The organism is Exiguobacterium sp. KRL4 (assembly GCF_001870785.1).
Taxonomy (GTDB): Bacteria; Bacillota; Bacilli; order Exiguobacteriales; family Exiguobacteriaceae; genus Exiguobacterium_A.
The window spans coordinates 115,343-161,826 of record NZ_MOLV01000016.1; the positions used below are offsets into that span (position 1 = coordinate 115,343).

Annotated in this window: 42 protein-coding genes and 1 pseudogene (1 of these 43 cut by a window edge); 7 read left to right on the forward strand and 36 right to left on the reverse strand. The window is 46.2% G+C overall.

All coding sequences use genetic code 11. The features are described from left to right. The 8 genes from pheT to infC all read right to left on the reverse strand — a co-directional run. Nucleotides 1–1,701, reverse strand: the 5' portion of a protein-coding gene (gene pheT, locus BLD48_RS10885; protein ID WP_071500226.1) for a phenylalanine--tRNA ligase subunit beta. The gene continues 696 nt to the left of window position 1, outside the view; the window shows 1,701 of its 2,397 coding nt (coding positions 1–1,701); its start codon is at nt 1,699–1,701; its stop codon lies beyond the left edge, outside the window. 12 nt (nt 1,702–1,713) lie between these two features. Beyond that, nucleotides 1,714–2,736 carry a phenylalanine--tRNA ligase subunit alpha gene (gene pheS / locus BLD48_RS10890; protein ID WP_071500227.1) on the reverse strand — a complete coding sequence of 341 codons (1,023 nt, stop codon included), beginning with the start codon at nt 2,734–2,736 and terminating at the stop codon, nt 1,714–1,716. Between the two features lie 310 nt (nt 2,737–3,046). After that, nucleotides 3,047–3,802: a TrmH family RNA methyltransferase gene (locus BLD48_RS10895; RefSeq protein WP_014970972.1), complete on the reverse strand. Its 756-nt coding sequence runs from the start codon at nt 3,800–3,802 to the stop codon at nt 3,047–3,049. 3 nt (nt 3,803–3,805) lie between these two features. Beyond that, nucleotides 3,806–4,888, reverse strand: a complete 1,083-nt coding sequence (locus tag BLD48_RS10900) for a M42 family metallopeptidase (RefSeq protein WP_071500228.1) — start codon at nt 4,886–4,888, stop codon at nt 3,806–3,808. Between the two features lie 12 nt (nt 4,889–4,900). Next, nucleotides 4,901–5,383 carry a dUTP diphosphatase gene (locus tag BLD48_RS10905; RefSeq protein WP_071500229.1) on the reverse strand — a complete coding sequence of 161 codons (483 nt, stop codon included), beginning with the start codon at nt 5,381–5,383 and terminating at the stop codon, nt 4,901–4,903. Between the two features lie 117 nt (nt 5,384–5,500). Further along, the gene (gene rplT / locus BLD48_RS10910) at nt 5,501–5,860 is read right to left on the reverse strand and encodes a 50S ribosomal protein L20 (RefSeq protein WP_012371057.1); all 360 of its coding nucleotides are present in this window, start codon (nt 5,858–5,860) and stop codon (nt 5,501–5,503) included. A 37-nt stretch (nt 5,861–5,897) separates the two neighbouring features. Then, on the reverse strand, nt 5,898–6,092 hold the full coding sequence (gene rpmI / locus BLD48_RS10915) for a 50S ribosomal protein L35 (RefSeq protein WP_026829988.1): 195 nt from the start codon (nt 6,090–6,092) through the stop codon (nt 5,898–5,900). Nucleotides 6,093–6,119: 27 nt separating this feature from the next. Then, nucleotides 6,120–6,650, reverse strand: coding sequence for a translation initiation factor IF-3 (gene infC / locus BLD48_RS10920; protein WP_026829989.1), 531 nt, complete (start codon nt 6,648–6,650; stop codon nt 6,120–6,122). Between the two features lie 436 nt (nt 6,651–7,086). On the opposite strand from infC, the gene BLD48_RS10925 reads away from it, so the two are divergent. After that, a complete protein-coding gene (locus BLD48_RS10925; RefSeq protein ID WP_071500230.1) occupies nt 7,087–8,556 on the forward strand; it encodes a catalase in 1,470 nt (489 codons plus the stop codon). 43 nt (nt 8,557–8,599) lie between these two features. On the opposite strand, the gene BLD48_RS10930 is transcribed toward BLD48_RS10925, so the two are convergent. The 13 genes from BLD48_RS10930 to BLD48_RS10990 all read right to left on the reverse strand — a co-directional run bounded on the left by BLD48_RS10930 (nt 8,600) and on the right by BLD48_RS10990 (nt 24,034). After that, entirely contained in the window at nt 8,600–9,796 is a 1,197-nt protein-coding gene (locus tag BLD48_RS10930; RefSeq protein ID WP_071500231.1) for a glycoside hydrolase family protein, read from the reverse strand. A gap of 108 nt (nt 9,797–9,904) precedes the next feature. Further along, nucleotides 9,905–11,845, reverse strand: coding sequence for a threonine--tRNA ligase (thrS, locus tag BLD48_RS10935; RefSeq protein ID WP_071500232.1), 1,941 nt, complete (start codon nt 11,843–11,845; stop codon nt 9,905–9,907). A 319-nt stretch (nt 11,846–12,164) separates the two neighbouring features. Beyond that, nucleotides 12,165–13,082, reverse strand: coding sequence for a primosomal protein DnaI (gene dnaI, locus BLD48_RS10940; RefSeq protein ID WP_026829992.1), 918 nt, complete (start codon nt 13,080–13,082; stop codon nt 12,165–12,167). Nucleotides 13,083–13,094: 12 nt separating this feature from the next. After that, the gene (locus BLD48_RS10945; protein ID WP_026829993.1) at nt 13,095–14,450 is read right to left on the reverse strand and encodes a replication initiation and membrane attachment family protein; all 1,356 of its coding nucleotides are present in this window, start codon (nt 14,448–14,450) and stop codon (nt 13,095–13,097) included. 67 nt (nt 14,451–14,517) lie between these two features. Then, entirely contained in the window at nt 14,518–15,000 is a 483-nt protein-coding gene (gene nrdR / locus BLD48_RS10950) for a transcriptional regulator NrdR (RefSeq protein ID WP_071500233.1), read from the reverse strand. A 13-nt stretch (nt 15,001–15,013) separates the two neighbouring features. Further along, nucleotides 15,014–15,382, reverse strand: a complete 369-nt coding sequence (locus tag BLD48_RS10955) for a hypothetical protein (protein WP_071500234.1) — start codon at nt 15,380–15,382, stop codon at nt 15,014–15,016. Nucleotides 15,383–15,488: 106 nt separating this feature from the next. Continuing rightward, a complete protein-coding gene (speD, locus tag BLD48_RS10960; protein WP_026827753.1) occupies nt 15,489–15,875 on the reverse strand; it encodes an adenosylmethionine decarboxylase in 387 nt (128 codons plus the stop codon). Nucleotides 15,876–16,135: 260 nt separating this feature from the next. Continuing rightward, the gene (locus BLD48_RS10965) at nt 16,136–17,179 is read right to left on the reverse strand and encodes a glyceraldehyde-3-phosphate dehydrogenase (protein WP_071500235.1); all 1,044 of its coding nucleotides are present in this window, start codon (nt 17,177–17,179) and stop codon (nt 16,136–16,138) included. 176 nt (nt 17,180–17,355) lie between these two features. Next, nucleotides 17,356–17,946 carry a dephospho-CoA kinase gene (gene coaE, locus BLD48_RS10970; protein WP_071500236.1) on the reverse strand — a complete coding sequence of 197 codons (591 nt, stop codon included), beginning with the start codon at nt 17,944–17,946 and terminating at the stop codon, nt 17,356–17,358. After that, nucleotides 17,943–18,773 carry a DNA-formamidopyrimidine glycosylase gene (mutM, locus tag BLD48_RS10975; RefSeq protein ID WP_071500237.1) on the reverse strand — a complete coding sequence of 277 codons (831 nt, stop codon included), beginning with the start codon at nt 18,771–18,773 and terminating at the stop codon, nt 17,943–17,945. Before mutM ends, coaE begins: the two co-directional genes overlap by 4 nt. Before the next feature lie 24 nt (nt 18,774–18,797). After that, a complete protein-coding gene (gene polA, locus BLD48_RS10980) occupies nt 18,798–21,395 on the reverse strand; it encodes a DNA polymerase I (RefSeq protein WP_071500238.1) in 2,598 nt (865 codons plus the stop codon). Between the two features lie 201 nt (nt 21,396–21,596). After that, on the reverse strand, nt 21,597–23,330 hold the full coding sequence (pnpS, locus tag BLD48_RS10985; protein WP_071500239.1) for a two-component system histidine kinase PnpS: 1,734 nt from the start codon (nt 23,328–23,330) through the stop codon (nt 21,597–21,599). Further along, the gene (locus BLD48_RS10990) at nt 23,327–24,034 is read right to left on the reverse strand and encodes a response regulator transcription factor (RefSeq protein WP_014970989.1); all 708 of its coding nucleotides are present in this window, start codon (nt 24,032–24,034) and stop codon (nt 23,327–23,329) included. The genes pnpS and BLD48_RS10990 overlap by 4 nt, the downstream gene beginning before the upstream one ends. Nucleotides 24,035–24,251: 217 nt before the next feature. Here BLD48_RS10990 and BLD48_RS10995 point away from each other — a divergent pair, with 217 nt between their 5' ends. Further along, a complete protein-coding gene (locus tag BLD48_RS10995; protein WP_369825786.1) occupies nt 24,252–24,683 on the forward strand; it encodes a divergent PAP2 family protein in 432 nt (143 codons plus the stop codon). Between the two features lie 92 nt (nt 24,684–24,775). On the opposite strand, the gene BLD48_RS11000 is transcribed toward BLD48_RS10995, so the two are convergent. The 11 genes from BLD48_RS11000 to dnaE all read right to left on the reverse strand — a co-directional run bounded on the left by BLD48_RS11000 (nt 24,776) and on the right by dnaE (nt 38,842). After that, complete coding sequence (locus BLD48_RS11000; RefSeq protein WP_071500241.1) at nt 24,776–25,915, reverse strand: zinc-dependent alcohol dehydrogenase; 1,140 nt, start codon at nt 25,913–25,915, stop codon at nt 24,776–24,778. 219 nt (nt 25,916–26,134) lie between these two features. Next, nucleotides 26,135–27,067 (reverse strand): malate dehydrogenase, encoded by a 933-nt coding sequence (mdh, locus tag BLD48_RS11005; protein ID WP_071500242.1) that lies wholly within the window; start codon nt 27,065–27,067, stop codon nt 26,135–26,137. A gap of 27 nt (nt 27,068–27,094) precedes the next feature. Further along, nucleotides 27,095–28,369 carry an NADP-dependent isocitrate dehydrogenase gene (gene icd / locus BLD48_RS11010; RefSeq protein ID WP_071500243.1) on the reverse strand — a complete coding sequence of 425 codons (1,275 nt, stop codon included), beginning with the start codon at nt 28,367–28,369 and terminating at the stop codon, nt 27,095–27,097. Nucleotides 28,370–28,438: 69 nt separating this feature from the next. Then, nucleotides 28,439–29,551: a citrate synthase gene (gene citZ, locus BLD48_RS11015; protein ID WP_071500244.1), complete on the reverse strand. Its 1,113-nt coding sequence runs from the start codon at nt 29,549–29,551 to the stop codon at nt 28,439–28,441. 217 nt (nt 29,552–29,768) lie between these two features. Then, the gene (locus tag BLD48_RS11020; protein WP_193363390.1) at nt 29,769–30,245 is read right to left on the reverse strand and encodes a DUF441 domain-containing protein; all 477 of its coding nucleotides are present in this window, start codon (nt 30,243–30,245) and stop codon (nt 29,769–29,771) included. A gap of 54 nt (nt 30,246–30,299) precedes the next feature. Further along, nucleotides 30,300–32,048, reverse strand: coding sequence for a pyruvate kinase (gene pyk, locus BLD48_RS11025; protein ID WP_071500245.1), 1,749 nt, complete (start codon nt 32,046–32,048; stop codon nt 30,300–30,302). A gap of 87 nt (nt 32,049–32,135) precedes the next feature. Then, on the reverse strand, nt 32,136–33,098 hold the full coding sequence (pfkA, locus tag BLD48_RS11030; protein WP_026830001.1) for a 6-phosphofructokinase: 963 nt from the start codon (nt 33,096–33,098) through the stop codon (nt 32,136–32,138). Between the two features lie 153 nt (nt 33,099–33,251). Next, entirely contained in the window at nt 33,252–34,187 is a 936-nt protein-coding gene (locus BLD48_RS11035; protein ID WP_071500246.1) for an acetyl-CoA carboxylase carboxyltransferase subunit alpha, read from the reverse strand. Then, nucleotides 34,174–35,034, reverse strand: coding sequence for an acetyl-CoA carboxylase, carboxyltransferase subunit beta (accD, locus tag BLD48_RS11040; RefSeq protein ID WP_071500247.1), 861 nt, complete (start codon nt 35,032–35,034; stop codon nt 34,174–34,176). Before accD ends, BLD48_RS11035 begins: the two co-directional genes overlap by 14 nt. Nucleotides 35,035–35,055: 21 nt before the next feature. Next, on the reverse strand, nt 35,056–35,574 hold the full coding sequence (locus BLD48_RS11045; RefSeq protein WP_071500263.1) for a FadR/GntR family transcriptional regulator: 519 nt from the start codon (nt 35,572–35,574) through the stop codon (nt 35,056–35,058). A gap of 100 nt (nt 35,575–35,674) precedes the next feature. Beyond that, entirely contained in the window at nt 35,675–38,842 is a 3,168-nt protein-coding gene (gene dnaE / locus BLD48_RS11050; RefSeq protein ID WP_071500248.1) for a DNA polymerase III subunit alpha, read from the reverse strand. 154 nt (nt 38,843–38,996) lie between these two features. Here dnaE and BLD48_RS11055 point away from each other — a divergent pair, with 154 nt between their 5' ends. Next, a complete protein-coding gene (locus BLD48_RS11055) occupies nt 38,997–39,191 on the forward strand; it encodes a YtzJ family protein (protein WP_014971002.1) in 195 nt (64 codons plus the stop codon). Between the two features lie 74 nt (nt 39,192–39,265). Here BLD48_RS11055 and BLD48_RS11060 read toward each other — a convergent pair whose 3' ends face one another. Further along, the gene (locus tag BLD48_RS11060) at nt 39,266–40,204 is read right to left on the reverse strand and encodes a DHH family phosphoesterase (RefSeq protein ID WP_071500249.1); all 939 of its coding nucleotides are present in this window, start codon (nt 40,202–40,204) and stop codon (nt 39,266–39,268) included. Between the two features lie 66 nt (nt 40,205–40,270). On the opposite strand from BLD48_RS11060, the gene BLD48_RS11065 reads away from it, so the two are divergent. Beyond that, the gene (locus tag BLD48_RS11065) at nt 40,271–40,588 is read left to right on the forward strand and encodes a YtpI family protein (RefSeq protein WP_071500250.1); all 318 of its coding nucleotides are present in this window, start codon (nt 40,271–40,273) and stop codon (nt 40,586–40,588) included. A 59-nt stretch (nt 40,589–40,647) separates the two neighbouring features. Here BLD48_RS11065 and BLD48_RS11070 read toward each other — a convergent pair whose 3' ends face one another. After that, on the reverse strand, nt 40,648–41,958 hold the full coding sequence (locus BLD48_RS11070; RefSeq protein ID WP_071500251.1) for a DRTGG domain-containing protein: 1,311 nt from the start codon (nt 41,956–41,958) through the stop codon (nt 40,648–40,650). A 154-nt stretch (nt 41,959–42,112) separates the two neighbouring features. Between BLD48_RS11070 and BLD48_RS11075 the strand changes: the two genes are divergently transcribed. Further along, a complete protein-coding gene (locus tag BLD48_RS11075) occupies nt 42,113–43,225 on the forward strand; it encodes an aminopeptidase P family protein (protein WP_071500252.1) in 1,113 nt (370 codons plus the stop codon). Between the two features lie 69 nt (nt 43,226–43,294). Here BLD48_RS11075 and BLD48_RS11080 read toward each other — a convergent pair whose 3' ends face one another. Next, entirely contained in the window at nt 43,295–44,020 is a 726-nt protein-coding gene (locus tag BLD48_RS11080) for an SDR family oxidoreductase (protein ID WP_071500253.1), read from the reverse strand. A gap of 153 nt (nt 44,021–44,173) precedes the next feature. On the opposite strand from BLD48_RS11080, the gene BLD48_RS11085 reads away from it, so the two are divergent. Next, nucleotides 44,174–44,611 carry a universal stress protein gene (locus BLD48_RS11085; protein WP_014971008.1) on the forward strand — a complete coding sequence of 146 codons (438 nt, stop codon included), beginning with the start codon at nt 44,174–44,176 and terminating at the stop codon, nt 44,609–44,611. 98 nt (nt 44,612–44,709) lie between these two features. On the opposite strand, the gene BLD48_RS11090 is transcribed toward BLD48_RS11085, so the two are convergent. After that, nucleotides 44,710–45,315: a 3D domain-containing protein gene (locus tag BLD48_RS11090; RefSeq protein WP_236630002.1), complete on the reverse strand. Its 606-nt coding sequence runs from the start codon at nt 45,313–45,315 to the stop codon at nt 44,710–44,712. 439 nt (nt 45,316–45,754) lie between these two features. Here BLD48_RS11090 and BLD48_RS11095 point away from each other — a divergent pair. Continuing rightward, nucleotides 45,755–46,351, forward strand: a pseudogene (locus BLD48_RS11095) (RNA-guided endonuclease TnpB family protein); the annotation flags it as partial. Between the last annotated feature and the right edge of the window lie 133 nt (nt 46,352–46,484).

The window sequence follows — 46,484 nt, forward strand, 5'->3', positions numbered from 1 at the left end:
CTGACGTGCGACATTATGTTGTGCGACTTCCAGTAATCCCGGAATCAGGGATGTCCGAAGCGTCGAACGGGCTTCACTGATCGGCATCGCCAATTTTACGGGATGCAAATCGTGTTGTTCGTTGAATTGCATCGCCCGTTGTTCACTCGTCAATGAATACGTGATTGCTTGCGAGAGCCCTGCGCCCTGCAACAACCGACGAATGTGACGACGGTGTTGATTCCGTTTCGGTAAGAAACCACGACTTGCTTCTTGCGGCAAGCTCGATGTCAACGCATCATAACCATAAAGACGTGCGACCTCTTCCGCTAAATCAGCCGGAATCATTAAATCTTGACGACGTGTCGGAACACTAACCGTCAACGCATCTGCTGACAACTCGACACCTAGTCCAAGACGTTCTAACAATTCCTTCATGACCGTTCCTTCGATTTCCATTCCGAGACGATGGTTGATGTACGAGACGCTCGCTTCGATGAGATGATCGTCGAGTTGTAACGTTCCTGCTTGGACGGTTCCGGATAAAATTGTTCCTCCGGCGAGTTCCGCAATCAACATTGCTGCCCGGTCCAGTGCAAGCACGACGCGTCGTGGATCAACACCTTTTTCAAAACGTGAGCTTGAATCAGAGCGAAGCCCAAGCACCCGACTCGTCTTGCGCACAGGTGTCGGAGCGAAATAAGCTGATTCGAGAACGATGGACGTCGTCGTCGGATCCACTTCCGTATTCGCTCCACCCATGACACCGGCGAGCGCTACCGGACGTTCGCCATCCGTGATGACGAGCATCGAGGGGTCCAGTGTTCGTTCTACTTCATCCAGCGTCTGGAACACTTCGCCTGATGTTGCTTGACGAACGACGATTTGATTTCCTAGTTTCTTCGCATCAAAAGCGTGTAACGGCTGCCCCGTTTCTAGTAAAACAAAGTTCGTGGTATCGACGACATTGTTGATTGGCCGGATTCCGTTGGCGATCAGACGATTTTTTAACCACAACGGGGATTCACCGATCGTAATATCACGAATTTCACGCGCCGCATAAAACGAACATTCCTCTGAATCCAGTCGAACACGAAGGTTCGTACTTTCTGATCCTTCCGACACTGCGACGGTAGGGAAAACAGGACTTGTATTCAAGATACCTGCGACTTCGTGGGCGACACCGTACATACTGAGACAATCCGAACGGTTTGGTGTGAGTCCAAGTTCCAATACTTCATCATGTAGTCCGAGTAACGCTAAGACGTCTTGACCGGGTTCGACTTTTTCACGGAAGGTATGAATCCCGTCTTGTTCGTCCTCACGGATATATTTTTTCTCAAATCCAAGCTCTTCAAGCGAACAAATCATTCCTTCGGAGACGACTCCTCGTAATTTAGCCCGTTTTATCTTAATACCGGGAAGGCGTGCCCCGACGCGCGCGACGATGACGTTTTGCCCGACATCAACGTTGGGTGCACCACAAACGATTTGAACGGGTTCTTCTTGTCCGATATCGACGGTCGTGACATTGAGTTTATCCGCTTCCGGATGTTTTTCTTTCGTCAAGACGTGTCCTACGACGATATTACTTAACTCCGCGTCGCGGACTTCGACACCTTCGACTTCGATTCCACTTTTCGTGATCAAATCAGCTAATTCTTCACCCGTTTTTTGACGGACATCGACGAATTCCTGTAACCATTGTTTTGAGACTAACATCTGTTTTCCCCCTTAAAACTGTTCGCTGAAGCGAACGTCATTCGTATAGAAGTGGCGAATATCATCAACACCATATTTCAACATGGCGATTCGTTCAATCCCCATCCCAAAGGCAAATCCAGACATTTTCGTACTGTCGTATTCCGCCATTTCCAGTACGTGTGGATGAACCATACCGGCTCCTAAAATTTCAATCCAACCGGTTTGTTTACAAATGTTGCACCCTTTTCCACTACACTTGAAACACGAGACATCCACTTCGACCGATGGTTCCGTGAACGGGAAAAAGCTTGGACGTAACCGGATTTCGCGCGCTTCGCCAAACATTTGTTTCACGAATGCTTCGAGCGTTCCCTTTAAATCTGCCATCGAGATCTCTTCACCAACGACTAGACCTTCGACTTGCATGAATTGGTGGGAATGCGTCGCATCATCTTCATCACGGCGATAGACTTTACCCGGACAAAGAATCCGAATCGGCTCTCCCTTGGAAGCGAGCATCGTCCGAGCCTGAACAGGAGATGTATGTGTCCGCATCAAAATCTCGTCCGTGATATAAAACGAATCCTGCATATCGCGCGCCGGATGATCTTTTGGAAGGTTCAACATCTCGAAGTTGAACAAGTCTTGTTCAACTTCCGGACCTTCTGCGATCGTATAACCGAGTCCAACAAAAATGTCTTCAATTTCATCCGTGACTTGTTGGAGCAAATGGGCTTGCCCTACTTGTTTCGAACGCCCAGGAAGCGTCACATCGATTGCTTCAAGCGCTAATTTTGCGTTCATTTCTTGTTGTTTGACATCGACTAGACGTTGTTCCAGTTGTGTTTGAATCATACCTCGAACAGCGTTTGCGATTTCTCCGACGACAGGACGTTCTTCTGCTGACAATTTCCCCATCCCACGAAGCACTTCCGTGATGGGACCTTTTTTACCGAGATACTTGATACGAACATCATTTAATTCTTTTTGTGTACTTGCCTGATCTACGAGTTGTAGCGCTTCGTCACGAAGTGCCTCTAATTGTTCCCGCATGCTCGTCACTCCTTTTCATCAAATAAAAAATCGTCCCTCCGACAATTTGCCGAAGGGACGATTTCATTACATCGTGGTACCACCCTTGTTTGACTTGAATCCATCAAGTCCTCAAGTAGCGCAATAACGGGCGCATCCCGTCACGATCTCTCGTGCGACTCCGGAGTGAATTCAGTCAGCGGATTCGTAAAGAAGCTTTCAGTCCAGGGCTTCTTCTCCCTAATCGAATCGTTTCCTAACCTACTCTGTTCCATCAACGTCTAGGTAATTGTTCTGATGTCATTTACTTTAGCATGAACGCGTGTCTGATTCAATCAGCCGGAGCAAAATGATACAGTAAAATCCCGGCAGCGACGGCTGCATTCAACGATTCTGCTTTCCCGCGAATCGGGATGTAAGCTCGTCCATCACATTGATCAAGCAGCTCAGGCGCAACACCTTGCGCTTCATTACCGATAATCAAACCGATCGCCCCAAGATTTTCAACGTCTGTATAAGGTTGCGCATCACGTAGTGCCGTCCCAAGAATAAAGACACCTAGTTCATGTAAATCTTGAATCGCATCTTCTAGTGACATCATGATGACTGGCAGGTGGAAAATCGAACCTTGTGTTGCGCGCAACACTTTACTGTTATAGACATCCACTGTGCCGTGTCCAATGATGACACCGTCAAATCCAGCCGCATCGGCCGTTCGGATCATCGTTCCGACATTACCCGGATCTTGAAGACGATCGAGTAACAGATACCGTCCACGCTCTAACCGTTCTGTCTGCTCCTTCATTTCACAAACTGCGAAAATCCCTTGCGTCGTTTCTGTCTCCGATAATACTTTAGCAACGGACTCGTCGATTGTGATCAAATCAGCCGCATTCTTTTTCCAAGAACCCGGTACTTGAACATCGTCACGGACAATCAATTCCTTGATGATGCCGGCACGAACTGCTTCTTCAACTAGATGTTCTCCTTCAATCAGAAAACGTTTAGATTGCAGACGTCCTTTTTTAGTTAAAAGTTTTTTCCATTGTTTAACGATCTCATTTTTTGCGGAAGAAATATGTTTCATGGTTTACCCCTCGTAAATCGCTTGGACTGTCTCTGCGTCTAGACGTTTTGTGACCGCGACGATTAAGTCGACGGCCGCTTCGAAGTCCGCTTTATGCATGATCGAAACGTTTGTATGCAGATAACGGATCGGAACAGTTAAGGCAAGCGAAGGTACGCCTGTATGAGACAGGTGGAATTTCGCTGCATCTGTTCCACCACCCGGTGTCAGATCCAATTGATATTTAATGTTTTCTTCTTTAGCGACAGTTGTGACAAAATCAATTAATCCACGATGTGCGATCATCGTGGCGTCAAACATGATGACTTGAACACCCTCACCTAATTTAGATAAGGCTTCACGGTCTGTCATGCCTGGTGTATCTCCTGGAATCCCCGTATCGACCGCAAAGGCAATCGTCGGACGAATCAGATTCGCGATCGTTTGCGCACCACGTAATCCAACTTCTTCTTGAACAGTGGCACCTGCGAAAATCGTATTCGGATGGCCCTCTTCTTTTAAGCGTTTGATGGCTTCGATGGCAATCGCACAACCTACGCGGTTATCCCACGCTTTCGCCATTAAAAAGTTCTCATTTTTCATCACAGTAAATTCGCAATGTGGGACAACCGTATCTCCTGGTCGAACTCCCCAACCTTCCACTTCCTCTTTTGAAGTGGCACCGATATCAATGAACATCTCTTTGATATCAACTGGTTTATTGCGCGCTTCCGGTGGTAAAACATGAGGTGGTTTCGCACCGATCACACCTGGGATGACTTCACCAGATGACGTGACAATATTCATACGCTGTGCGAGAAGAACTTGTCCCCACCATCCGCCGAGTGGCTGGAAGCGAAGAAATCCTTTCTCATCAATCTTCGTGACCATGAATCCGACTTCGTCCATATGCCCGGCAATCAGAATCCGCGGTGCATCTTCTCCCGCTCCTTGATGTTCAGCAAACAAACTCCCTAATCCATCTTGATGAAAGACTGCTGCATGCGGTTCGAGATATTCGCGCATTAATTGGCGTACTTCTTTCTCATTTCCAGGAACACCTGTTGCGTCCGTAAGACGTTTCAGCATATGTAATTGTTCATTCATCTGATTTCCTCCTCAGTAACCGTTGTCTTGGCGAACGTGATTCGCCTCGTTTTTTGCGACATAAGCTTTGAAAATCATTTCTTGTGTAAAACCAAGTGTAGCACCTAATGCTAAATACGCACCAATTAAAACATCATAACTTTGTTCCGTTCGTGAAATCGCAAATACATTTGTTTTATTGTAGACATCCAAGAACGCATCCGTTGCCGTCAGATAGTAGTCCCCTTCAACAAATTCGTTTTTCCGATACTCTAACGAAAGTCCTAACGAAAGTAGAAAATGGACACCGTCCACGTATTCTTCGAGAATCGTGACTTGAGCCGATGGTCCTTTTGTCGACCAGAATTTAAAACAACGCGTCTCATTCGCAAGCTCACCAAGCTCCACTAATAACGCCAGCAAACGTTCATCAAATTGATTTCCCGTCAAATTATGTTCTGACTGAATCCGTTTATCCAATTGTTCCTGCATTTCAAAAAGTGTCAACCAGTCCATCTTAATTCTCCTTTTAATCTTAAAAAATTACCTAAGTCTGTGAAAATGTGCTTTTTCATTTTACCATGAATCCAAAAAATTCGTCGGAGAATTAAATTCCCCGACGAATTTTAGAACTTAAGCGTTCAATTTTGCTTTTGCTGTATCAGCAAGTGAAGCAAATGCAGTTGCATCTGTAACTGCGAGGTCAGCAAGCATCTTACGGTTAACGTCGATACCTGCAAGTTTGAGACCATGCATCATGCGGCTGTAAGAAAGACCGTTGATACGTGCAGCCGCATTGATCCGAGTGATCCAGAGGCGACGGAAGTCACGTTTCTTTTGACGACGGTCACGGTAAGCATACATGAGAGATTTCATGACCTGCTGTTTTGCAACCTTGAAGAGTGTATGTTTCGAGCCGTAATAGCCCTTAGCTAATTTGAGTTGTTTTTTACGACGTTGACGAGTCGTATATCCGCCTTTTACGCGTGGCATATAAATTCCCTCCTAAATCTGTGTACGATTGGGTAAATTACTTAGCGATCATGTGACGGATACGTTTGAAGTCACCCGATGATACCATGCTAGATTTACGTAATTTACGTTTCGCTTTAGTTGATTTGTTACCGAATAAGTGGCTTGTGTAAGCACGACCACGTTTCAATTTACCTGAAGCAGTACGTTTGAAACGCTTAGAAGCACCGCGGTGCGATTTCATTTTAGGCATGAGAGATTCCCTCCTACTTCGATTCGATTAGTCTTCTTTCTTTGGAGCAAGCACTAAGAACATGCTGCGTCCTTCCATCTTCGGTCTCTGTTCAATGACACCGAACTCGCTTAATTCTGTAGCGAGACGTTCGAGGACACGTCTACCGATTTCCGAGTGAGTGATGGCACGTCCGCGGAAACGAATACTCGCTTTCACTTTGTTCCCATTCTCTAAGAACTTCTTCGCATTACGGAATTTCGTTTGGAAGTCATTCTCCTCGATTGTCGGGCTGAGACGGACTTCTTTCATCTGAACCACTTTCTGATTCTTCCGAGTTTCTTTGTCCTTTTTTTGCAACTCAAAACGGTATTTACCGTAGTCCATGATTTTACATACAGGCGGCGTCGCTTGTGGCGCGACCATGACGAGGTCAAGGTCAGCTTCCTCAGCAAGACGTAACGCTTCAGTACGCGACTGGACTCCAAGTTGTGCACCATCCGCTCCGATAAGACGAACTTCTCGAGCGCGAATGCCTTCATTGATTAACAGATCTTTGCTAATGGTTAGCACCTCCATCGTGCAGAGCACGAAAAATGAATGATATAAAACGCTATAAAAAAAGCGTCGGCAGTTTTTCCCGCCCACACTCATAACCTATACAATAATCAGAGAACACTCTATCATCGCATATCATCATGATGGACCAGCATAGTTTGCTATACGTGGTGAGAAGCGGGATGCTTCTGCTTTGTTGTCATTTCACTTTGCTATCATAGCACTTGTTTTCCCTCGATGTCAAGCCGCTTTATCTGTTCCGATAGAACGTTGCTCACATACTTGATTATAATAGCAATCCTTCTCCCGTTTAGCAAGAAGTTTCTAAGCTTATCCTCGGGGGTAATTACAAAAGGTCTGATTTAAGTTTTCAGAATTAAAAGAGCATTATTCTTTATTTAGAATGATTCTTGTTTTATAATCAATGTAATCTTATACATAAGGGGGAATTATTAACATGAGCGAAAAACGATTAACTACGAATCAAGGTGTCCCGATTGGTGACAATCAGAACTCACGGACAGCAGGTCGTCGTGGTCCTACATTACTCGAAGACTATCAATTAATTGAAAAGATGGCGCATTTTGACCGGGAACGAGTTCCAGAGCGCGTCGTTCATGCCCGCGGTTTTGGAGCACACGGTGTATTCACTGTCAAAAACTCGATGAAAAAATATACGAAAGCCGCATTTCTTCAGAACGAAGGTACTGAGGTACCGGTATTCGCCCGTTTTTCAACCGTCATCCATGGTACACATTCTCCAGAGACGTTACGTGACCCACGTGGTTTCTCCGTCAAGTTCTATACAGAAGAAGGAAACTGGGATTTCGTCGGCAATAACTTACCGGTCTTCTTCATTCGTGATGCGATGAAGTTCCCGGATATGGTTCATTCTTTAAAACCAGATCCACGGACAAACATTCAAGATCCGGATCGTTATTGGGATTTCATGACGTTACGCCCAGAATCAACAAACATGCTGATGCACCTCTTTACAGATGAGGGAATTCCGGCAAGCTACCGTAAAATGCGCGGTTCTTCTGTCCATGCCTTCAAATGGGTCAATGCACACGGAAATACGGTTTACGTTAAATTACGTTGGGTGCCAAAAGTCGGTGTCCATAACCTCTCTGCGGACGAAGCGACAGAGATTCAAGGAAAAGATTTCAATCATGCTTCAAACGATACGTTCCAAGCCATTGAAGACGGCGAGTTCCCAGAGTGGGATTTGTTCGTCCAAGTTCTTGACCCAGCCGATGTAGACAATTTCGACTTTGATCCGCTCGATGCAACAAAAGATTGGTTCGAGGATGTCATCCCGTTCCAGCATGTCGGAACAATGGTCTTAAACAAAAACGTCGACAACTACTTTGCTGAAACAGAATCCGTTGGTTTTAACCCGGGTGTTCTGATTCCAGGTATGTTGCCGTCAGAAGATAAGTTGCTTCAAGGACGTCTCTTCTCTTACTCGGATACACAACGTTACCGGATTGGAACGAACTATCAACAGTTGCCAATCAACTGTCCATTCGCACAAGTCAACAATTACCAGCGTGATGGCGCGATGCCTGTTGGTCAACAAACAAGTCCGGTCAACTATGAACCGAACCGTTATCAGGATGAACCAAAACAAACACCTGAGTACACGGAAGAAAACCAGCCGTTGTATGACGATATCCACGGTCGTCTTGAAATCGAAAAAACGAATAACTTCGGACAAGCGGGTGAAGTCTACCGTCGCTTATCAGAAGAAGAACAAACAGCTCTTCTCAACAACCTAATCGATGACTTAAAACAAGTCCGCCATGAAAATACAGTTTTACTTGCGATTTGCAACTTCTACCGAGCGGATGAATCACTTGGTAAAAAATTATCAGAAGCCTTGCAAGTTGATATCCGACCATTCTTGCAACAAATGCAAAAATAACTATCATATAAAAAAGCCTATTCCTTCGTGGAATAGGCTTTTTTTAAGGAACAAAATTAAATCGTTCCGATGTTTCCGCTGAAAACGTGCCTAACTTGGAAAACAAGACGACTTGATTAACTGCCACCTCATTCACCTTGTTCTGGCGAAAACTCAATTTTTCTTTATCCGTAAATCGATTGTAAAGCGGCTTAAATCCATAATTGACGTGTGGCTGAAATTGAATGGCCCGGTCCGCCTTTTCCAGTCGATTTTGTTTGATGCTGCCGCCAACTATCCCGCGCCCCAAAATAGCGATTGCTTTTCCATCCGCTCGACGGACGTTTCGAATCGTGTTGTATTGAACAACAGGCTGGCTCCAATTCATCATCGAAATCGCATGATCCTTCGTACCGTCGATCACATTGTTCAGAATGCGGACAGCGGTATGCGGACGATCTTGTGAATATTGATGCGTGCCGATGGCTACATTGATGTTAGTGAAGCGGTTGTTTCGAATCGTGATGTCGTGATTAGGTGTCCGGTCTTGTGCCGACCATTTCCATTGAAAGCCTTTTGTGACCGGATCCGGCGTATCCAGATTGATCGATTCATTTGGACCTGTTCCAGCCAGCATCTTCGCATCGACGAAATACATGTTTTCGATGAGTGCTGTTTTCGTCGCATCCAGTTCAATCGCGTGTGATCCATATTGATGACGAATCGTGATTCCCCCGAGGTACAGGTTTTCATTATGTGCAATCGCAAAAGCCGAGCCGCGTGGGAAATGATTCAAATCAATTTGAGCATTCCCTTGCCCGATGATCTTGATGTTTTTTGAACCGCCATATTTTCCGACTGTTGTATTTAACCGCAAAACAGAAGGTGGCACGAAATCGAAAATACTTGTCGTTGCCTGAATCTTTGATGTGCCGGTCTCATTCGTTTTCTTGATGATAACCCCGTCCTCCAAGATGATGGTCGTATTTGAAGGAATTCCGACACGTAACGGGGACAGATAGGTGCCTTTTGACAAAACTAATGTTCCGCCGCCCTCTTTCTCGATTCTTTCGAGGTAGGATCGTAACGTATAATGATTTTTTGTTTTGGCATTGTACGTTGAATAGCTTCGCAATACGGGATCAATCGGCTCGGTTTGTGGTGTGATCCGGTAACTTTTCATACTCTTGGCGTGTTCCGAATGCGGCACAAACAAAAAAGCGAGCAGCAGACAAATTCCAAAAATCAGTACTTTTTTCATGTTATCGACTCCTCTCTTACATCTGTTATCGGTACCGGGAGATCAACTCTGTAGCCGACAAAAAAAGAGAATGGCTAATTTGCCATCCTCTTTCTTTTAGTTCACCTATTATTTTGAACGGTTTGCGATTTCTTGTTCTAAATCGAGTACAAACTGTTCGAGTGAAGCATTGCTTGAGTCTTTTGAACCGTAGCGGCGGATATTGACTTCGCGCGCTTCGATTTCTTTGTCACCAAGAACGAGCATGACCGGTACTTTGTTGACTTGTGCTTCGCGAATCCGGTAGCCGAGTTTTTCGTCACGGAAGTCCGTTTCGACACGAATCCCTTTTTTCAGGAGCATCGCTTTGATTTCACGTGCATAATCTTCGTGCACGCTTGAAACCGGAATCAGTTTGACTTGAACCGGTGCGAGCCACGTCGGGAAGGCCCCTTTGTACTCTTCGATCAAGTAAGCGACGAACCGTTCCATCGTTGAGACGACACCGCGGTGCAAGACGACAGGACGATGATCTTGTCCATCGTTTCCTTTGTATGTCAATTCAAACCGTTCCGGCAAGAGGAAGTCGAGTTGAACAGTCGACAATGTTTCGTCTTTACCGAGTGCCGTCCGGACTTGCACGTCAAGCTTCGGTCCGTAGAATGCCGCTTCTCCTTCTGCTTCGAAGTACGGCAGATCGAGCTCGTCCATCGTTTCTTTCAACTCGCGTTGTGCCATTTCCCAAATCGCATCATTGTCAAAGTATTTTTCTTTGTCAGCCGGATCACGGTATGACAAACGGAACTTGTAATCCGTGATTCCAAAATCAGCATAGACTTCTTGAATCAAATGGACGATGGCTTTGAATTCCTCTTTCATCTGATCCGGACGTACAAACGTATGCCCATCGTTCAACACCATGTAACGAACGCGTTGGAGACCTGTTAATGCACCCGACATCTCATACCGGTGCATGCCGCCGAGTTCTGCGACACGGAGCGGTAAATCACGGTACGACCGCGGTTCATTTTTATAAATCATCATATGGTGCGGACAGTTCATCGGGCGAAGAACCAGCTCCTCATTGTCCATCTCCATTTTCGGGAACATATCATCTTGGTAATGATCCCAGTGTCCTGATGTTTTATACAATTCAACGGAACCGAGAACCGGCGTGTAGACATGCTCGTAACCGAGTTCAAGTTCTTTATCGACGATATATCGCTCGACCGTCCGGCGGATTGCCGCCCCTTTTGGTAACCACATCGGCAGACCTTGACCAACGTCTTGAGACGTAAAGAACAAATCGAGTTCTTTTCCGAGTTTACGATGATCCCGTTCTTTTGCTTCTGCCAAAAAATGAAGGTGTTGTTTCAACTGGTCTTTATTCGCCCAAGCTGTCCCATAAATGCGTTGGAGCATCTTGTTTTTTGAATCGCCACGCCAGTAAGCACCGGCGATACTCATCAATTTGAAGACTTGTAACTTAGCCGTCGCCGGTACGTGTGGTCCACGGCAAAGATCAAAGAACTCGCCTTGACGGTAAAATGTTAAGTCTTGATCGGCTGGAATCGATTCAATCAGTTCAATTTTGAGTGGATCGTTTAATTCTTGATAAACAGCAAGTGCCTCGTCACGCGAAACGACTTCGCGCTCGATTGGTAAGTTTTCACCAGCAATTTTGTTCATCATCTTTTCGATTTCCGGAAGGTCTTCTTCTGTCAGACGACGCTCCATATCGATGTCATAATAAAAACCGTTTTCAATCGTCGGTCCGATTCCAAGATGAATCGTTTCATCCGGATACAGACGTTTGATGGCTTGAGCCATCAAGTGTGCCGATGAGTGACGGATCAAGTCCAGTCCTTCTTCTGAGTCCGGCATGACGAGTTCAATTGAACCATCCTCTTCGATTGGACGACGGTAGTCGATCACTTGTCCGTTCAGTTTTGCAGCGAATGCTTTTTTCCGTAATCCTGGACTAATTGAAGCGGCGACTTCTTCAGCTGTTGTTCCGGCTGCAAATTCTTTTACTGCACCATCTGGAAATGTAAGAGCAATGTTTGACATGACTGCTTCCCCCTCAAATTAAAATAAAAAAGACCCATCCCTCAAAAAGGGACGAGTCTCAATCTCGTGGTACCACCCTCGTTCCCGAACATGTTTCCATGTACCGGCTCGAACACGCGATAACGGGCGTGACACGCAAACGGATTATCCCCGCCTGAGCTATGAGGGAGTAAAGAAATGACGGATTCCATGAGAAGCTTTCACCATCCTTCTCTCGCTGATCTGGACCATTTCATTTTTCGTGTCCTCAATCGTAGCAAACTTCTATATCGATTGTGTCCTTAGTATAGCGAAAACCGAACTTCCTTGACAAGAGAAATTAATACCGGCGACGGTTTTCACCTAAAAACTCAACCGGATTCGTGGTCGTCCGTATTCGTTCCATCAAGCGCATCGCTTTTAATTTATCTCCCTGGTCGTTCGTGATGCCAAAATGCAACTCGAGTTCGTCATAGGAAAGGTTGGAACTAAACAAGGTCGGTAACCGGTGCATCATCCGGTACTGAAGAATGATGCCGAACAATTCATCACGGACCCAGGGACTGATGGATTCTGCGCCGATGTCATCGATCAACAAGACAGGAACCGTTTGGAAACTCTCCAAAAACGTATCAAAACTATCGGACCGGATACGGCGTTTCGCTTCCGAGACAAAACCAGGAGCATGGACCAAAATCGTTGCAATCCGTTCTTTTTTCAAGGCATTGCCGATTGCAGCCAGAAGATAGGTTTTTCCGACACCAAAACTGCCATGCAGGTACAATCCTTTTGTTTGTTGTTTCGAACGCGCAGAATTTAAAAATTGTGACGCAGCCCGCAAGGCCAGCTTCCGGTCCGTCGTCGTCAAATCAAAATCACTGAAGTTCGCATCCCGGACTTCATCTGGTAAAAACAAACTTTTGAACTTTTTCTCTAAAGCCCGTTCATTTTCAAGATCACGTAACGCTTGTGTTTTTTCATAAGCGACCATGATTTGACCTTTCTCTAGATGGAGGACAGGCTGGTATCCTTCAATGACGGCTTTTTTCTCAATGATTTGATTCCCATGCATCTGTTCCGCGTACTCGTTCAGCTTCAACATGCCTCGTTCAATCGTCCGTTGATCGATTTCCGGATGCGTCCGCAAAAACATGATGACGCCTGGATGCGACAACACACGTTGATGGATGGCCCGAACTGATTCCGCCACGTCCGGCCGATTTAAAATCTTTTCAATCGATGATTGGATATGTTCCATCTCACTACTCCTTTATTTGCCCTTGAGCTCCCGCAGAATCCGTTCCATTTCTTCATCATCTGGCACTTCGGCTTCAAAGCTTGCTTTTTTCGTCGCTTCATATTGCTGTTGTTTTTCTTTTTCTTCTTGTAACCATTTTGGATTTGGACCGGTCGCGTTCGAACGACCTCTTCGTCCTCCGACCGTCTGCCGTGAACGCTCTTGCTTCTGATCCTGTTTTTTCGAAATCAACTCGTCTTGTTCTTTTGTTTTCGCTAGCGCTTCAGCTGCTGTCACGTACCCTTTTTGTTTCCAATCGTCAACGATGGAAAGCAAGAAGTTTTTACTGAACCGATTATCTTTTTTGATGACAAGTGCATAGTAGTACGCTGCATTGACGATCCCGGATGACATCTCATAATCGATGATCAACTGTTGAATCAACTCTTCGTCCCGTTCCGACAAGGCTTTGACTTTTCTTAATTTCGCAACGTAATGTTTCGGATGGGTGCCTTCCATCGTTTCCGTTTCACTCAGCTCGCCGACTTCGACTTCCTCGAGGACCGCCACCTTCGCTTTTTTCTCGCGACTCAGCTTTTGCTTCGCCGATAGCATCATTTGTTTACAACGCTCTTGTTTTTCACTATCCGTCATCGGCAAATACGCTTCATGACGAAAACGGGCATTCAACAGTTCAGCCATCAACGCCTCGTTTGATTGCGTCACGTAGGCTAATTTCAACAAGAGATGATCGATTGATTTCGTATAAAAACTACGGGGTAAGAACCGATCGGTCTGACGTTTCATTTCTTCGAGATCAAAGGAATAATCAAATTCATAAGCCGCCCGTTCTTGTTTCGCATACGACTTCGGCTGATGTGCTGAAGCCAAACCGGCTTTGACATCAAACACTTGATCAAATCGTACCGTTCGATCGACGACGTTTTTCGGTAATGGCTCCGTCCGGAATCGATTTTGTAACGACCGGAATCGAATTTCACCGACACGATAAAACAGTAAACTGGATAACACACCATCGTTCAAAAAAGTATGCGGGGCTAACGGCACGCGTATTTGGTAGACATAACGATAAGCGGCTTGTTTCGCTTCAAATGTCCGAATCAAGCCGATTCCTTCCAACTTAAACAATTCCTCTTTAAATTCCTCGACTGAAAACCCAAGTAACGTTCCAAGTTCCGCATGTGAAATATATTGAGATTTTGTTTTTCCAGGAATCATCTCACTCCAAAACGTTTGGTACAAACCAAGTGCCTTCACCCCAATGATCGGTTGATATAAATAATAGAGGGACTGATAGGCTTCCCGATCGACGACACCATTACTCATGATCAGGCAAAGATCGGTCCCTGACAATTCACGTTCCATCATTTGATTGGTCCCTTCTTTCGTGAGAAAAAGAGAGGGCGTTCTGAACAGACAGACGACCTCTCCTTCATTATGTTAGGTTTTCTCGTTCATTGTCTTGATGGCGTTCCATCAATTCCGATAACTCTTGGAAAAAGACGTTGATGTCTTTGAACTGCTTATAGACACTGGCAAACCGGACATAAGCCACTTCATCGACAGAAGCAAGTTCATTTAATACAAGACGCCCCACTTGTTCACTTGGAATTTCGTGTTGTGCGGTCGCGCGTAACGTTTTTTCAACACGACTGACGACTGTCTCCAGTTGTTCGATGGAAATCGGTCGTTTTTCGCACGCCCGGACCAATCCACGAAGAATCTTATCCCGATTGAATTCATCACGCGTCCCATCTTTCTTGACGATGATAAGCGCTGTTTGTTCAATCATCTCAAATGTCGTGAAGCGATACCCGCAGGATTCACATTCACGCCGTCTGCGAATTGATCCAAAATCTTGCACGGGTCGTGAATCCAATACTTTTGTCCCGTTATAGTTGCAGGCTGGACAACGCATGTCGTACCTCCATTCACGTAATTTCTCTTGTGCCGATCATCTTCAAACGATACGCGGCATCGAGGTCCTGATAAATCGACTCAATCCATTTCTCAAGATCCGGACCTAACAATCCGTCCCGATGTAAAAAGAGATCGACAGCCGTCCGACCTGACCCGACCATGATGACGGTCGCGAGTCCGTCTAGTCCAGATGCCTGAAAGGCCAATTCCCCTCGTCCTTGATCGACTCGTTTGACTGTTCCTTGTTGGCGTGTAATCGCTGCTTCTAGACCTGTGAACAACATCTCTGCTGTCGCTGCATAATAGTGAGTCCGTAATTTTTCATTTTTATGTGTGTCCGATGTTTCCAGTTGTTTTTGCAAACGTTCCTTTAGTCCCATTCGTCATCACCTTTTTCTGTTTTCTTCTACTATTAAGAATAACAGACGTCAGACATATTAAAAAGCCCTCGCCATGAAGACGAGAGCTTGTTCATTCGTGTTTTTGTCAGTTAACGTGCTGAACCGTAGCAGCAGGAACTTCAACAGGTCCCATACCACGTGGAATTTCGACATTTTCACGGATTTTCGCATCGAGTCCGTCAGCGATATAATGCGCTGCGATAGCCGGATCGATCCGATCGCCACATGTAAATACATCAACCGATGCATATCCATGTTCAGGAAAACTATGAATCGTTAAATGCGATTCAGAGATGATGACGACGCCGCTGACGCCGTGTGGAGCAAACTTATGGAATGCGACTTCACGTACTTCCGCACCAGCTTGAAGTGCTGCATCAACAAAAAGTCGTTCTACAAATTCCATGTCGTTCAATTTTTCAGGATTACAATCCCAAAGTTCTGCAATAATGTGTCTTCCCATAGTATCCATTTGTGGATCCCCCCTACATTCAATGGTCTTCAAAGTAGTTATGATCACTTACTTTGCGCCTGAGTCGTTCGCACCCACGGGGGAAAGTTAGTCCAGAGAGGTCCTAACCCTTTAAGCTGCGATTGCCAGACCGATTGAAGTTCACGATTTGAATTATAGCGAGTATCAAAAAGATACACAAGGATAAATTTCGAATTTTAATATATTTCCCTAAAAAAAACGCTCTACTGACTGCTGTAGAGCGTTTCTTCATTATTATTTTATTTTAACTCTAGTTGTTTTTCTTCGTTTCCCCTTGCCTTGATATGTGCGCCCACCAGATGGACGAGATCGACGACACGGCATGAATATCCCCACTCATTATCGTACCAAGCGAGAACTTTTACTTGTCGCCCTCCCATGACCATCGTCGATAAACCATCAACGACCGTTGACTTTTCTTCGCCATTAAAGTCAATCGAAACAAGGGGTTCCATGGTCAGACCCAGAATGCCGTCGAGTGCTCCGTCCGCTGCTTTGACGAACGCTTCGTTAACTTCTGCGACCGTCGTATCCCGACTCACTTCAACGACTAGGTCGACGAGTGATACGTTTGGTGTCGGCACCCGTAACGCTAGCCCATTTAATTTCCCTTCTAAATGTGGCAACACAAGCGAAATCGCCTTTGCCGCCCCGGTCGAAGTCGGAATGATCGATGAGCCACAGGCCCGTGCCCGACGTAAATCCTTATGCGGGTTATCGATGTTATTTTGATCATTCGTAAAGGCATGAATCGTCGTGACGAGTCCTGTTTCAATCCCAAATGCCCGATCGATGACTTGGACGACCGGTGCTAAGCAATTGGTCGTACAGGATGCATTTGAGACGATATGATCCACTTCATGATCATACATCGCGTCATTGACCCCCATGACGATCGTCCGGATATCCCCTTTAGCCGGCGCCGTAATGACGACTTTTTTAGCACCTGCCCGCAGATGTTTGGCAGCACCTTCGTCCGAATTGAATTTCCCTGTCGCTTCGACGACAACATCGATTTCAAGCACTTTCCACGGTAAGCGTTCAGGATCACGTTCGCTGACGATTTGGATGACCTGACCATTGATCATCAATCCATTTTCAACGATTTCGACCGCATGTTCGAATTTTCCGTGAACCGTATCATACTTGATTAAATGTGCGAGTGTTTCTGCCGGATAACTGGCGTTGATCGCCACGACTTCGCTTTTCCCCTCAGCGATCAATCGACGAAAAACCATTCGACCGATCCGCCCAAAACCATTGACTGCCACCTTGACTCCCATGTCTGGATCCCCCTTCAATGTGACGGATGATGCTCCGTTTACAGATAGAACTATATCACGAAATGTAAGCGATTTCATTACGTAATCTAAAAAAAGTGAGAGAAGTTGGTAACTTTCTCTCACTTTCATTTTGAAGCCTGTCTTTTTTACTAACCATTGGTTCGACGACTGACTTATTATCCTGTCATCCGGACTGTTTCCAACCATTGATCAATTTGTTGGTATAATGCTTCGCGAGTGCCTTCGTTCGATAACACATAGTCCGCAAGCCGCTTTTTTTGTTCGATATCCAGTTGAGAATCAATTCTTGCCTGTGCCTCTTCAGCGGTCAATTGATTGCGTTCCATCACACGTTTTTTTTGTAACTCCGCCTTACAATACACGACCACGACTTGTTCGACGAGTTGTTTCCAGTCCCCTTCAAGTAACAAGGGAATATCAAATACGATCAACGCCTGCCCCGCTTGTTCATATTCGTCTGCTTGTTGAAGCATCTGCTGACGAATTTTCGGATGCATCAATTCATTTAACACGAGTCGTTTTTCACTATCGTAAAAAATGATATCACCCAGTTTTGCACGGACAAGCTGTCCATCTGAAAAAGCAGACGGAAACTCGGCCTTCACTTCCTCATATGCCAATCCGCCCGGTTCGATGACAGCGCGTGCGACAAGATCCGCATCGATGACAGCAACTCCTTGTTCTTGCAAATAAGCAGACACTGTACTTTTTCCGGTCGCGATTCCTCCAGTCAGCCCAACTCTCATAAGGCTACCTGTTGGCACGTCGGACAGAAATGCGTCCCACGTCCCCCCACCTTGATTTTTTCAATCGCCGTTCCACATCTCGGACATGGGGCTCCGGTCTGACCGTAAACAGCCAGCTGCAATTGAAATTCACCCTTCCCGGTCGGAGAAACATAACTGCGAATCGTACTTCCGCCGCTTTCGACGGCTTTCCCTAACACGTCCACACCGGCAACATGAATTCGGGCAATCTCATCGAGTGTCAAGGAACCAGCTTTCGTCAAGGGATGAACACGGGCTGCATACAACGTCTCATCGACATAGATATTACCGAGACCTAAAAAGATGGACTGATCGAGCAAGGCCGTTTTGATCGGGCTTCGTTTTTTCCGAATCAGATTTTCTGCCAACACTTCTGCCGTAAACGTCGGATCAAACGGTTCACGTTCGAGTTGGGCAAGGGGAGCAACAGACATCGCCGTCTCTTTATCTCGCAGCTCCATCGTTCCAAACTTCCGGACATCGTTATAATGTAATTCCGAACCATCTGTAAAACGGAAGATGACATGCGTATGCTTATCTTTTTCGATTGCTTGCGGATACGGAAAATACTTCCCTTCCATCCGTAAATGACTGACTAAATAAAAACGCTCGAATGCAAACAGTAAGAACTTCCCCCGGCGGTCCACGCGTTCGATCCGTTCTTGCTTCAACGTATCAATGAACGGACCTACTTCCATGCCGCGAATCATCTTCGGGTGAAATACTTTTACAGAAGAAATCGTTTTTCCGGAGACCGTCCGCTCCAGACTACGTCTGACGGTCTCGACTTCAGGTAATTCAGGCAACTTGTTTCCTCCTCCAGCAACTGCTTATTTCGTTTCGTACCACGAGTGTCCCGCATCTCCATCGACACGCAAGGGGACCGATAAGTGGACGGTCTGTTCCATCGCTTGTTTGACAAGCGATTTTAGTGCATCCAGCTCTTCATCTGGCGCTTCAAAAATCAATTCATCGTGGACCTGAAGTAATAGACGGGCCTGCAATGGCGACTGTTCTAAAGCCGCATGGACGTCAAGCATCGCTTTTTTAATGATATCTGCTGCTGATCCTTGAATCGGTGTATTGATTGCTGTTCGTTCTGCAAAACCTCGTAAATTGAAGTTTTTCGAGTTGATGTCCGGAATGTTGCGCCGACGATTCATCAACGTTTCGACAAATCCGTTCATCCGTGCCTTCTCGATGGCCGCATCCATGAACAGCTTGATTTGTGGGAACAATTCAAAATAACGGTCGATGAACTCTTGGGCTTCCTTACGCGAGATATTCAAATTCTGCGACAAACCATAATCGCTGATGCCATAAATGATTCCGAAGTTGACCGCCTTCGCCTGACGACGCATATTACCTGTGACATCGTTCGATTCGACACCAAACACACTACTTGCAGTCTGCGTGTGGATATCGGCATCATCCAAAAACGCCTGGACCAGTGTCTTATCTTCGGACATATGTGCCATGACGCGTAATTCGATTTGCGAATAATCCGCCGCGTACAAGGACCAACCCGGTTCGCTTGGGACAAATGCTTTGCGAATCTTCCGTCCCTCTTCAATCCGAACCGGAATGTTTTGTAAGTTCGGGTTCACTGAACTGAGGCGCCCTGTCTGAGCAATCGTTTGGGCAAAACGTGTATGGATTTTCCCATCTTCCTTGATCACTTTTTGCAGCCCTTCGACATACGTCGATTGCAGCTTTTGTAATTCCCGGTACAACATAATATGATCGATGACCGGATGTAAGGGGCGCAGTTTTTCTAACACATCCGCTGCTGTCGAATACCCCGTCTTTGTTTTTTTGAACGCCGGCAACTCGAGTTTTTCAAACAGGATGACACCCAGTTGTTTCGGTGAGTTGATATTAAACGCTTCTCCGACTTCCCCGTAGATCAGTTGTTCTAAATCATGTAGACGTCCTCCAAGGTCCTGTTGCATTTCCTGCAGCGTCGCGACGTCAACCCGGATGCCGGTCCATTCCATCTCGGCAAGGACACCAGATAACGGACGTTCTAACGTCTCATACAATTCAAATTGTTGATTCGCCTTCAGTTCTTCGACTACTTTCGGGAACAGCAATTCAATCATCCGTGCCTTCTCTGCTAAATAAGGATGTAACAGGTCGTCCGTCGGCGCAAGACGTTTTGCCCCCTTACCTAGGACAGCTTCTTCATTCGGTGCCATCAGCATGTAATGGCCGGCAATCGAAGCAAGTGTCGTCCCTCCGCTCAGATTCAATAAATAACCGGCGAGTAACAAGTCATCGAATGCCGTTAATGTCAGCCCGTGTTTACGTAAGGCAAAAGCAACCTGTTTCGCATCAAGACAGATTTTTTGATGTTCGGACTCAATCCAATCACGAAATGCCGGATCATTGACGAGTTCAGATGAAGCAACATAAATTTGATCCGGCGTCGCGATACCAAATCCAATGATATCTTCTTCCATGTAATCTTCCCGTAATTGTTCGACGACAAGGACGGCGTCTTTGACATCAAGCGGGAGGGATGAGATTGTCTTGACGTTTAATTGTTCCTTGTCTGCTTCTTCGACGACCGGTGCAAACCGGTTCGTCAATGATTTAAAACCAAGCGATTGAAACAACGAATAGGGAATCTGTGTATCGACCTCACTGATTTTTAAATCATCCAGCGTAACATCAAGCGGGACATCCAGCTTAATCGTCGCGAGTTCTTTCGAGAGGCGCGCCAACTCTTCATTGGCGACGACTTTTTCTTTTTGTTTTCCTTTTAAGTCTTCGACATGTTCATATAACCCTTCGACCGACCCATAGGCAGAAATCAGTTTGATGGCGGTTTTTTCACCGATTCCCGGCACCCCTGGGATGTTATCGGACTTATCTCCCATCAATCCTTTCAGATCGATCATCTGCATCGGTTTCAAACCGCCGTACGTCTCGGCAAATAATTCTTCTGTCATACAGAGGACGTCTGTAATCCCACGTTTAGTGATTAACACCTCGACTTGATCGGTCACGAGTTGCAGTAAATCCTTATCTCCCGTCACGATCCGGATGCGGTCAGCCGGCATCGTCTGCGCGAGTGTCCCGATTAAATCATCTGCCTCGTACCGATGAAGTTCCATCATTTGAATCCCTAAGGCTTCACAAATATCCCGGACAATCGGAAATTGTTCACGAAGCTCAGAAGGTGTCTTTTCCCGACTCCCTTTGTATTCCTGATAGACATCGTGTCGGAACGTTTCGCTCGAAGCATCAAACGCCACAAGCATATGTGTCGGCTGTTCCTCTTCAAGTAGTTTTAACAGCATCATCGTAAAACCGTATGCGGCATTCGTATTACGTCCTTGTGCGTCCGTCATCGGCGGCAAAGCAAAAAAAGCACGATACGTTAGCGAGTTTCCATCAATCAATAACAATTTGTTTTCCATCATCTACGCCCCTTTGGAAGATTTTCTGTCCTTATTGTATCACTCTACACACATTTGTTCGCTAAAAAGCCGACAAAAAAAGACGACCGGCTAAAATGCCGATCGCCTTTGTGCCTCTCGACATGGGAGCTGATCCAGTCGGGACACAGATGATGAAGAAGGTACTTTTAGCATACGATTATTCTGTAAAGAGAATATGAACCATTATCCCTTTTTCGGTAAACGTATCGTAAAGGTTGTCCCCTCGTTTTCTTCTGACTCGACGTCAATCGTTCCGTGATGGAGATCGATGATGTGTTTGACGATCGCGAGTCCGAGACCCGTTCCACCTGAATTTCGACTCCGCGCTTTGTCGACCCGATAAAACCGTTCGAAGATCCGTTGCGTTTCCTTCGGATGAATGCCGATTCCGTCATCTTTGATCCGCAACATCACCGTTTCCTCGCCATCTTCCAGACTAATCCAGACGTTCCCGCCATTTGGCGTGTAGTTCAACGCATTGGCGACGAGATTGACGACAACTTGTTTCAAACGGTTTAAATCGGCACGGATGAACACTTCTTCTTCCGTCTCAAGATGAATCGTCATCTGTTTCTCGGCTGCTTTGTGTCGCAGTAAGGTTTCCGTTTCGCGGAGCAAACTCGTCACATCAACAATCGCCGTCTCGAGCTGGTAGTTATCCTGTTCAAGACGAGATAATTCAAGTAGATCCTCGACCAGCGTCTGCATTCGTTCTGATTCATCATGAATGATGTTTAAGAACTGTTCCCGAATTTCCGGGACGTCCTGTGCCCCGTCTAACAAGGTTTCCGCAAATCCTTTGATCGACGTCAACGGTGTCTTCAGCTCATGACTGACGTTCGCCACAAAGTCTTTACGCATCTGTTCCAGTTTTTTGATTTCCGTAATGTCGTTAAAGACGACCGTCGTCCCTTGGACACGTCCGTTTTTCCCGAAAATCGGTGCGGCACTGACCATGAAGGTCCGACTGTTTAATCCGAAACGGACACTCGATTGTTTCCGATTCGGTTTTTCCGTCAAGTAGACGTCTTCAATCACTTGGCTCATTTTTTCATTCGGTAGCACCCGGTAATAGAGTTGACCGTTCGATTTGTCATGGATATTAAACATTTCCCGGTACGTCCGATTGACGAGTAACACGTAGCCTTTCTCATCAATCAACATCAGACCGGCACCCATGTATTCAATCAGCGACTCGAGTCTTGCCCGTTGCATCGCCTCTCCGGAAGAAGCATTTTCTAAATTTCGCGCCAGTAGATTGATTGATTTTCCGAGGTCACGCGATTCGTCTGGAGATGTCAATTCATAAACGCGAGACTTATAATTTCCGTGTGAGAGTTCATACAACACTTCAGTCGCTTCTGCAATCGGACGGAGAAAACGTTTGGTCGCCCGGTAGACGGAAAAGAAGATGACAGATAAAGAAGCGAGTAACGATAAGATGATGACGGTCCAGATTCTTGAATAAATCAAATTCAAATCTTTTGTATAACGGATGAAACTGATATAAACTTCACTACCATCCGCAGTCATGACTGGTTTTGTATATTGAAGACTCGTCTCATCGGTTTTTGACTCAAACGTCCCTTCACCAGGAATAGCAGAGAAGTTGATGGCACGGACATTTAGCTTCGTCACATCAACCGGTGTCCCGGCAATGATTTCACCACGACCATTAAATAAAATCATGTCGAAATTCGATTCTGCGTATAACTTGTCTACATAAGCAGCCATTTCCGGTACCGTCCGGTCACGCAAAATCGTCTCAACAAGAACCGTCTCGTCCGTCAACTTTTCCTTTTCATTGTTGACATAAAATTCCTTAAACGACTGACCGAGTAAAAATCCTAAGGCGACCAAGACCAAACTGATGAAGGACAACATTTTCAGGATAAATCGTTTGCGGTATTTACTCATTCCGCTTTCGGCTCCTCCATCTTATAACCCAGTCCACGAATCGTTTTGATATAAATCGGTTTTTTCGTGTTCGGTTCGATTTTTTCGCGGACATGACTGATATGGACATCCACGATGCGCGTATCCCCAACAAAGTCATAGTTCCAGATGGCGGACAATAGTTGATCACGCGTCAAGACACGGCCTTTGTTTTTAGCGAGATACACCAGTAACTCAAATTCTTTTGGTGTCAATTCCAGTCGTTCGTCCGCCTTAAACGCTTCATAGTTATCGGGTACGATTTTGACATCCCCAATCAGGATGGTTCCATCCGTGACCTCTTCTACGACAGACTGTTGATTCATCCGGCGTAGAATCGCCTTGACGCGCGCAACGACTTCTCGTGGACTGAACGGCTTCGTCAAATAATCATCGGCTCCGAGTTCAAGTCCAAGTACTTTATCAAATTCATCATCTTTTGCTGTCAGCATCAAGATCGGTGTGTTAATTTTTTGTTGACGTAATCGTTTACAGACTTCTAGCCCATCGAGTTCCGGCAACATCAGATCGAGTACGATTAAAGCGGCATCTTGTTTTTCGGCTAATTTCAGACCTGTCATGCCATCATGTGCGGTTTCAACGATAAAACCGGCTTGCTCTAAATTAAATTTTAAAAGCGTGGCGATTGAGAGTTCATCATCAACAACGATTATTTTATCTTTCAAAACAGTTGGCCTCCTCAGCGCGTTTCATCTTTGAATGAGGAATTCCGTGGAATCCACTTCTTCTGTCTTCATCTTAACGACTTTCGCTACTAAACCACAAATCTTTCTGTCGTTTCTTTACATAATCTTTAAGGTCGGACATGTTCTTCCAGTAGTTTCCCGTGTTGAAACCGAAAAATTCGGGAAACAGTAACATATCGTCATTGAATGTGGAGGAATGAATATGGAATGGAACAACCCGTTACTTGCAGCAATCACCGCTTGGTTTATTGCCCAAGCCGCAAAACTCGTTACCGGTCTAATTAAGACCAAGAAATTTGATCTTGAAATTATGTTTGCCTCAGGCGGCATGCCTAGTTCACATAGTTCGACTGTCGTCGCACTGGCTGTCGTAATTGGTTTTCAAGAAGGGTTTGATTCATCACTGTTTGCGCTCGCTACGATTTTCGCCGTCATCATCATGTATGATGCAACCGGAGTCCGGCAAGCAGTTGGTTTACAAGCCAAGCTTCTAAATGATTACTTTAAAGGAATCCGTCACGAAACACCGTTACTCAACGAATTGGTTGGGCATACCGAGTTTCAGGTCTTCGTTGGTCTTTTACTTGGCTTAGCGGTTGGTTTCCTGTGGCCCGTCTTATTCTTTTAATCTATGCACCTCACCGGACAAACCAGATGAGATCTACTCATACAAAAGACAGACCGCTTCGAATGTCGGAAGCGGTCTTTTTGCTGGTTTCGTTATGGTTTTAAAATGACTTTGATACAACCGTCCGCATGGTCATTAAACGTTTGATACGCATGAGCAGCTTGCTCCAAATCAATTTTGTGGGTGATGATATCGGTTGGATCAAATTCTTGATTGATGATTTTTTGGAACAATTCCGGCATCAGATGAACGACCGGTGCCTGCCCCATTTTCAACGTGATGTTTCGGGTGAAGAAATCCCCGAGCGGGAATTGATTGTATTTTTTAGCATAGACTCCTGTCAGTTGGACCGTTCCGAATTTCCGGACAGCGTCTTTCGCAATATTGATGGCACTCAATGTCCCACCTTGTAATCCAATCTTTTGTTCAACTTTTTCAAGCGCAGACATCTTCCCATCAAATCCGACACAATCAATGACGACGTCCGCCCCGCCCTGTGTCAGTTCTTTCAAATACTGTCCGGTTTCTTGGTGATCTTGTAAGTTGACAGTCTCGACCCGATTCGTCATCTTCGCATGATTCAGACGATACACTTGTTCATCCACAGCAATGACCCGTTTTGCCCCTTGCATCCAGGCGAATTTCTGTGTCATCAACCCAACAGGTCCTGATCCTAAGACAACGACGGTATCTCCTTTCTTGACCCCTGAATTGATGACGCTCCAGTACGCCGTCGGGATAACATCTGACAAAAACAACAACGCTTCGTCTTCCAGTTCACATGACTCAGGAACGACGAGCGGCATGAAGTTTCCAAACGGGACTTTTAAGTACTCTGCTTGTCCACCGGGATGCCCGCCGAACTCTTCCGTAAATCCAAAATACCCGCCTGTATCGACATGAGGGTTCCCATTGGAATTATCACACTGACTCTCCATATCATGATCACAATAGAAACAATGACCACACGCGACATTGAACGGTAAGACAACCCGGTCGCCCCGCTTGACCTTCGTCACGTCAGGACCCACTTCTTCTACGATTCCCATCGGTTCATGTCCAATGACATAATCCTTTTTCGCCGGCATATTCCCTTGATAGATGTGCAAATCTGACCCACAGATAGCAGTAGACGTAATCTTGACGATGATATCATCACTTTTCTCAATCGACGGATCCTGAACATCTTTCACTTCGACATTTTTTGTACCTTGATAAGTGACAGCGCGCATGGTGGTTCCCCCTTTGATTTTTCAAAAATAGCGTACTTTATTCGTTTACCCCAAATAATCAGCATTTATGGTATATTTTTTTACAAAAAGAGAGATTTCGAGAAGGGGACTTATTTACGCAACGGCCTCGCCACACCTTGGTAAAAAATAAAAAAAGGTAAGCCCGAAAACTAATCGGACTCACCTTTTCCCACAATAAATTTAGAGAACAATACGTTGTTAAAGAAGTTCAAGAACAGAACGGACAGTCGAAACAGAACGGTCTAGGGCTTGTTTTTCTTCGGGTGTGAGCTCAAGTTCTAATACTTGTTCTACACCATTTCCACCTATGATCGTTGGAACACCTAAGCACAATTCCTGATACCCGTATTCGCCTTTGAGATAAGCAATCGCCGGTAAGATGCGCCGCTGATCCTTCAGGATGGCTTCGACCATCTCGACAATTGCAGCTGCCGGTGCATAATAGGCAGAACCGTTACCGAGCAACTGAACGATTTCTCCGCCACCTTTACGTGTCCGCTCAACGATCGTAGACAATCGGTCTGGCGGGATCAACTTCTCGAGCGGAATGCCGCCTGCATAAGAATAACGTAACAAGGGAACCATATCGTCTCCGTGCCCACCGAGCACGAAACCGGAAATATCCTTGACGGATACGTTCAGTTCCATCGCGACAAACGTTCGGAACCGGGCGGTGTCTAACACACCAGATTGACCGATGACCCGTTCTTTCGGAAAACCGGACGCTTGAAAGACGGTATAGGTCATCGCATCGACAGGGTTCGTCAACACGATGATAATGGATTCCGGTGCATGGGTCACAATTTCTTTTGTGACGGCCTTCATGACGTTCGCATTCGTGCTGACAAGATCCTCGCGACTCATCCCCGGTTTTCTGGCAATGCCGGCCGTAATGACCACAATGTCAGAGCCTTCGATGTCTCGATAATCCGATGTCCCTTTAATCCAAGCATCAAACCCTTGGATGGGTGCGGTCTCCTGCATGTCGAGCGCTTTCCCTTTCGTTGCGTTTTCCTGCTGTGGCATATCGACGAGCACAATATCCCCTAACTCTTTTTGAGCGAGGTACAGTGCTGTCGTCGCCCCTGTGAATCCGCTACCGATGACCGAAATCTTTTTCCGTCGATTCATTGTCCAGTCCCCCTACTCAAGATTCAATTACATATTCTTGATGAGTTCATCCGCAAATTCAGAACATTTCACTTCTGTTGCACCGTCCATCAGACGCGCGAAGTCATATGTGACGACTTTTTCTTCGATTGATTTTTCCATCGATTGGACGATTAAGTCTGCTGCTTCATTCCAGCCCAAGTGACGGAACATCATTTCTCCTGAGAGAATGACGGATGACGGGTTGACTTTATCAAGTCCTGCATACTTCGGTGCTGTACCGTGCGTCGCTTCGAAGATCGCATGTCCTGTCATGTAGTTGATGTTTGCTCCAGGTGCGATTCCGATACCGCCGACTTGTGCTGCAAGGGCATCAGAGATGTAATCACCATTTAGGTTCATTGTTGCGACGACATCAAATTCTTTTGGACGCGTCAAGATTTGTTGTAAGAAGATATCTGCGATCGAATCTTTCACAATCAACTTGCCAGCTGCTTCTGCTTCAGACTGAGCTTTGTTCGCTGCGTCAGCACCTTCTTCGTCTTTAATGCGATCATACTGGTTCCATGTGAAAACGTGTTCTGCGTACTCACGCTCTGCGAGTTCATAGCCCCAGTTTTTGAAAGCACCTTCTGTGAACTTCATGATGTTCCCTTTATGGACAAGCGTCAATGAAGTACGTTTGTTTTCAAGAGCGTATTCAATCGCTGCACGCACAAGACGTTCTGTTCCTTCTTTTGAGATTGGCTTGATGCCAAGACCAGACGTTTCAGGGAAACGGATTTTATTGACACCCATCTCTGTTTGAAGGAAGTTAAGTAATTTTTGTGCTTCTTCACTGCCTGATGCATATTCGATTCCTGCATAGATGTCTTCCGTATTTTCGCGGAAGATGACCATGTCTGTATCTTCTGGGCGTTTGACCGGTGAAGGAACACCTGTGAAGTAACGGACCGGACGAAGGCATGTGTACAAATCAAGTTCTTGACGAAGCGCAACGTTTAACGAACGGATTCCGCCGCCGACTGGTGTCGTAAGTGGTCCTTTGATTGCGATGATGTGTTCGCGGATGAGATCAAGCGTTTCTTCCGGAAGCCAGTTGCTTGTTTTATTGAAGGCTTTTTCTCCAGCGTAGACTTCTTTCCACTCAATTTTCTTCTCGCCGTTGTATGCTTTTTCGACAGCAGCGTCGAAGACACGGACTGCAGCATTCCAGATATCAGGTCCAGTGCCATCACCGATGATGAAAGGAATGATTGGAGCATTTGGTACGTTAAGAGTCCCGTTTGTTACCGTGATGTTTTCGCCATGAATTGTAGCCATTTGTAAAATCCCCCTTGAATATGATTGATGTCATCAAAAAGCAGGAGAGGATTGCTCCTCTCCGTTTTTTTAACGTTCGTTCATGGACACGTATGTCCGGTGTGTTTCACCAATATAATCGGCGCGTGGACGAATGAGACGGTTGTCGCTATACTGCTCTAAAATGTGCGCTAACCAACCTGACATCCGACTGACGGCAAAGATCGGTGTAAACAATTCCGTATCAAGTCCAAGTGCATGGTACGTAGAAGCGGAATAGAAATCAACGTTTGGTTTCAATCCTTTTTCCGATTGGACGATTTGGTCAATCTTGACTGACATCTCGTACCATTTCGGTTCTCCGATTTGCGCAGTCAACTGACGGCTCATCTCTTGGAGATGCTTCGCACGTGGGTCGCCGTCCTTGTAGACACGGTGACCGAAGCCCATGATTTTTTCCTTGTTCTTAAGTTTATTATGAACATACTCGTCAACCTTTTCAACCGAATCAATTTCAACCAACATTTTCATGACCGCTTCGTTCGCTCCACCGTGAAGTGGACCTTTGAGTGCGCCCATTGCTGCTGTCACACCAGAATAGATATCTGATAGCGTTGCGACACAAACACGCGCCGTAAACGTCGATGCATTCAGTTCGTGATCGGCGTGCAGGACAAGCGCCTGATTAAACGCTTTTTCTGCCACTTCAGTTGGTTCTTCACCTGTTAGCATATAGAGGAAGTTTGCCGCATAAGAGAGTCCCGTTTTCGGTGCAATCGGCTCTTGTCCTTTTTTGATACGAGCATACGCTGTTACGAGTGTCGCGATTTGCGCTTGGAGTTTGATGGCTTTAGCGTAGTTCGCCTCCGTCGACATATCTTCTGCAGACTCATCATATAATGCCAGTTGTGACAAGGCAGTTCGGATAGCAGACATCGCATTTGCAGTTTTTGGTGCCACTTTTAATGTCTCAAGTACTGCCGGGGCAACGGTTGCTTCAGAAATCAATGCTTCTGATAGTTGCTTCAGTTCCTCTTCTTTTGGTAAGCGGTCATTCCAAAGTAAAAAGACCACTTCTTCAAATGAGGCGTGCTCCGCCAAATCATCAATTGTATAGCCGCCATACGTCAATTGACCATCGATAATCGAACTGATCTTCGATGCTGTCGCGACGATTCCTTCTAAACCTTTTGTTTGTGTCATACAAAAATCCCCCTTTTTTTCCCCCAGAAATTTAAAACGCTTTCATTTCCGTATTGAAAAAAAGACGTCTACGCAAGAGTCGTTCCCCACGTCGAACCGTTTGCTCTTGAATAGACCATCTTGTTTCTGTCCTTAGTATAAACAAAATTAACCAAAAAGTGAACGAACTTGCATACTATTATCAAAAAATTAATTCAATGTCATGCCATTCACAGACTTAACCGCTGATTACCTTGACGATGATGTCCCACATTCCGATGACAAGCGCCGCAATCCCAGCTCCAATCAACGGTCCAACCGGAACACCTTGAAACAGTCCGACCGCCAGAATCGTTCCGGCAAGCAGTGCCGTCGTGACCAGTGGATCTTCCTTCATCAGTCCGACACCGTGTGCGGCGATGATGGCGACGAAAATTCCAGCCAGAAAAGAAATGATGCCGATGTGCCCGCGAATACTATTCAACAATTCTTTAAATCCGATATCACCGGTTGCAATCGGTACCAGAATGGCCGCTGTGATCAAGGTGACCCCCCAGGTAATTCCCTTCGCCTGTAAGGAAGGAAACAGGCGGCTGTCTAAACCGATCGCCTTAATGATCAATAAAAAGGCCGCTGCAATGATCAAGGATTTATTTTGAGCAATGACACCAATCAATACAAGACCAATCAAAAACAGATAGGCTTCCATGTGAATCCCCCTATTCGAAAAAAAAACGGACATGGCTCTCGGCCACGTCCGTCCCATTGATTATGCGTTGTACAATTTGCCTGTTAACGGATCAATTGAAATACGTTGACCATCTGTGAAGAGTGTCAAGGCGTTTTCGACACCGACGATAACCGGCTTACCGAGTGATGGTCCTACAATGCCAGCGTGGCTTGTTAATCCACCATCTACTGTAACCATTGCAGCCGCAAGCTCGATTGCAGGCATCATGTCACGATCTGTTGAGTTCGTAACAAGAATCATCCCTGGTTTCGCTTTTGCGTTTGCTTCTTCTGCTGTATGTGCGATGACGACTTCGCCAACGATGCCACGTTCACCGATGCCACGACCGATTGCGATCTCTTTACCGACGATGTGAATTTTCAGCATGTTCGTTGTACCTGCTGTAAGAGCTGGGATACCGGCTGAGATGACGACGAGGTCACCATCTGTGACGAATCCTGCTTCTTTTGCTGTATCAGCAGCAAGCGTCAGCATCTCATCCGTGTTGTCCGACAGGTGATCGACGACGATTGGATAAACACCCCAAACGATGTTCAATTGACGAGCAACACGTGCGCTTGGTGTCACTGCAACGATGTTTGGTTCAGGACGGTATTTTGAGATCCGCGCAGCTGTATAACCAGACTGTGTTGGTGTCAAAATCGCTTTTGCATCCAAGTTGATCGCTGTGTGTGTAACCGCTTGAGCGATCGCATCCGTCACCGTATGTTCGCTACGTGTTTGACGATCTTTTAAGAGCATTTTGTAGTCGAGCATTTTTTCTGTCCGCTTCGCGATCGTATGCATCATTTGAACTGATTCGATCGGGTAATCTCCAGCTGCTGTTTCACCTGAAAGCATAATCGCATCTGTTCCATCAAGAATCGCGTTTGCGACGTCTGATGCTTCCGCACGTGTTGGACGTGGGAAACGTTGCATCGAGTCAAGCATCTGTGTTGCTGTGATGACTGGTTTACCGTAGTCATTACAGATTTTGATAAGGTCTTTTTGTGTTGGTGTCACTTCTTCTGTCGGAATCTCGATTCCAAGATCACCACGCGCGACCATCAAACCGTCTGAAATCGCGATGATTTCTTCGATGTTGTCGACACCCTCTTGGTTTTCGATTTTCGGGAAGATCTTGATGTGGCTCGCATTGTGTTTTTCGAGTAATTGACGGATTGCGACGACATCAGACGCACGACGAACGAATGAAGCAGCAATCAAATCGATGTCGTTTTTGATTCCGAATTCGATGTCGGCGATATCTTTATTTGTCAAGGCAGGTAAGTTAACTTTTACGTTCGGTAAGTTAACCCCTTTTTTCGTCTTGATGATTCCTTCGTTTTCGATGTCGCAAAGGAGTTCGCGGTTGTCAAGTTTCTCCGCGACACGAAGTCCGATTAATCCATCGTCTAACATGATCATCGAACCAACTTCGACATCATCATATAAACCGTCATACGTCACAGAGAATTTATCTGCTGTTCCGACGATTTCGTTTGCGTCACCGCTGACGACGATGACTTGCTTATCGCGAACGAGAAGCGCTTTTCCTTCTTCAAACGTATGCGTCCGAATTTCAGGACCTTTTGTGTCTAAAAGAATCGTCACTAATTTATTCGCTTCTTCTGCTGCACGACGGATATCCGTAATACGTGCACCGTGCTCTTCATAGTCACCGTGTGAGAAGTTGAGACGTGCAACGTTCATACCTGCTTCAATCATTTCTGGAAGAAGTTTTTCTGACGCCGGTCCAATCGTACATACAATTTTAGTTCTACGCATATTCCATAAACCTCCTACAATGTTTGGCTACTTGTTTAAGAACAATGCCAACAAACCTATCCTAAATTCAACTGATGCTGAAAAACCTTAAATCGATAGTTGTTTCGACAACTCTAAGATTTCAAGATCCAGTTCATGTTTGTTCTCATCTAACGCTTCATCGATGTCGAGATCAATCATTTTCCCACCACGGACACCAACGACACGACCTTGCTTACCTTCTAGTAAGATGTCGATTGCGTATGCCCCCATCCGGCTAGCTAACACGCGGTCGGCTGCAGTTGGTGCGCCACCACGCTGAACATGACCTAATACGGTAACACGTGTATCAAGACCCGTTTCTTTCGCGATTTCGTCGCCCACATCTTGCGCACGACCCGCGCCTTCTGCCACGATGACGATCGAGTGTTTTTTACCCCGATTGACACCACTTTGAATTCGATTCAATACTTCTTTTAAATCTTCAGGACGCTCTGGAACTAAAATCGATTCTGCTCCACCTGCTAGTCCGGCATACAATGCGATATCACCGGCATCGCGACCCATGACTTCGATGACATACGTCCGCTCATGTGAAGACGCTGTATCACGAATCTTGTCAATCGCTTCAAGTGCTGTGTTTAATGCCGTATCAAAACCAATGGTGAAATCCGTCCCTGGAATATCATTATCGATGGTTCCTGGAAGTCCAATCGTTGGGAATCCTAAACCCGTCAGTTTTTGGGCACCACGATAAGACCCGTCACCACCTACGACGACAAGTGCATCGATTTCAAATTTCTTGAGATTGACGACCGCTTTCGCGCGCCCTTCTTCGGTCCGGAACTCTGGGCAACGGGCAGAACGTAAGAACGTTCCTCCTCGTTGAATGATGTCTCCAACTGAACCTAAGTTCAATTGAACGAGATCTCCATTGATCAAACCTTGATATCCGTTATAGACACCAAATACTTCTAGTCCATGAAAAATCGCCTTACGTGTTACAGCACGCACTGCGGCATTCATGCCGGGTGCGTCACCACCACTTGTTAAAACAGCAATCCGTTTCAAACTCACGTTAATCACCTCTCCATTAATCTTAGTCTAAAATAGCACGTAGTTTTGTTGTTTTACAACAGGTCAGATTGCATAAACTTTCGACAGCAGTTTGTTCAGCCTATCACGAAATAAGGATTGCCAATCATGATAGCGATTACATGTATGTTATGTGCCAATTTGGTGATATTTTTCTGTGCGCTTCTCGATTAACTGTTCCGGTGTCAATTGGACAAGAAATGCAAGCTTTTGTTCTATAACAGATTTCACTTTATCCGCCTGTAATGAAACATCTAAATGGGCTCCCCCAATGACTTCTGGAATGATTCCATCAGCGATTCCAAGACGAAGTAAATCCGGTGCCGTGATTTGCATCGATTCCGCCGCCTTTTCCGCAAGGGATGCATCTTTCCATAAAAGAGCGGCGGCGCCTTCCGGTGAAATGACGGAGTATGTCGAATTTTCTAGCATCAGAAGCTGATCACATACACCGATACCAAGCGCTCCACCTGACCCCCCCTCACCGATGACAATCGAGATGATCGGGACTGGCATCCCTGCCATTTCAAACAGATTTTTAGCGATCGCCTCACTTTGGCCACGCTCTTCTGCCGCTCGACCTGGGTAAGCCCCTTTCGTATCGATGAACGTGATGATCGGGCGGTTGAACTTGACCGCTTGTTGCATCAATCGTAGTGCTTTTCGGTACCCTTCCGGATGTGGCATCCCGAAGTTCCTCCGAATATTTTCTTTTGTGTCTTTTCCCCGCTGATGACCGATGATGGTAACCGCTTGCCCATTAAACATCGCGATACCACCGACGATCGCTGCATCATCGTACCCGTGTCGGTCACCGTGTAATTCAATAAAGTCCTCACAAATCAGACGAACATAATCGAGTGTCGTCGGACGTTCTGGATGACGTGCCAACTGAACACGGTTCCACGCTTTCATATTCCCATAAATATCGAGTTCTAATCGACGTAACCGTTCTTCTAATAAATTCAGTTCTTCTTTAAAATCAAGACCTTGTGTTTCCGCCATATCGTGCAGTTCTAGTATTTTTTCGCGTAATGCGATTACTGGTTGGTCAAATGGTTGCATGGTTTGCTCCCTCCGAGTGCATCATCAGAATACGTGTGTAGTAGGTTTTCAAGTCGTGTCGCGATACGACATCATCAAGTTGTCCCGCCTGCAGTAAGAACTCTGACGTTTGGAAGTCTTCCGGCAACTTTTCACGAATCGTTTGTTCAATGATTCTCCGACCGGCAAAACCAATCAGCGCCCCGGGTTCCGCGATGTTAAAATCTCCTAGCATCGCAAAACTTGCCGAGACTCCACCTGTCGTCGGATGGGTCATACAAGAAACATAGAGTAATCCTGCATCCGAATGCTGTTTTAAAAACAAACTTGATTTTGCCATCTGCATCAGACTGACCATCCCTTCTTGCATCCGCGCTCCGCCTGATGCTGAAAAAATGGTGACAGGTAAACGGTTTTTCGTCGCATACCGGACCGCTTCTGCAATGGCCGTTCCGACTGCTGCTCCCATTGAGCCCATCCGAAAACGTGCATCCATGACGCAGGCAACAAGCGGATACCCGTTCACTTCCCCGACCCCGCATACGATGGCTTCATCGAGTCCAGTTCGTAATTGATCACCCTTTACTTTATCCGGATACCCTTCAAACTGGAGTGGATCGGCTTTGACGGCCGGCAATTCAAAATGTGTCACCGTTCCTTCATCAAACAGTTGATGAAAACGTTCATGTGCCGTTAATGGATGATGGTATCCGCATGCACAGACCTTTAAATTGGCTTCCAGTTGTTTCGTATATTGAATCAGTTTGCACTTTGGACATTTTGTCATCAAACCGACGGGTACGTCGACCCGTTGTTCTTTTGACGTCAAAGTGACAAATTTTTTAGGTTTGCGAAAAAATGCTTGCACGTTAGTTCCCCCTTGTGGTTCCTACGAGCGTTTTAGAAAAGCTTCCCGTTCCGCTCGCGTATAGAGCTCCCCTTGACCAAAACTTTGATAAAAGGCATTCACCTGTCGCCAAATCCGTTCGAATAAGTCATTGTCGACGGTACTGATCAGCGCCTCTCGAAAAGCGGCATCGGAATCGATGTACGCTTCAAGGATGGACCAGTCCGTACGTTGAACGAAAACTGATTGTTCAAGCAAACGAAGTGTCCCTGCCAAATCTTCAAATTTCGAATCGCCGGTCACTAAAAATTGTGCGATGATCTGAATGTAGGTATGGTCGTCACGGTTCAAGAGAAAACTGCCTCCTCCGTGTCTTGTCTCGATGATTCCGAGATAGGCTAATGTCCGGAGTGCTTCTCGGACGGAGGGACGACTGATTGAAAGTCGCTCCGCTAATTCACGTTCGGACGGAATCCGATCTCCTGGTACAAAACCATCCTGTTCGATCATCGTTTTGATTGCTGAAATGTTCATTTCAAAAGCATTGCGCTTCTTTTCCATTTGTACGACACCACCTTCCTGACGCATGCGTCATCTTCTAAATCCGGCGGTATTGGTCAGACCAATTACCCCTTATTATAACAAATCTTATTACCTACTACTAGTTCGAACGGGGGACATTTTTAAGGATGATGTTCGTTTCCCCAAACTGGATCCGGAGTTGTGCCAATAATTCCTCTTCCTGTTGGACAGCATAGAGTCCTGGTAACGCCTTTGTTTCGTTTGTATCCGCATAACGGACGACAACCGGAATGTCACCAGGCATCGTCTCTAACATCCGTTCAAGCACAGCCAGTTCATTTTTAGACTGCAGTTTAATGAATAACACATCCTGCCCTAAAGGACGTAATCGTTCCAGGACGAATTGACGGTTCCCTTCACGTTCTTGCGCCTTCACCTCGATCAATAAGACGTTCCCGACGTACAAGGATCGTTTGAATGCCTCATACTGCTTCGGAAAAATGACGACTTCTTCCGTCGTATATCCGTCGACTGCTTGAATGACGGCCATCGTTTGTGCCCGTTTTGTTTTAAACTCACGCATCTGTTCGATGTAGCAGACTAAATAGTTCGTATGCTCCGATTCAAGAGAGATCGCTTGAAAATGTGTCGTCTCGACTTGCGGTTTCATCGCCGTCATCAAAGGTGAATACGTCAACCAGAATCCGAGCGACTCTCGTTCGAGTCTTGCCCAGTCCGTTGCAGTCCGATTCGTGTTTACGATCGTCTTTCTTCGTCCAAGACTAGCCAGTTCATCTGGTAATAACGTATTGGATGCCATCGTAAAATAGTCGAGGACTTCTTGTTCCGAGAGTCCCCGATCCCCGTGTGTGGCTCGATCGAGTGCACCGCTATATAACAGCAATTCGATTTTAGAGCGCTCCTTTTTCCCCCATCCTACTGCCGTCAACAATTGTGTGATGGTTTGCGCGGATTTTGCGGCTTCTCGTAACGTCTGAAAATCCTTTTCCGTGATGCCTCGCAGTGTTTGGATTCCGAGACGAATGCCTTTGCCTTCTAACGTCGAGCGGTAGTCCGATATCCAAATGTCGGGCGGGAATACCGGTAATCGTTTTTCGCGCATGACACGAACGAGACGTTCCGGTTGATCAATTGATATCAGGGAAAAGATTTGCGGGTAATGTGCCTTCATGTATCCTAACGCATAGCTGATTTTTGTATAGGCCACGGCATGGCTCCGGTTAAATCCATACCCGGCAAACCGCTCGATTTGATCATATAATGTCTCGGCAATCGTCAACTCAAAACCGTTTTCTAATGCGCCTTCTATAAATCGTTTTTTTTCGTCCTCGACCGATTGACTACTTTTCTTTGAAATGGCCCGGCGCAACAGATCGGCTTGTGCCAACGTAAATCCGGCGACGCGGCGGGTGATTTCCATGATCTGTTCTTGGTAGACGATGACACCATACGTCGACTTTAAGACGTCCTCAAGAATCGGATGGACCATTTGGTACGGTTGACCTGCTTTACGTTTTGCGTAAAGATCAATGAACTTCATCGGCCCCGGGCGAAACAGTGACATCGTCGCGACCAGGTCTTCAAAACGGGTTGGTTTGACTTCCCGTAATGTCTGTTTCATCCCAGCGGATTCGAACTGAAAAATTTGATCGGTCTCTCCTTTTGAAAACAGTCGTAACGCCGCCTTGTCTTCTTCCGGTATCTGTTCGACGGAAAAATCAGGATACGTATGCTGAATCAATTGTTCCATCTGCCGGAGACGGGTTAAGTTTCGTAACCCGAGTAAATCGATTTTCAGCAATCCTTGTTGTTCGAGTGCCTTCATTAAATATTGTGTGACGAAACGGTCGCTTGTGTTTCGATCAACCGGTGTTGTCTCGATCAATTCATCCGATCCGATGACGACACCCGCTGCATGAATCGAACGTTGCCGCGGTAACCCTTCAATCGCTTGAGCGAGCTGCAAGAGTTGGCGACGTTTCTCGCTACCTGAGAACCACCGATAAAGTGAGGCTTTTTGTTCAAGTCCCTGCAACGTCGTCGCCTTGCCTAATTGCTTCGCAGCGGCATCCGTTTCATCTTTTGAGAACTCGAGTACACGGGCCACATCACGCAGTGCTGCTTTCGCTCCAAGCGTCGAGAGTGTTCCGATTTGCCCGACATGCTGTCGACCATACCGTTCGACCAGATAGTCGAGAACTTCTTCCCGTCGTTCGTCTTCGATATCAATGTCGATATCGGGCATCGAGACCCGTTCTGGGTTCAAGAATCTCTCAAATAATAAGCCATATTTGATAGGATCGACTGTCGTAATTCCTAACGCATAGCTGACGAGTGAACCGGCAGCCGATCCCCGGCCCGGTCCGACCCGAATCCCTTTGGTTTTCGCATGACGAACTAAATCTTCCACGATCAGGAAATAGTCCGCAAATCCCGTCTTTTCGATGACTTCCAGTTCATACCGTAACCGTTCCGTCGCGATCGCATCGACTCGTCCATGAGCGAGTAACCCGTCGTACGCTAATTTCTTTAATGTTTGATCGGAGTTTTCCGTCACCCGAGGCAACGGCCGCGATTGAAACGGTAACGTCAACGTCTCTTGTGAGGCACCCCACTGTTTCACTAACGCTAATTCTCGTTCAGAAAACTGCTCGTGTAATTCTTCGCCAGACTTAAAGTATGCCATTCGGTTGATTTTCTGTTCCTGCAACGTCGTCCCTTCGTCAATGGCCCGTAACGCTTGATAAGCTTCTGCTCCCTCTCGGTATAAGTAACGTACGGGATCAATCGGAATCGTCTCGATGCCAAGTGCGTAGGCCGCTTGACGGTACTGCTCGCGACTATCCCGTTCGACGGTCGAACGGACGGATTTCACCCCTAAATAAACTGTTGCCTGTTGTGTCAAACCGATCCACTGTGCGATGAGACGCCGCAAGCGCGCTTCATCCTCTGGGGCTTGTCGTTTTGGTTGCAAAATCGCGATGAGATCAGAACAGTCCTCAACCGGCATCTGACTCGCGATTTGATACAGTGTTTTTAAGCCACGACTTGTTTTCGCATACCAAAGGATCGTCAGCTCCTCCGTCTCTACCGTTTGCTCGAACCCGATAATCGGAATCAATGCTCGTTGCTGACAGCCAGCGATGAACGCCGGGACACCGGTCAGAGCTGTTTCACAGATGGCTACTGCAGGCATCCCACGTTGCATCACTTCATCGAGATAACGATCCATCCGAATCGTACTTTGTAAAGGACTATATGCCGTCCGGACATTTAGTTGGATCATGCTGCTTCCTCCATCCTCATTTGGTTATCATTCCTCTATATTTAAAACGTTTTCAGAAGTTTCATATCTAGCTGCCCCTGAGTCTCGCCATCCCATCAATTATTCGCTACAATAAAAGAAGATCGTCATGACTTGCACGGAAGGAGAGTTTGCCATGATTTTAAACCGTAGCCAAATCGCTCGTGAAAAAGTTGAACAACTAAAGTTAGGTGTGACCGCCTTTACCGAAACCGAAGAAATCGCTGAAAAAATCCGTAAGTCCGTAAAGGAACTTGAATTGAACGTCATCGAAGATCATACAGAACGGGGAACTTGGTTCATCCCCCAAGAAGAGGCTTCAACCAACTGATGCTAAAAAGGCTGTTCGCCATGGATCCGACACTGGATTCTAGCGAGCAGCCTCTTTTGATTCGAAGCAGAACCTTATTCGAAGTGGAAAGCTCCTGCCACTTCATTCAGACGAGATATGACATGCTCGACCTCCGTCAAGTCTTTAATCGTCGCACCTGATGCCATCGGATGACCACCGCCATTAAATTCTTTTGCAATTTCATTGATGACCGGACCTTTCGAACGTAGGCGCACACGGACTTCTTTCTCTGTCTCTAGGAAAAGTGCCCATGTTTTCAACCCTTTCAGACCAGCAAAACTGTTGACAAGAAGTGACGCCTGTTCGACAGTCGCATCGAACATCGCAAGCGTCTCTTGCGTCAACACGACGTATCCGACACCCGCTTCCGTCAATTGAATATGTTGTAAGACATACCCTTGTAGTTGCAGTGCTGCGAGCTCCGTTTGATACATGTTCCGGTACAGCCAATCCGTATCGATTCCTGTATCCAAAAGTTGCGCCGCGACGGAAAACGTCCGACTTGTCGTTCCTCTGAATTGAAAACGTCCTGTATCTCCGACGATTCCGGCATAGAACTGAATCGCTGCCGCCGCTGGAATCGGATATCTCCACTCATTTAACAAATGAACCAACAGTTCTGAAGTCGAACTGACCGTCGTATCGACGAGTTGGACGTCTGCATACGGATCTTCATCCGGATGGTGGTCAATTTTAATCGTCTGTCGACCACTGAGTGCTTCCTTCCCGTCGATTCGCCCTTGATTCGCGGTATCCAATACGATCACCAGCGCTTCTTGATAGTCTGTCGCTCCGACAACATCTAGTGTCCCCATGAAGGCAAGTGAAGTCGCCATTTCACCGACAGCTTTTATTTTTTTTTCAGGAAAACGACTTTGTAGAACGACCTGTAAACCGAACTGACTTCCGAGCGCGTCCGGGTCTGGACGTTCATGGCGGTGGATGATGATCGTCGATGCTTGTTCAATCAATTGTCTGATTTGTTCTTTCACAGTGCACAGCTCCTCTAAATATTGATATGATACAAACAGATATAGAAAGAAAAGGAGGTCATCCATATGCAGTTTGTTCTCATTCTGTTAATCGTCTTGTCCCTTGGGGGTTATTTACTTGCCAAACGGCGTGCCTTTCATACGAAAAGCACGAACCGGAAATTTTTATTTAATACCCAATCGAGCATCTGGCTCAGCTTGTTTGTCATTCTGTTTGCCGTCAATCAGTTTGTTTCTGGTGACGGATTAACGACGATGACGGGGAAAATCGTTTGTTCGATTCTCATCGTCATCGGGGTCGCTTCTTTCATTGCCGGATTCATCCGTTACAAAAAAATCTATCCGTATGTCATCCGGGAAATGGAACAGACAGAACAGTCGTAAAAAAGACGGTCACGACCGTCTTTTTTTGATTTCCATCCGACCAACCTCTATGTTTTTTCTTACCGATCAATCAGTTGCGACGTCACGAGTGCTTTGGCGACGATTTGTGTCCCTTGATACATCTCGACGTCGACTTTTCCGAATTTACGTCCGACATCAAACACATTCGCTCGAATCGTGATCGTACTTTCGATTTGAACCGGTTTAATGAAATAAATACTGACGTTTTCGATGACGAGATCACCTTTTTTCATGTGCCGTAACATCCGCGTTGCCCCCTCGACGAGCAATGTCGTCAAGACACCACTTGAAGCGGTCCCCATGAAGTTCGTCATCTGCGGAGAGACTTCGAGTGAGAGATACGGTCCTCTTGCATCTTCCGCCGCCTTGATTTGTCCCGTAATCAAATCATCAAACGTTTCCCCGACTTGCGGTTGTCGATTCGCGAGTTGCAAGGCTTTTAAGACATCTTGTCGACTGATGATGCCAAGCAGACGTCCGTATTGATCAATGACCGGTAACATCTCGATGCCTTCCCAAACCATCTGATGGGCGGAGTTCGTCACGCTTGTCCGAATTCCGACCGTAATCGGATGGCGTGTCATGACCTTTTCGACCGGCCAGTCATGTGGACGATCGATGATATCTTTCGCTGTCACGACGCCGACGACTTTCATCTGCTCGTCGATGACCGGATACCGGTTATGTTTCGTCTGTTCATTTAATTCATGCCATCTGGCAATCGGATCGTTCGTTTGCAAGTAAAAGGTATCATGTAACGGAATCAAGATATCCGAAACGAGTAAGATTTCCTTTTTGATCAACCGGTCATAAATCGCCCGGTTGATCATCGTCGCGACGGTAAACGTATCATACGAGGTCGAAATGATAGGCAATTCCATTTCGTCAGCCAGCTTCTTCGCCTCTTCCGTCGTATCAAAACCACCGGTGATCAAGACCGCAGCCCCTGCTTCTAACACGAGTTCATGCGCTTTTTCTCGGTTCCCGATGATGACGAGACTATCGACATCGATATACCGCATCATTGCTTCTAGCTTCATCGCCCCGATAACGAACTTCGTCAATGTTTTATGAAGACCATCTCTGCCTCCGAGGACTTGTCCATCCACAATGTTGACGACTTCTGCGAATGTCAGTTTTTCAATGTTCTCTTTTTGCTTTTTTTTGATCCGAATCGTCCCGACACGTTCAATCGTCGAAACGAATCCTAAGTTCTCTGCTTCTTTAATGGCACGGTATGCCGTACCTTCGGATACCGTTAAATCCTTCGCGATTTGCCGGACGGATATTTTGACGCCCACATCGAGATCCTCAATGTGCCGGATGATCTGTTCATGTTTCGTAGGCATGCTGTATCCCTTCTTTTCCTATATTCTACTCTTCTGTCATTATACTGTACTACTCTAAAGAATGAAAAGTGTACTAGTCCAATTTGCAAGAAATGTTTTCACGTTTCAACGATGGTATACTGAAATGTGACAAGAAACGAGAGGTGGTAACGACATGTTAGAACGGACAAATCAAATCAGTCGTGTATTACAAGAATCAGGAATTGACGTCGCGTTGATTACGTCAAAAGCCGGTGTTTTCTATTTTTCAGGTGTCTACGCTGAACCACACGAACGCGTCATGGCGGTCATCGTTGATGCAAACGGGAAACGTGCCCTCTTCTGCCCGGCACTCGAAGCGAATATCGTTTCAGCGAGTCCTTGGGACGGAGAAGTCGTAACGTATGCCGACCACGAAAATCCGTTTGATAAAATCAGTCAAGTCCTTGAAACGTTTGCGGTCTCGAATAATCGGATCGGAATCGAAGGCGAACATATGACATTCAGCCGTTTCAAGGAACTGGAGTCCCGCCAAGAAAACGCGGCGATCCTTGATATCGGTCAGCAGCTTCAAGCATTGCGACTGAAAAAAGATCCACAAGAAATCGAAATTATGCGTGAAGCAGCTGATTTAGCGGATCAAGCGATTGAAATCGGTAAACAAGCGATCCGCCCCGGTGTCACGGAAATGGAAGTCATTGCGGAAATCGAATTTGAGATGAAAAAGAAGGGCGTCCGCGAGATGTCGTTTGATACATTAGTCTTATTTGGTGCAAACAGTGCTGACCCACACGGTGTCCCTGGCGACCGCGTCATCGAAGAGGGGGATTTCGTCCTGTTTGATCTCGGTGTCGTGTGGAAAGGATATTGTTCCGATATCACACGGACCTTCGTTTATGGAGAAGCGAACGAAGAACAGAAAACGATCTACAATACTGTCCTTGGAGCACTCGAAGCCGCAACCGAAGCAAGTCGTGTCGGTGTAACGCTCGGTACACTCGATAAAGCCGCTCGGGACGTCATCGAGACGGCAGGATACGGCGAGTACTTTACACACCGTGTCGGACATGGTCTTGGAATTGACGTCCACGAATTCCCGTCACTTGCATCAAACAATCTGTTGACGGCTGAAGCCGGCATCGTCTATACGCTCGAACCGGGCATTTATGTTCCAAACGTCGGCGGAGTCCGGATCGAAGATGATATTCATCTTACGGAAAACGGACCGGAAGCGTTAAATCAATCTCCAAAACATCTGCAGTCCCTTCCATCTCAGTCAGTCCAGTAAACAACAGGGTCCATTCCGGAAATAACGGAATGGACCCTGTTGTCATATCTTCGAATCTTTCTCCTAAACTCAATGACGCGATTGATGGACGACGTTGACGCCGCCTGTGACATCAAGGATTGCACCTGTGATCAGACTGGAATCTTCAGCCAATAAAAACGAGATGGCTCGGGCGATATCCTCGCCTACCCCCGTCCGTCCGACCGGCGTCTGATCGTCTGCCGTCGCTTGATCGATCCGCTTCGATTTATTGTCACCGACGATATTACCCGGATTGATCATATTGACGGTGATGCCGTTCCCCGCTTCCTCAAGCGCTACACTTTTCGTCAGACTGACCATCCCACTTTTAGCGGCTGCAAATGCTGCCCGGTCAATCCACCCTGGTGCTGATGCACTCTCCGGAAACCCGTATGTAACGATCCGTCCGTAGTGTTGCTTCCGCATAATCGGAAGAATTTTTCGCAATAGCCAAAAACTGGCCGTCAAATTTCCCGTTACGACTTCATTCCACTCCTGATCCGAATAATCGACAAGCGACTTCCGCTCAAAGATGTACGGTCCAGCATTTAAGATCAAGGCATCGATGCGCCCATACTGAGACATTGCCCGCTCGACTGCTTCGAGTAACTCCTCTTGTTTCGTCACATCCGCTTTAATCAGATTCAATCGTTCATGTTCAAACGTCGGTTGCGAGCGATGAAGGGCTGTGACGTACCATCCTTCTTCGAGCAAACGACGTGTGACCATCTCACCCAGACCTTTTGTTCCTGCTGTAATCAATGCGTGCCTCATCGTGGCATCGCCTCCTTTCGTCTTTCTTTATCTTACGGGTTCCGTTGTCGAAGAACAATTTTTAAAACCGTCTAAATGTTCCTCACCTTCCATTTCAGGGAATGGTATGATAAGGGTGTAAGAATCAGACGAATACGAAGGGATGGATACAGGATGGCAATTGTATATCATAACATTTTAGTAGCAGTCGACGGTTCAAAAGAGGCAGAACGAGCTTTTGAAACGGCGATTGACGTATCACTTCGAAACGATGCCAAACTCGTCATCGCTCATGTCATTGATACACGGACTTTCGCGACCGTCGAAGCCTATGACCGGACGATTACAGAACGCGCCGAGTCCTATGCAAAAGAACTGCTTGACGAGTATGTCAAAACGGCTCAAGAACGAGGCGTCAAAGATGTCGAAGTCGCCATCGAATACGGCTCTCCTAAAGTGACGATCGCCAAAAAACTCGCACCGAATCACAATGTCGACCTAATCATTTGTGGTGCGACCGGTTTAAATGCCGTTGAGCGATTCTTTATCGGTAGTGTCTCTGAAAGCATTACGCGTTACGCTAAATGTGATGTCTTGATTGTCCGTCTTTAATCGAACTCATTACTTTATTCAGCACTTCACTTTTGGGTGGAGTGTTTTTTTGTACAAAAAAAGGTCTATTACACCGATGTGCAATAGACCTGACTTGATTATTTGAATTTCACGGTGACGTTACGACGACCCCAGTTAAAAGCCTCTGAACGTGAGTAGTAGAGGATATCGAGCTTCTTGCCTTTGATGGCACCGCCCGTATCTGCTGCTGTGTAGGTCCCTTTTAATTTCCCTTTGTAATACACTTTGACTGTTGAACGAAGTGGAATGACGCGTGGATCAACCGCGACGACTTTCTTTTTCGAACTCTTGATGTTCCAACCAATGGCTGTTAAATTGCCGCTGCCTGGATCATATGGTGTATAGGCCGTTGCACTTACGTTCGTGAGTGTTTTCCATCCGCCGGTCGATTGTTTCTTCGAAGAAGACCCTGAAACGACTTTTGAGTAACGCGCGCTGAGATAAGCTGTTTTGCCTTTGTAACTGACTTTGTACCAGTTTCCCGTTTTCGCTTTGTACGGTAATGTTTGATTCTTATATAGAAGACCAAGTTTCTTAGACGCTGTTGTTGCTTTCTGACGAACAACTAGGCTATTGACCGACGACTTGACATTTTTTTTGGCTGCAGCTTCCGCTTGAAGACCTGCAAACGAACTGAGTGCTAACAAGACTGCTAAAACACTAGCGAGTATTCGTTTCATCATCATGTAATCTCTCCTCCATAATTGTCCCTGTTTTGTAACTTACATTAATATACATGACAAAATGGAGCCGTGCCGTTACATATAGACCACAAAAAGATGACGTCATTGTTACTTTTATATTACAAAAGACTCATTTTTTTCAGTTTTTAGTCCTTTTTACATCAAATCGAGGTTTAACTTTCTATTTCAACTTTTTTATATGACAACGTTCGTAACAAAACTAAAATCAAAATCTCAACAGCTTCATTTTTCATGGTCCAGTTTAAGCTCTGTAAAACAAAAAAACGTCCGGATGCAACATATATTGCGTCCGGACGTTCATGTTTAATTTTTTATCAAAATTAGGCGAGAATACTCCCACTTCTAAACGAAGTGAAAGTGGGAGATGAATCGCCAGCCTACCTTTCGGGTATACTCCTTTTGAAGGAGGTGAAAAATTTTGTTGAAGCACAAGGCCTACAAATTCAAAATCTACCCCACAAAAGAGCAGGAAATCCTGATCGCGAAGACGATCGGGTGTTCGCGCTTCATCTTCAACCACTTCCTGGCGAAGTGGGATGAAACGTACAAGACCACTGGAAAAGGACTGTCCTACGGTTCTTGTTCCAAAGAAATTCCTTTGTTGAAGCGGCAGTTCGACTGGTTGAAGGAAGTGGATAGTACATCTGTTCAGATCAGCGTCAAACACCTTGCCGATGCGTTTGACCGCTTCTTCAAGAAGCAGAACGAACGCCCTCGTTTCAAGTCCAAGCGCCATCCCGTCCAGTCGTACAAGACCAACATCCAAGGCAAAAACCAGCTTCCTGAAGTCTCGATTGGATGCAACAAGCTCAAACTTCCGAAGCTGAAATGGGTTCGTTTCGCCCACTCGAAACAGGTCACAGGCCGTATCTTGAACGCCACGATCCGACGTAACGCTTCAGGAAAATACTTCGTTTCCCTGCTCGTCGAGCAGGAGATCAACGAACTGCCGAAAACCGGTTCATCTGTCGGCGTCGACGTCGGACTCAAAAACTTCGCCATCCTGTCGGACGGCCCGGCTTAACAGAACGACCGTTACTCCCAATCCCCAGCACCACAAACTAACACACATACCACAGCAACGCCACACACACTACACACACACCCCTGACACAGACACAACCCCATTCCCCGGCCAGCAAACAGAA

Coding starts and splice junctions, on each gene's coding strand:
- BLD48_RS11085 (WP_014971008.1), top strand. CDS start 44,174: ATGGCAATTGTATATCATAACATTTTAGTAGCAGTCGACGGTTCAAAA.
- dnaI (WP_026829992.1), bottom strand. CDS start 13,082: ATGGAACATATCCAATCATCGATTGAAAAGATTTTAAATCGGCCGGAC.
- BLD48_RS11070 (WP_071500251.1), bottom strand. CDS start 41,958: ATGCCTACGAAACATGAACAGATCATCCGGCACATTGAGGATCTCGAT.
- thrS (WP_071500232.1), bottom strand. CDS start 11,845: ATGTCAAACATTGCTCTTACATTTCCAGATGGTGCAGTAAAAGAATTT.
- coaE (WP_071500236.1), bottom strand. CDS start 17,946: ATGAGAGTTGGGCTGACTGGAGGAATCGCGACCGGAAAAAGTACAGTG.
- BLD48_RS11065 (WP_071500250.1), top strand. CDS start 40,271: ATGCAGTTTGTTCTCATTCTGTTAATCGTCTTGTCCCTTGGGGGTTAT.
- BLD48_RS11075 (WP_071500252.1), top strand. CDS start 42,113: ATGTTAGAACGGACAAATCAAATCAGTCGTGTATTACAAGAATCAGGA.
- BLD48_RS11045 (WP_071500263.1), bottom strand. CDS start 35,574: ATGGAAAAGAAGCGCAATGCTTTTGAAATGAACATTTCAGCAATCAAA.
- rplT (WP_012371057.1), bottom strand. CDS start 5,860: ATGCCACGCGTAAAAGGCGGATATACGACTCGTCAACGTCGTAAAAAA.
- BLD48_RS10900 (WP_071500228.1), bottom strand. CDS start 4,888: ATGAATGAACAATTACATATGCTGAAACGTCTTACGGACGCAACAGGT.
- speD (WP_026827753.1), bottom strand. CDS start 15,875: ATGGATACTATGGGAAGACACATTATTGCAGAACTTTGGGATTGTAAT.
- BLD48_RS11055 (WP_014971002.1), top strand. CDS start 38,997: ATGATTTTAAACCGTAGCCAAATCGCTCGTGAAAAAGTTGAACAACTA.
- rpmI (WP_026829988.1), bottom strand. CDS start 6,092: ATGCCTAAAATGAAATCGCACCGCGGTGCTTCTAAGCGTTTCAAACGT.
- mdh (WP_071500242.1), bottom strand. CDS start 27,067: ATGAATCGACGGAAAAAGATTTCGGTCATCGGTAGCGGATTCACAGGG.
- nrdR (WP_071500233.1), bottom strand. CDS start 15,000: ATGCGTTGTCCAGCCTGCAACTATAACGGGACAAAAGTATTGGATTCA.
- BLD48_RS10925 (WP_071500230.1), top strand. CDS start 7,087: ATGAGCGAAAAACGATTAACTACGAATCAAGGTGTCCCGATTGGTGAC.
- polA (WP_071500238.1), bottom strand. CDS start 21,395: ATGATGGAAAACAAATTGTTATTGATTGATGGAAACTCGCTAACGTAT.
- BLD48_RS10930 (WP_071500231.1), bottom strand. CDS start 9,796: ATGAAAAAAGTACTGATTTTTGGAATTTGTCTGCTGCTCGCTTTTTTG.
- BLD48_RS11000 (WP_071500241.1), bottom strand. CDS start 25,915: ATGCGCGCTGTCACTTATCAAGGTACAAAAAATGTCGAAGTGAAAGAT.
- BLD48_RS10905 (WP_071500229.1), bottom strand. CDS start 5,383: ATGGACTGGTTGACACTTTTTGAAATGCAGGAACAATTGGATAAACGG.
- BLD48_RS11035 (WP_071500246.1), bottom strand. CDS start 34,187: ATGCAACCATTTGACCAACCAGTAATCGCATTACGCGAAAAAATACTA.
- BLD48_RS10895 (WP_014970972.1), bottom strand. CDS start 3,802: ATGAAACATATTTCTTCCGCAAAAAATGAGATCGTTAAACAATGGAAA.
- pheS (WP_071500227.1), bottom strand. CDS start 2,736: ATGCGGGAACAATTAGAGGCACTTCGTGACGAAGCGCTACAACTCGTA.
- BLD48_RS10955 (WP_071500234.1), bottom strand. CDS start 15,382: ATGGGACTAAAGGAACGTTTGCAAAAACAACTGGAAACATCGGACACA.
- BLD48_RS10965 (WP_071500235.1), bottom strand. CDS start 17,179: ATGGGAGTCAAGGTGGCAGTCAATGGTTTTGGGCGGATCGGTCGAATG.
- citZ (WP_071500244.1), bottom strand. CDS start 29,551: ATGACACAAACAAAAGGTTTAGAAGGAATCGTCGCGACAGCATCGAAG.
- pnpS (WP_071500239.1), bottom strand. CDS start 23,330: ATGAGTAAATACCGCAAACGATTTATCCTGAAAATGTTGTCCTTCATC.
- BLD48_RS10995 (WP_369825786.1), top strand. CDS start 24,252: ATGAATATGGAATGGAACAACCCGTTACTTGCAGCAATCACCGCTTGG.
- icd (WP_071500243.1), bottom strand. CDS start 28,369: ATGGCTACAATTCATGGCGAAAACATCACGGTAACAAACGGGACTCTT.
- BLD48_RS11090 (WP_236630002.1), bottom strand. CDS start 45,315: ATGATGAAACGAATACTCGCTAGTGTTTTAGCAGTCTTGTTAGCACTC.
- dnaE (WP_071500248.1), bottom strand. CDS start 38,842: ATGATCCAACTAAATGTCCGGACGGCATATAGTCCTTTACAAAGTACG.
- BLD48_RS10945 (WP_026829993.1), bottom strand. CDS start 14,450: ATGATGGAACGTGAATTGTCAGGGACCGATCTTTGCCTGATCATGAGT.
- pyk (WP_071500245.1), bottom strand. CDS start 32,048: ATGCGTAGAACTAAAATTGTATGTACGATTGGACCGGCGTCAGAAAAA.
- BLD48_RS11080 (WP_071500253.1), bottom strand. CDS start 44,020: ATGAGGCACGCATTGATTACAGCAGGAACAAAAGGTCTGGGTGAGATG.
- infC (WP_026829989.1), bottom strand. CDS start 6,650: ATGGAGGTGCTAACCATTAGCAAAGATCTGTTAATCAATGAAGGCATT.